The 57,539-nt window shown below is 51.7% G+C and carries 53 protein-coding genes, 3 tRNA genes, 1 pseudogene and 1 riboswitch (1 of these 58 running past the window's edge); of the genes and pseudogenes, 25 read left to right on the top strand and 32 right to left on the bottom strand.

Annotation, left to right across the window (positions count from 1 at the left end):
- A protein-coding gene (gene ybiI / locus A7Z29_RS13515; protein ID WP_000146362.1) for a C4-type zinc finger protein YbiI crosses the window boundary here: on the top strand, positions 1-158 show its 3' portion. 109 nt of this gene lie to the left of the window's left edge; only the last 158 of its 267 coding nucleotides appear in the window; the start codon falls outside the window, past its left edge; the stop codon is at positions 156-158.
- A 264-nt stretch (positions 159-422) separates the two neighbouring features.
- The gene (ybiJ, locus tag A7Z29_RS13510; RefSeq protein WP_000849301.1) at positions 423-683 is read left to right on the top strand and encodes a DUF1471 family protein YbiJ; all 261 of its coding nucleotides are present in this window, start codon (positions 423-425) and stop codon (positions 681-683) included.
- A 102-nt stretch (positions 684-785) separates the two neighbouring features.
- Here the strand turns inward: ybiJ and ybiE are convergent, their stop codons facing one another.
- The 5 genes from ybiE to rhlE form a co-directional block, all read right to left on the bottom strand.
- Positions 786-845 carry a protein YbiE gene (gene ybiE, locus A7Z29_RS23760; protein ID WP_211180490.1) on the bottom strand — a complete coding sequence of 20 codons (60 nt, stop codon included), beginning with the start codon at positions 843-845 and terminating at the stop codon, positions 786-788.
- Positions 846-910: 65 nt separating this feature from the next.
- A complete protein-coding gene (locus A7Z29_RS13505; protein ID WP_000443549.1) occupies positions 911-1,996 on the bottom strand; it encodes a malate/lactate/ureidoglycolate dehydrogenase in 1,086 nt (361 codons plus the stop codon).
- A gap of 140 nt (positions 1,997-2,136) precedes the next feature.
- Positions 2,137-3,099, bottom strand: a complete 963-nt coding sequence (gene ybiB, locus A7Z29_RS13500) for a DNA-binding protein YbiB (protein WP_000386505.1) — start codon at positions 3,097-3,099, stop codon at positions 2,137-2,139.
- A gap of 27 nt (positions 3,100-3,126) precedes the next feature.
- Complete coding sequence (gene dinG, locus A7Z29_RS13495) at positions 3,127-5,277, bottom strand: ATP-dependent DNA helicase DinG (protein WP_001218651.1); 2,151 nt, start codon at positions 5,275-5,277, stop codon at positions 3,127-3,129.
- A gap of 314 nt (positions 5,278-5,591) precedes the next feature.
- Positions 5,592-6,953, bottom strand: a complete 1,362-nt coding sequence (rhlE, locus tag A7Z29_RS13485; protein WP_105290362.1) for an ATP-dependent RNA helicase RhlE — start codon at positions 6,951-6,953, stop codon at positions 5,592-5,594.
- A gap of 228 nt (positions 6,954-7,181) precedes the next feature.
- Here rhlE and cecR point away from each other — a divergent pair, with 228 nt between their 5' ends.
- The 5 genes from cecR to A7Z29_RS13460 are packed head-to-tail and all read left to right on the top strand — an operon-like array spanning position 7,182 to position 12,823.
- Positions 7,182-7,853: a DNA-binding transcriptional regulator CecR gene (gene cecR, locus A7Z29_RS13480; protein ID WP_105290361.1), complete on the top strand. Its 672-nt coding sequence runs from the start codon at positions 7,182-7,184 to the stop codon at positions 7,851-7,853.
- Between the two features lie 2 nt (positions 7,854-7,855).
- Positions 7,856-8,851 (top strand): secretion protein HlyD, encoded by a 996-nt coding sequence (gene hlyD / locus A7Z29_RS13475; protein WP_024165208.1) that lies wholly within the window; start codon positions 7,856-7,858, stop codon positions 8,849-8,851.
- Entirely contained in the window at positions 8,844-10,580 is a 1,737-nt protein-coding gene (locus A7Z29_RS13470; RefSeq protein WP_105290360.1) for an ATP-binding cassette domain-containing protein, read from the top strand. The genes hlyD and A7Z29_RS13470 overlap by 8 nt, the downstream gene beginning before the upstream one ends.
- Positions 10,573-11,706, top strand: a complete 1,134-nt coding sequence (locus A7Z29_RS13465) for an ABC transporter permease (RefSeq protein ID WP_000070112.1) — start codon at positions 10,573-10,575, stop codon at positions 11,704-11,706. Before A7Z29_RS13470 ends, A7Z29_RS13465 begins: the two co-directional genes overlap by 8 nt.
- 10 nt (positions 11,707-11,716) lie before the next feature.
- Positions 11,717-12,823 (top strand): ABC transporter permease, encoded by a 1,107-nt coding sequence (locus A7Z29_RS13460; protein WP_000469029.1) that lies wholly within the window; start codon positions 11,717-11,719, stop codon positions 12,821-12,823.
- On the opposite strand, the gene A7Z29_RS13455 is transcribed toward A7Z29_RS13460, so the two are convergent.
- Complete coding sequence (locus tag A7Z29_RS13455; RefSeq protein ID WP_000871987.1) at positions 12,785-13,195, bottom strand: YbhQ family protein; 411 nt, start codon at positions 13,193-13,195, stop codon at positions 12,785-12,787. The two genes, A7Z29_RS13460 and A7Z29_RS13455, sit on opposite strands and share 39 nt — an antisense overlap.
- 132 nt (positions 13,196-13,327) lie before the next feature.
- On the opposite strand from A7Z29_RS13455, the gene A7Z29_RS13450 reads away from it, so the two are divergent.
- Genes A7Z29_RS13450 through A7Z29_RS13440 form a run of 3 tightly spaced genes read left to right on the top strand, consistent with a single transcriptional unit; the run spans position 13,328 to position 16,283 of the window.
- Positions 13,328-14,089 (top strand): endonuclease/exonuclease/phosphatase family protein, encoded by a 762-nt coding sequence (locus A7Z29_RS13450; RefSeq protein WP_001113359.1) that lies wholly within the window; start codon positions 13,328-13,330, stop codon positions 14,087-14,089.
- A complete protein-coding gene (clsB, locus tag A7Z29_RS13445; RefSeq protein WP_105290359.1) occupies positions 14,086-15,327 on the top strand; it encodes a cardiolipin synthase ClsB in 1,242 nt (413 codons plus the stop codon). Before A7Z29_RS13450 ends, clsB begins: the two co-directional genes overlap by 4 nt.
- Entirely contained in the window at positions 15,327-16,283 is a 957-nt protein-coding gene (locus A7Z29_RS13440; protein ID WP_000045485.1) for a lysylphosphatidylglycerol synthase domain-containing protein, read from the top strand. Before clsB ends, A7Z29_RS13440 begins: the two co-directional genes overlap by 1 nt.
- A gap of 219 nt (positions 16,284-16,502) precedes the next feature.
- On the opposite strand, the gene A7Z29_RS13435 is transcribed toward A7Z29_RS13440, so the two are convergent.
- The 7 genes from A7Z29_RS13435 to moaA form a co-directional block, all read right to left on the bottom strand.
- Positions 16,503-18,164, bottom strand: coding sequence for a phosphoethanolamine transferase (locus A7Z29_RS13435; protein WP_105290358.1), 1,662 nt, complete (start codon positions 18,162-18,164; stop codon positions 16,503-16,505).
- 305 nt (positions 18,165-18,469) lie between these two features.
- Positions 18,470-19,174 (bottom strand): Bax inhibitor-1/YccA family protein, encoded by a 705-nt coding sequence (locus A7Z29_RS13430; RefSeq protein ID WP_000373623.1) that lies wholly within the window; start codon positions 19,172-19,174, stop codon positions 18,470-18,472.
- A 135-nt stretch (positions 19,175-19,309) separates the two neighbouring features.
- Positions 19,310-19,762 carry a molybdopterin synthase catalytic subunit MoaE gene (gene moaE, locus A7Z29_RS13425; RefSeq protein WP_000852302.1) on the bottom strand — a complete coding sequence of 151 codons (453 nt, stop codon included), beginning with the start codon at positions 19,760-19,762 and terminating at the stop codon, positions 19,310-19,312.
- A gap of 1 nt (position 19,763) precedes the next feature.
- Positions 19,764-20,009, bottom strand: coding sequence for a molybdopterin synthase sulfur carrier subunit (moaD, locus tag A7Z29_RS13420; RefSeq protein WP_000598612.1), 246 nt, complete (start codon positions 20,007-20,009; stop codon positions 19,764-19,766).
- The gene (moaC, locus tag A7Z29_RS13415) at positions 20,002-20,487 is read right to left on the bottom strand and encodes a cyclic pyranopterin monophosphate synthase MoaC (protein ID WP_000080885.1); all 486 of its coding nucleotides are present in this window, start codon (positions 20,485-20,487) and stop codon (positions 20,002-20,004) included. The genes moaD and moaC overlap by 8 nt, the downstream gene beginning before the upstream one ends.
- Before the next feature lie 2 nt (positions 20,488-20,489).
- Positions 20,490-21,002, bottom strand: a complete 513-nt coding sequence (gene moaB / locus A7Z29_RS13410; RefSeq protein ID WP_000084634.1) for a molybdenum cofactor biosynthesis protein B — start codon at positions 21,000-21,002, stop codon at positions 20,490-20,492.
- A gap of 21 nt (positions 21,003-21,023) precedes the next feature.
- Positions 21,024-22,013 (bottom strand): GTP 3',8-cyclase MoaA, encoded by a 990-nt coding sequence (moaA, locus tag A7Z29_RS13405; protein WP_001295301.1) that lies wholly within the window; start codon positions 22,011-22,013, stop codon positions 21,024-21,026.
- A riboswitch (molybdenum cofactor riboswitch) is annotated at positions 22,001-22,145 on the bottom strand. Its footprint overlaps the gene before it by 13 nt.
- Before the next feature lie 265 nt (positions 22,146-22,410).
- On the opposite strand from moaA, the gene yvcK reads away from it, so the two are divergent.
- Positions 22,411-23,319 carry a uridine diphosphate-N-acetylglucosamine-binding protein YvcK gene (gene yvcK / locus A7Z29_RS13400; RefSeq protein ID WP_010347415.1) on the top strand — a complete coding sequence of 303 codons (909 nt, stop codon included), beginning with the start codon at positions 22,411-22,413 and terminating at the stop codon, positions 23,317-23,319.
- Between the two features lie 211 nt (positions 23,320-23,530).
- Here the strand turns inward: yvcK and uvrB are convergent, their stop codons facing one another.
- The 5 genes from uvrB to bioB form a co-directional block, all read right to left on the bottom strand.
- The gene (gene uvrB / locus A7Z29_RS13395; RefSeq protein ID WP_105290357.1) at positions 23,531-25,552 is read right to left on the bottom strand and encodes an excinuclease ABC subunit UvrB; all 2,022 of its coding nucleotides are present in this window, start codon (positions 25,550-25,552) and stop codon (positions 23,531-23,533) included.
- A gap of 573 nt (positions 25,553-26,125) precedes the next feature.
- Entirely contained in the window at positions 26,126-26,806 is a 681-nt protein-coding gene (gene bioD, locus A7Z29_RS13390; protein ID WP_000044852.1) for a dethiobiotin synthase, read from the bottom strand.
- Positions 26,799-27,554: a malonyl-ACP O-methyltransferase BioC gene (bioC, locus tag A7Z29_RS13385; protein ID WP_000246808.1), complete on the bottom strand. Its 756-nt coding sequence runs from the start codon at positions 27,552-27,554 to the stop codon at positions 26,799-26,801. The genes bioD and bioC overlap by 8 nt, the downstream gene beginning before the upstream one ends.
- A complete protein-coding gene (bioF, locus tag A7Z29_RS13380) occupies positions 27,541-28,695 on the bottom strand; it encodes an 8-amino-7-oxononanoate synthase (protein ID WP_000220207.1) in 1,155 nt (384 codons plus the stop codon). The genes bioC and bioF overlap by 14 nt, the downstream gene beginning before the upstream one ends.
- Positions 28,692-29,732: a biotin synthase BioB gene (bioB, locus tag A7Z29_RS13375; protein ID WP_000951210.1), complete on the bottom strand. Its 1,041-nt coding sequence runs from the start codon at positions 29,730-29,732 to the stop codon at positions 28,692-28,694. The genes bioF and bioB overlap by 4 nt, the downstream gene beginning before the upstream one ends.
- Before the next feature lie 86 nt (positions 29,733-29,818).
- On the opposite strand from bioB, the gene bioA reads away from it, so the two are divergent.
- The 3 genes from bioA (at position 29,819) to A7Z29_RS13360 (ending at position 33,078) form a co-directional block, all read left to right on the top strand.
- A complete protein-coding gene (gene bioA / locus A7Z29_RS13370; RefSeq protein WP_105290356.1) occupies positions 29,819-31,108 on the top strand; it encodes an adenosylmethionine--8-amino-7-oxononanoate transaminase in 1,290 nt (429 codons plus the stop codon).
- Between the two features lie 58 nt (positions 31,109-31,166).
- A complete protein-coding gene (locus A7Z29_RS13365) occupies positions 31,167-31,643 on the top strand; it encodes a kinase inhibitor (RefSeq protein WP_032224995.1) in 477 nt (158 codons plus the stop codon).
- 151 nt (positions 31,644-31,794) lie between these two features.
- Entirely contained in the window at positions 31,795-33,078 is a 1,284-nt protein-coding gene (locus A7Z29_RS13360) for a putative acyl-CoA thioester hydrolase (RefSeq protein WP_085460535.1), read from the top strand.
- A gap of 140 nt (positions 33,079-33,218) precedes the next feature.
- Here A7Z29_RS13360 and A7Z29_RS13355 read toward each other — a convergent pair whose 3' ends face one another.
- The 3 genes from A7Z29_RS13355 to A7Z29_RS13345 all read right to left on the bottom strand — a co-directional run bounded on the left by A7Z29_RS13355 (position 33,219) and on the right by A7Z29_RS13345 (position 38,224).
- Positions 33,219-35,480 (bottom strand): hydratase, encoded by a 2,262-nt coding sequence (locus A7Z29_RS13355; protein ID WP_105290355.1) that lies wholly within the window; start codon positions 35,478-35,480, stop codon positions 33,219-33,221.
- Between the two features lie 182 nt (positions 35,481-35,662).
- Positions 35,663-37,096, bottom strand: coding sequence for an anion permease (locus A7Z29_RS13350; RefSeq protein ID WP_001036486.1), 1,434 nt, complete (start codon positions 37,094-37,096; stop codon positions 35,663-35,665).
- Positions 37,097-37,171: 75 nt separating this feature from the next.
- Positions 37,172-38,224: a 4-oxalomesaconate tautomerase gene (locus A7Z29_RS13345; RefSeq protein WP_000723652.1), complete on the bottom strand. Its 1,053-nt coding sequence runs from the start codon at positions 38,222-38,224 to the stop codon at positions 37,172-37,174.
- A 184-nt stretch (positions 38,225-38,408) separates the two neighbouring features.
- Here A7Z29_RS13345 and A7Z29_RS13340 point away from each other — a divergent pair.
- Positions 38,409-39,362: pseudogene (locus tag A7Z29_RS13340) on the top strand (LysR family transcriptional regulator).
- 40 nt (positions 39,363-39,402) lie between these two features.
- On the opposite strand, the gene pgl reads toward A7Z29_RS13340, so the two are convergent.
- Positions 39,403-40,398, bottom strand: a complete 996-nt coding sequence (gene pgl, locus A7Z29_RS13335; RefSeq protein WP_105290354.1) for a 6-phosphogluconolactonase — start codon at positions 40,396-40,398, stop codon at positions 39,403-39,405.
- Between the two features lie 154 nt (positions 40,399-40,552).
- Between pgl and ybhA the strand changes: the two genes are divergently transcribed.
- The gene (gene ybhA, locus A7Z29_RS13330; RefSeq protein WP_065226412.1) at positions 40,553-41,371 is read left to right on the top strand and encodes a bifunctional pyridoxal phosphate/fructose-1,6-bisphosphate phosphatase; all 819 of its coding nucleotides are present in this window, start codon (positions 40,553-40,555) and stop codon (positions 41,369-41,371) included.
- On the opposite strand, the gene modC is transcribed toward ybhA, so the two are convergent.
- From modC to acrZ, 4 genes are all read right to left on the bottom strand, one after another.
- Positions 41,372-42,430 (bottom strand): molybdenum ABC transporter ATP-binding protein ModC, encoded by a 1,059-nt coding sequence (modC, locus tag A7Z29_RS13325; protein ID WP_000891680.1) that lies wholly within the window; start codon positions 42,428-42,430, stop codon positions 41,372-41,374.
- Positions 42,431-42,432: 2 nt separating this feature from the next.
- The gene (gene modB, locus A7Z29_RS13320) at positions 42,433-43,122 is read right to left on the bottom strand and encodes a molybdate ABC transporter permease subunit (protein ID WP_000604034.1); all 690 of its coding nucleotides are present in this window, start codon (positions 43,120-43,122) and stop codon (positions 42,433-42,435) included.
- Entirely contained in the window at positions 43,122-43,895 is a 774-nt protein-coding gene (modA, locus tag A7Z29_RS13315) for a molybdate ABC transporter substrate-binding protein (RefSeq protein WP_000113010.1), read from the bottom strand. Before modA ends, modB begins: the two co-directional genes overlap by 1 nt.
- A gap of 166 nt (positions 43,896-44,061) precedes the next feature.
- The gene (gene acrZ, locus A7Z29_RS13305; RefSeq protein ID WP_000891515.1) at positions 44,062-44,211 is read right to left on the bottom strand and encodes a multidrug efflux pump accessory protein AcrZ; all 150 of its coding nucleotides are present in this window, start codon (positions 44,209-44,211) and stop codon (positions 44,062-44,064) included.
- A gap of 128 nt (positions 44,212-44,339) precedes the next feature.
- Between acrZ and modE the strand changes: the two genes are divergently transcribed.
- The 7 genes from modE to gpmA all read left to right on the top strand — a co-directional run bounded on the left by modE (position 44,340) and on the right by gpmA (position 52,132).
- Positions 44,340-45,128 carry a molybdenum-dependent transcriptional regulator gene (gene modE, locus A7Z29_RS13300; RefSeq protein ID WP_105290353.1) on the top strand — a complete coding sequence of 263 codons (789 nt, stop codon included), beginning with the start codon at positions 44,340-44,342 and terminating at the stop codon, positions 45,126-45,128.
- A 67-nt stretch (positions 45,129-45,195) separates the two neighbouring features.
- Positions 45,196-46,668: a molybdate ABC transporter ATP-binding protein ModF gene (gene modF / locus A7Z29_RS13295; RefSeq protein ID WP_105290352.1), complete on the top strand. Its 1,473-nt coding sequence runs from the start codon at positions 45,196-45,198 to the stop codon at positions 46,666-46,668.
- Between the two features lie 250 nt (positions 46,669-46,918).
- Positions 46,919-47,935 carry a UDP-glucose 4-epimerase GalE gene (galE, locus tag A7Z29_RS13290; protein WP_105290351.1) on the top strand — a complete coding sequence of 339 codons (1,017 nt, stop codon included), beginning with the start codon at positions 46,919-46,921 and terminating at the stop codon, positions 47,933-47,935.
- Positions 47,936-47,944: 9 nt separating this feature from the next.
- The gene (gene galT, locus A7Z29_RS13285) at positions 47,945-48,991 is read left to right on the top strand and encodes a galactose-1-phosphate uridylyltransferase (RefSeq protein ID WP_105290350.1); all 1,047 of its coding nucleotides are present in this window, start codon (positions 47,945-47,947) and stop codon (positions 48,989-48,991) included.
- Positions 48,992-48,994: 3 nt separating this feature from the next.
- Positions 48,995-50,143, top strand: a complete 1,149-nt coding sequence (gene galK, locus A7Z29_RS13280) for a galactokinase (protein ID WP_000053447.1) — start codon at positions 48,995-48,997, stop codon at positions 50,141-50,143.
- Positions 50,137-51,177 carry a galactose-1-epimerase gene (gene galM, locus A7Z29_RS13275; protein ID WP_105290349.1) on the top strand — a complete coding sequence of 347 codons (1,041 nt, stop codon included), beginning with the start codon at positions 50,137-50,139 and terminating at the stop codon, positions 51,175-51,177. The genes galK and galM overlap by 7 nt, the downstream gene beginning before the upstream one ends.
- Before the next feature lie 202 nt (positions 51,178-51,379).
- Positions 51,380-52,132 (top strand): 2,3-diphosphoglycerate-dependent phosphoglycerate mutase, encoded by a 753-nt coding sequence (gene gpmA, locus A7Z29_RS13270; protein ID WP_001295305.1) that lies wholly within the window; start codon positions 51,380-51,382, stop codon positions 52,130-52,132.
- A gap of 147 nt (positions 52,133-52,279) precedes the next feature.
- On the opposite strand, the gene aroG is transcribed toward gpmA, so the two are convergent.
- Positions 52,280-53,332: a 3-deoxy-7-phosphoheptulonate synthase AroG gene (aroG, locus tag A7Z29_RS13265; protein ID WP_097399287.1), complete on the bottom strand. Its 1,053-nt coding sequence runs from the start codon at positions 53,330-53,332 to the stop codon at positions 52,280-52,282.
- 315 nt (positions 53,333-53,647) lie between these two features.
- Between aroG and A7Z29_RS13255 the strand changes: the two genes are divergently transcribed.
- Both A7Z29_RS13255 and zitB read left to right on the top strand, forming a co-directional pair.
- Positions 53,648-54,028, top strand: a complete 381-nt coding sequence (locus tag A7Z29_RS13255; protein ID WP_000784355.1) for a YbgS-like family protein — start codon at positions 53,648-53,650, stop codon at positions 54,026-54,028.
- A 114-nt stretch (positions 54,029-54,142) separates the two neighbouring features.
- Positions 54,143-55,090: a CDF family zinc transporter ZitB gene (gene zitB, locus A7Z29_RS13250; RefSeq protein ID WP_000951263.1), complete on the top strand. Its 948-nt coding sequence runs from the start codon at positions 54,143-54,145 to the stop codon at positions 55,088-55,090.
- Here zitB and pnuC read toward each other — a convergent pair.
- The 5 genes from pnuC to A7Z29_RS13225 all read right to left on the bottom strand — a co-directional run bounded on the left by pnuC (position 55,087) and on the right by A7Z29_RS13225 (position 57,538).
- A complete protein-coding gene (pnuC, locus tag A7Z29_RS13245) occupies positions 55,087-55,806 on the bottom strand; it encodes a nicotinamide riboside transporter PnuC (protein ID WP_105285248.1) in 720 nt (239 codons plus the stop codon). The two genes, zitB and pnuC, sit on opposite strands and share 4 nt — an antisense overlap.
- Before the next feature lie 37 nt (positions 55,807-55,843).
- The gene (gene nadA, locus A7Z29_RS13240; protein ID WP_105281080.1) at positions 55,844-56,887 is read right to left on the bottom strand and encodes a quinolinate synthase NadA; all 1,044 of its coding nucleotides are present in this window, start codon (positions 56,885-56,887) and stop codon (positions 55,844-55,846) included.
- A 278-nt stretch (positions 56,888-57,165) separates the two neighbouring features.
- Positions 57,166-57,305 (bottom strand) — tRNA-Lys (locus A7Z29_RS23400).
- Between the two features lie 33 nt (positions 57,306-57,338).
- Positions 57,339-57,414: transfer RNA gene (locus A7Z29_RS13230), tRNA-Lys, on the bottom strand.
- Positions 57,415-57,462: 48 nt separating this feature from the next.
- A tRNA-Lys gene (locus A7Z29_RS13225) sits at positions 57,463-57,538 on the bottom strand.
- Position 57,539: the final 1 nt, after the last annotated feature.

Raw genomic sequence — 57,539 nt, 5'->3', positions numbered from 1 at the left:
ATGAATGTGAAGAGTGCGGTGCCCCCATCCCGCAGGCTCGTCGGGAAGCCATTCCTGGCGTGCGCTTATGCATTCATTGTCAGCAGGAGAAAGATTTACAAAAACCATCTTATACAGGATATAATCGCAGAGGTTCGAAAGACAGCCAGTTACGTTAACTACAACTGGCGGGATGTTTAGCGTGTATAATTTGTATTTTGCGTGGCATTCCGTGCCTTTAACGCAGCCGTAACTGCCACATGTTACAAAATTGGTTCATACATACGATAAATGAATGGATTATCAGCATGTTAGATATCAATCAATTTATTTGAACAAGGCGGTCAATTCTCTTCGATTTTATCTCTCGTAAAAAAACGTGATACTCATCACATCGACGAAACAACGTCACTTATACAAAAATCACCTGCGAGAGATTAATTATGAAAACTATCAATACTGTTGTTGCTGCTATGGCTCTTTCAACTCTGTCATTTGGCGTGTTCGCGGCGGAACCGGTAACGGCATCCCAGGCACAGAACATGAATAAAATCGGCGTGGTTTCTGCCGATGGCGCATCCACCCTCGATGCCCTGGAAGCAAAACTGGCTGAGAAAGCGGCAGCAGCCGGTGCTAGTGGATACAGCATTACTTCCGCCACCAACAACAATAAATTAAGCGGTACTGCGGTAATTTATAAGTAATTCGTAGGACGGATAAGGCGTTTACGCCGCATCCGGCAACAGATGCCTGATGCGACGCTACCGCGTCTTATCAGGCCTACAAAATCCGAACCGTTGGACGGATCAGGCGTTTACGCTACGTCCAGCACAAGTATTTCCCTGTCTGTTTGCCGACAGACGCATGTGCTCCAACCCTCATTGATCCTATGTTACCCTTGTTTGCCCGTCCGTCACTGGACGGGCTTTTTTTAGCTGACTGATTGCTGGCAGAAAGTCTGCAACGTCTCTTCTGATATACCAATCTGCCGCGCTGCGTCGCAAATTGCCTGCCAGCTTCCGGCATCCAACGGGATCCCCATCTCCTGCCGTTCGCGACGCGTGTTCACTTCCCACTCACCCGGCAGCAAAATCGGTTTATCGTCATCATGCGGCGAGGCTTTCACCCACTCGGCAAAGGCTTCGGACTGCGTTGCACAATCTGGCGCACCGAACAGCTCCGGGTTAATGATAATGGTCGTCATGCAGTTAAAACCGGCATCGGGGCTGTGCTGCAATGTTTCCTGATAAGTAGTTTTGCCGCCAGAAAGTGCACCACCGAGAATTTCGCACATCACTGCCAGGGCATAACCTTTATGTTCAGCAAAGGCCAGCAACGCTCCTAGCGGTGACTCCAGCATGACTGCCGGATCGGTCGTTGGCACGCCATTAACGTCGATCAGGCAACCAGGTGGTACGGGCACGCCTTTATGCCAGGCCACACGCGCTTTACCAAACGCAATGGTGCTGGTGGCGTAATCAAGCAACAGCGGGAAATTATCTTTTCGGGGAAAGACCACGCAGAACGGATTTGTGCCAAAGCGACTGTCACGACCACGGAACGGCGCGACAGCCTTACTCCCTACCACACTGACAAAGTGGATAGAGACAAAACCCGCCGCCGCGCACTGTTCCGCCCAATAACCAATGCGCCCGATATGATGTGAGTTACGCAACGCCACGGCAGCAATGCCGTGGTGACGTGCTTTTTCAATCCCCAGAGCCATGGCCTCATATGCAGCGACCTGACCACATGCACGATCGCCATCAAGCGTGACCACTGCCCCCGCATCTTTGACAATTTTGGCGTGATGGTTGATCTGCAAATAGCCCTGCTGCCAGGAACGCACATAATTCGGGATCATGCCAATACCATGTGAATCATGTCCTGCCAGATTTGCTGCGATTAAATGATCTGCTACTAATTTTGCTTCCTGTTCCTCGCTACCCATCTGACGAAACACAGTCAGGACAAAGTTGTGCAGCGTCCGGGCATCAAAGCGATGACCACTTTCCATGGTTAACTCCTGTTTATGTTATATGCCTGTTGTTTTTTTATGCTGCGCGCCGCACACGGGAAGGTCAATAAAGATGCTGCACTTTCATGGTGCAGTGGAGTAAAGACCGGATGACAGTCATCATCCGGCTGAGGAAGAAATTAAAAGGATTGTTTAATGCGCGCCAGACCATCGCTAATGGTTGCCACTTCGCCCGCCGCCGCCAGACAGCAAGCCATCTGGATGTTCAGTGACTCAGGAATTGGTTCGTTGCCTGCCAGGCAACGCTCAATCCACTTCGCCGTGGTTTCCGGGTCTTTTGCTTGTGGCAGTAGCTCGTTGCCAGCAGTGTCCTGTTTTTCATACAGCACCCGCATCCCTTCGCGGTCAATAAGATTTATTTGCGGGCAGCGTTGCGGATTAGCATAGACTTCGCCTTCGGTGCCGTGCATTAACAGCGCCCGTCCGCCAATATCGCTAAAGAATTTCGCGACTCGCCCGATGTATTCCGGATGCGAGACGCTGGAAAGACGCAGTGCCTCACCTTCGGCAAACGGTGTCGCCAGTTTCGCCAGGGTATGCGCACTGTTACGCACGCCCATCCGCCAGCGCATTGCCAGTTGTTTTTCCAGCGGCGGGCAAAACGCGCCTACGGGCATAAATACCGGCTGGTGCTCGTCAAGCTTCGCCTGTGCTTGTCCGGCATGTAGCGTTGGCGCAATCCCCATCAGTTGAAAAATGGTTTCGGTCAGCACGCGAGTCGGATCTTCACTCACGCCGTGAACCACCACCGGAAAACCGAGTTTATGCAGCAGAATCGCCAGCAACGGTGTCAGGTTGGCCTGTTTACGCGCACCGTTGTAACTGGGGATGACAATCGGCATCGGCTTGCCGGCGGGGGGCGTTAGCTTGATGGTGTGATTTTGCATGGCTTCGTAAAAGCCGAGCATCTCTGCTTCCCCTTCCCCTTTGATACGCAGTGCAATCAATACACCACCCAACTCAAGGTCAGGCACTTCGCCATTGAGCATATGGGCATACAGACCGCGCGCCGTATCCTGATCCAGATCGCGCGCGTGGTTTTTTCCGCGCCCGATCTCTTTGATGATTTTGCGATAGTCCATTTACGACTCCTTACCTGACTCACATCATTAACGCCGCCGACGGCGTGGGGATTTCGCTTTTTCTTTCTTTTTAACTATACCTTCAGGGACTTCCGGTTGCTCTATCGGAAATACCGGTAATGCGTCCAGTAGTCGCTTGCCATAATTTTTGGTCAACAAGCGTTTGTCGTAGATAACCACCTCGCCCCAGCAACTGTGGCTTCGAATAAGACGCCCAACCTGCTGAATCAGATTAAACGAAGCACTCGGCAGGCTTTGCACCTCAAACGGGTAGCGGTTAAGACTTTTTAGCCATTCGCCTTCGGTAATCACCACTGGACTATCGATAGGCGGAAAGGCGATTTTATGGATATGCACCTGGCTGAGCAGATCGCCTTTCAAATCAAGCCCTTCGGCAAATGACTGTAAACCTACCAGTACACTGCGTTCACCGTTAGCGACGCGTTTGCGATGCAGTTCAACTAAGCGGTAGCGCGGCTGATCTCCCTGCACTAACAGCATCAGACGTAAATCCATCACATAGTCGAGAAACCGCTGCATCGCCCGTCCGCTGGCAAACAGCACCAACATGCCGAGATGCTTTTTGCTCTCCACCTGCTCACGGAAAAAGGCGGCCATTTCGGCAATATGCTGCTCTTCGCTGTCGATAGAAGGCTCAACGCGCATCCGGGGAATAACAATTTTGCCCTGCTCACAGTGGTTGAACGGTGAATCCAGCGCCACGAAGCGATCGCCCGCTTTTTCTTTCAGCCCGCTCATCTCCTGCAAACGCGAAAAACTGTTCAACGAACGCAAGGTCGCGGAAGTGACAATAATGTGCGGAATGCTGCGCCACAGCAGCCTTTCCAGCTGATCGCTGACGCGGATCCCCACGCAGTGAAACCAGAGATGTAGCTGCCCGTCACGCTCTTCCCGCGTCGCCCATTTGGTCACTGGCGCACCGGAAGATTGCGCCAGCGAGGCCAGCCGCCAGAGTTTGCTTTGCGCCTCAAACATTCCCAGCGCGCGGTTCATCTGCAAAATAAGCCGATGCAGGCGCACAATGTCATGGCTGCCGGTTTTCTCGCTTAAATCGTTGAGGAATAGTTCTGCCAGACCACGCAACATCTCTGTCAGTTTCGCCAGCCGCTGGCAGATCTCCAGCACTTCATCAGGCAGTTCGCCCATCGCAAACCGGTGCTCTGCCTCCTGCCCGGCAGGCATATAGAGATTGAGAATGTTGTTTAAAGAGGCGATAAGCTCATACAACTCTTCACAATGCGCATTCAAACGTTCAGGGATCGCCAACGGCGGGATCGTCTTCGGGCGAAACTGCTCCATGCAGGTGGCGACCAGTTTCGTGAACAAGTCAAGTTGCAGCCGATACCAGGGCGCGGTGATTTCGGCGCTCATCTCCAGCGCATCCCGTGCTACATCCGGCAGGTGATGCCCTTCATCCAGCACCAGCAGCAAGTTTTTCGGGTCTGGCAATACCGCTTCGCTTTCCATCGCCGCCATCACCAGCGCATGGTTTGCCACCACCACTTCCGCTTCCTGAATCTCCCGACGAGCCACAAAAAACGGGCATTCGCGGTAGTAGTAACAGTTGCGGTTCAGGCAACTGGCTTTGTCGGTACTCAAACGGCGCCAGAGATCGTCATCAATAGCGATATCCGTATGATCGCGCAGGCCATCCCATTTATAAGTGTCGAGATCGCCCTTCAGCTTTGCACAGCGTTTTTGCTCTTCCTGATTATTTGGCGTCAGTTCGTCGTCAAGAAAAGCGAGCAGATCCTGTTGCGTGGGTTCAGTGCTGGCGAGCGCCGTCAGGTTACGCGGGCAAACGTAGCGCCCACGCCCGAAAGCGGCGGTAAATTTGAGATCGGGAATGATCTTTTTCAGCAAAGGTAAATCTTTGCTGTAGATCTGATCCTGCAACGCCACGTTGGCGGTACTGACCACCAGCGTTTTTTGCTCTTCGCGGGCAATGGCGATGCCAGGAATCAAATAGGAGAGCGTTTTCCCAACGCCGGTGGGGGCTTCAATCGCCAGATGCCGCCCTTCTTCTCCGGCCAGCGTTTTGGCGACGTCCGCAATCATCTGCCGCTGCGGCGCACGGGGAATAAAGTCGGGGATCTGTTCCTGAAGCGCCTTATACCAGGCGGCAATTTGCGCTTTAAGCGCGGCGGTTAATGCCATGAGAAAACCTGAAATACTGTATAAACAGCCAATATTGTGGCATTTTTCGGTTTTCAGGGGTAATGGTTTTTCTGTTTCTGGAAAGCGGCTCGCAATAACGTTTTCCGGATGTGGGGATTTCCCGCATCGGGAGAAACATCATTGTCAGCAATCTTATGCCGGGCATAGCCCGGCATAAGATTGCTGACAAACTGGCTTAATAGCCAAAAACAGGTACGGTTTTCCCCCCTCAGCCTTTTAGGGAGAGGGGACTGTCCAGGCACTTTTGGGACTTTGTCATCAGTCTGCTGCCGGGCATAGCCCGGCATAAAAGATTACTGCGCAGCGGCAGGTTTACGCGGACGGCGGCGACGTTGTTGTTCGCCTGCCGGTTTGGCATCGCCGAGACGACGAGATGGTTTTTCTGCGGGTTTCGCGTTACCAGACTTCGCTCCACCTTCAGCGCGGCGTGGTTGCTGTTGACCGCGACCACCGCCTTGTCCACGACCGCCGCCACGTTGCTGGCGACCGTTCTGGATTGGTTCGGCTTTGATTGACGGGTCCGGCTCATAGCCCGGAATCGCAATGCGCGGGATCTCTTTTTTCAGCAGTTTTTCGATATCACGCAGCAGTTTGTGTTCATCAACACACACCAGCGACAACGCTTCACCGGTAGCAGCCGCACGACCGGTACGCCCGATACGGTGGACATAATCTTCCGGTACGTTTGGCAGTTCATAGTTGACGACGTGCGGCAACTCTTCGATATCCAGACCGCGCGCAGCGATGTCAGTTGCCACCAGTACACGAATATCGCCCGATTTAAAATCAGCCAGCGCACGAGTACGCGCACCTTGCGATTTATTACCGTGGATCGCCGCACTTCGGATGCCATCTTTATTAAGCTGTTCAGCGAGATGGTTAGCGCCATGTTTGGTACGGGTAAACACCAGCACCTGCTGCCAGTTCCCTTTCCCAATCATGTGCGACAGCAATTCGCGTTTGCGTTTCTTATCAACAAAGTGAACATGCTGGGTCACCTGATCAGACGCGGTATTGCGGCGTGCCACTTCGATTTCCAGCGGGTTGTGCAACAGTTTTTCCGCCAGGGCTTTAATATCGTCAGAGAAGGTCGCGGAGAACAACAGATTCTGGCGCTTCGCAGGTAGTTTTGTTAACACGCGACGGATATCGTGGATAAAGCCCATGTCGAGCATGCGGTCAGCTTCATCGAGGACGAGGATTTCAACCTGATCCAGCTTCACTGCATTCTGATGTTCCAGGTCCAGCAAACGTCCCGGCGTTGCCACTAGCACATCAACGCCGCCACGCAGCTTCATCATCTGCGGGTTAATGCTGACGCCACCAAACACCACCAGCGAACGAATGTTCAGGTATTTGCTGTAATCACGGACGTTTTCACCAATCTGCGCCGCCAGTTCACGGGTCGGGGTAAGAATGAGCGCGCGCACCGGACGACGCCCTTTGGCGTGCGGCTCGCGGGAAATCAGGTGTTGCAACAGCGGTAACGTAAAGCCCGCTGTTTTGCCGGTGCCGGTCTGGGCACTGGCCATCAGGTCGCGGCCTTCCAGCACCGCAGGGATCGCCTGCTGCTGAATAGGGGTGGGTTCACGGTAACCTTGCTCGGCAACGGCGCGCAGGATATCAGGGCTTAAACCCAAAGAATCGAAAGACATAACTACTCCGAACCGCCCCGACCGTTACCGGTGTAGTTTTCAGGGAGATACTGAAAAGGAAAATGACAAAAACCACAATGTCATGAGGGAGCGGAGTGTAGCAGTTTTTGTGACGCAGCGCATAAATTATCCCTGTGACTGACGTTGCTCAAATTCTTAGCCATACTGGACAACGCGAAAAATGAGTCATAATCTTAATCAATCATTTGATTAAGAATGGGCTGTGCTATGAATAGTCCTGCCATGACAACCAAAGGTGAACAGGCGAAAAAGCAGCTGATTGCTGCTGCACTGGCGCAGTTTGGTGAGTATGGAATGAACGCCACCACCCGCGATATCGCCGCCCTGGCCGGGCAGAATATCGCTGCTATTACCTATTACTTCGGTTCGAAAGAAGATTTATATCTCGCCTGCGCCCAGTGGATTGCCGATTTTATTGGCGAGCAGTTCCGTCCGCACGCCGAAGAAGCCGAACGCTTGTTCGCACAACCACAGCCTGATCGAGCAGCTATCCGTGAACTGATCCTTCGCGCCTGCAGGAACATGATTAAGCTGCTCACCCAGGATGACACCGTCAACCTCAGTAAGTTTATCTCCCGTGAGCAGCTCTCTCCTACGGCGGCCTACCATCTGGTGCACGAACAGGTGATTAGCCCGTTACACAGCCATCTTACGCGTCTGATCGCCGCCTGGACCGGTTGTGATGCCAACGATACCCGTATGATCCTCCATACCCATGCATTACTTGGCGAGATTCTGGCGTTTCGTCTCGGCAAAGAAACGATTCTGTTACGTACCGGCTGGACTGCGTTCGATGAAGAAAAGACCGAACTGATTAACCAGACGGTAACCTGTCATATCGACCTGATTTTGCAAGGATTATCGCAAAGGAGTTTGTAGTGATGAAAAAACCTGTCGTGATTGGACTGGTGGTTGTGGTACTTGCCGCCGTGGTTGCCGGAGGCTACTGGTGGTATCAAAGCCGCCAGGATAACGGCCTGACGCTGTATGGCAATGTGGATATTCGCACCGTGAATCTAAGCTTCCGTGTCGGTGGTCGTGTTGAGTCGCTGGCGGTGGACGAAGGTGATGCGATCAAAGCGGGCCAGGTTCTGGGCGAACTGGATCATAAGCCGTATGAGATTGCCCTGATGCAGGCGAAAGCAGGCGTTTCGGTGGCACAGGCGCAGTACGACCTGATGCTTGCCGGGTATCGCGATGAAGAAATCGCTCAGGCCGCCGCAGCCGTAAAACAGGCGCAGGCCGCCTATGACTATGCGCAGAACTTCTACAACCGCCAGCAAGGGTTGTGGAAAAGCCGCACCATTTCGGCAAATGACCTGGAAAATGCCCGCTCCTCGCGCGACCAGGCGCAGGCAACGCTGAAATCAGCACAGGATAAATTACGTCAGTACCGTTCCGGTAACCGTGAACAGGATATCGCCCAGGCAAAAGCCAGCCTCGAACAGGCACAGGCGCAACTGGCGCAGGCGGAGCTGAATTTGCAGGATTCGACGCTGGTCGCACCGTCTGATGGCACGCTGTTAACCCGCGCAGTAGAGCCTGGCACGGTACTCAATGAAGGCGGCACGGTGTTTACCGTTTCACTAACTCGTCCGGTGTGGGTGCGTGCCTATGTTGACGAACGGAATCTTGACCAGGCCCAGCCGGGGCGCAAAGTGCTGCTCTATACCGATGGTCGCCCGGACAAGCCCTATCACGGGCAGATTGGTTTCGTTTCACCAACCGCTGAATTTACCCCGAAAACCGTCGAAACGCCGGATCTGCGTACCGACCTCGTCTATCGCCTGCGTATTGTGGTGACCGACGCCGATGATGCGTTACGCCAGGGAATGCCAGTGACGGTGCAATTCGGTGACGAGGCAGGACATGAATGATGCCGTTATCACGCTGAACGGCCTGGAAAAACGCTTTCCGGGCATGGATAAGCCCGCCGTCGCGCCGCTCGACTGCACCATTCACGCTGGTTATGTGACGGGGTTGGTAGGGCCGGACGGCGCGGGCAAAACCACGCTGATGCGGATGCTGGCCGGGTTGCTGAAACCTGACAGCGGCAGGGCCACAGTTATCGGTTTTGATCCGATCAAAAACGACGCTGCGCTGCACGCGGTGCTCGGCTATATGCCGCAGAAATTCGGTCTGTATGAAGATCTCACGGTGATGGAAAACCTCAATTTGTACGCGGATTTACGCAGCGTCACCGGTGAAGCACGTAAACAGACTTTTGCTCGCCTGCTGGAGTTTACGTCTCTTGGCCCGTTTACCGGACGTCTGGCGGGCAAGCTCTCCGGTGGGATGAAACAAAAACTCGGCCTGGCCTGTACCCTGGTGGGCGAACCGAAAGTGTTGCTGCTCGATGAACCCGGCGTCGGCGTTGACCCTATCTCACGGCGCGAACTGTGGCAGATGGTGCATGAGCTGGCGGGCGAAGGGATGTTAATCCTCTGGAGTACCTCGTATCTCGACGAAGCCGAGCAGTGCCGTGACGTGCTGCTGATGAACGAAGGCGAGTTGCTGTATCAGGGGGAACCAAAAGCCCTGACACAAACCATGGCCGGACGCAGCTTTCTGATGACCAGTCCACACGAGGGCAACCGCAAACTGTTGCAACGGGCATTGAAACTGCCACAGGTCAGCGACGGCATGATTCAGGGGAAATCGGTACGTCTGATCCTCAAAAAAGAGGCCACACCAGACGATATTCGCCATGCCGACGGGATACCGGAAATCAACATCAACGAAACTACGCCGCGTTTTGAAGATGCGTTTATTGATTTGCTGGGCGGTGCCGGAACCTCAGAATCGCCGCTGGGTGCAATATTGCATACGGTGGAAGGTACACCTGGCGAGACGGTGATCGAAGCGAAAGAACTGACCAAGAAATTTGGTGATTTTGCCGCCACCGATCACGTCAACTTTGCCGTTAAACGCGGGGAGATTTTTGGTTTGCTGGGGCCAAACGGCGCGGGCAAATCGACCACCTTTAAGATGATGTGCGGTTTGCTGGTGCCGACCTCTGGTCAGGCGCTGGTGCTGGGCATGGATCTGAAAGAGAGTTCTGGGAAAGCGCGCCAGCATCTCGGCTATATGGCGCAAAAGTTTTCGCTCTACGGCAACCTGACGGTCGAACAGAATTTACGCTTTTTCTCTGGTGTGTATGGCTTACGCGGTCGGGCGCAGAACGAAAAAATCTCCCGTATGAGCGAGGCATTTGGCCTGAAAAGTATCGCTTCCCACGCGACCGATGAACTGCCATTAGGTTTTAAACAGCGGCTGGCGCTGGCCTGCTCGCTAATGCACGAACCGGACATTCTGTTTCTTGATGAACCGACCTCCGGCGTCGCTCCCCTCACCCGCCGCGAGTTCTGGCTGCATATCAACAGCATGGTAGAGAAAGGCGTCACGGTGATGGTCACCACCCACTTTATGGATGAAGCGGAATATTGCGACCGCATCGGGCTGGTATATCGCGGGAAGCTGATTGCCAGCGGTACACCGGACGATTTGAAAGCGCAGTCGGCTAACGATGAGCAACCCGATCCCACTATGGAGCAAGCCTTTATTCAATTGATCCACGACTGGGATAAGGAGCATGGCAATGAGTAATCCGATCCTTTCCTGGCGTCGCGTGCGGGCGCTGTGCGTCAAAGAGACGCGGCAGATCATTCGCGATCCAAGTAGCTGGCTGATTGCGGTGGTGATCCCGCTGTTGCTGCTGTTTATTTTTGGTTACGGCATTAACCTCGACTCCAGCAAGCTGCGCGTCGGGATTTTGCTGGAGCAGCGTAGCGAAGCGGCGCTGGATTTCACCCACACTATGACCGGCTCGCCCTATATTGACGCCACCATCAGCGATAACCGTCAGGAACTGATCGCCAAAATGCAGGCGGGGAAAATTCGTGGTCTGGTGGTGATTCCCGTGGATTTCGCCGAACAGATGGAGCGCGCCAACGCCACCGCGCCGATTCAGGTGATCACCGACGGCAGTGAGCCGAATACCGCTAACTTTGTGCAGGGGTATGTCGAAGGGATCTGGCAGATCTGGCAAATGCAGCGGGCAGAGGACAATGGGCAGACGTTTGAACCACTTATCGACGTCCAGACACGCTACTGGTTTAACCCGGCGGCGATAAGCCAGCACTTTATTATCCCCGGTGCGGTAACCATTATCATGACGGTCATCGGCGCGATCCTCACCTCGCTGGTGGTGGCGCGGGAGTGGGAGCGCGGCACTATGGAGGCTTTGCTCTCTACGGAGATTACCCGCACGGAACTGCTGCTGTGTAAGCTGATCCCCTATTATTTCCTCGGTATGCTGGCGATGCTGCTCTGTATGCTGGTGTCGGTGTTTATTCTCGGCGTGCCCTATCGCGGTTCGCTGCTGATCCTGTTTTTTATCACCAGCCTGTTTTTACTCAGTACGCTGGGGATGGGGCTGCTGATTTCTACGATTACCCGCAACCAGTTCAACGCCGCTCAGGTGGCACTGAACGCCGCTTTCCTGCCGTCGATTATGCTTTCCGGCTTTATATTTCAGATAGACAGTATGCCAGCGGTGATCCGCGCGGTGACGTACATTATTCCCGCACGTTATTTCGTCAGCACCCTGCAAAGCCTGTTCCTCGCAGGGAATATTCCGGTAGTACTGGTGGTAAACGTGCTGTTTTTGATCGCTTCGGCGGTAATGTTTATCGGCCTGACGTGGCTGAAAACCAAACGTCGGCTGGATTAGGGAGAAGAGCATGTTTCATCGCTTATGGACGTTAATCCGCAAAGAATTGCAGTCGCTGCTGCGCGAACCGCAGACGCGAGCGATTCTGATTTTACCCGTGCTTATTCAGGTGATCCTGTTCCCGTTTGCCGCCACGCTGGAAGTGACCAACGCCACCATCGCCATCTACGATGAAGATAACGGCGAGCATTCGGTGGAGCTGACCCAGCGTTTTGCCCGCGCCAGCGCCTTTACCCATGTGCTGCTGTTGAAAAGTCCGCAGGAGATCCGCCCAACTATCGATACGCAAAAGGCGCTACTGCTGGTGCGTTTCCCGGCTGACTTCTCACGCAAACTGGATACTTTCCAGACCGCACCGTTGCAGTTAATTCTCGACGGGCGTAACTCCAACAGTGCGCAAATTGCCGCCAACTACCTGCAACAGATCGTCAAAAATTATCAGCAGGAGCTGCTGGAAGGAAAACCGAAACCCAACAACAGCGAGCTGGTGGTACGCAACTGGTATAACCCGAATCTCGACTACAAATGGTTTGTGGTGCCGTCGCTGATCGCCATGATCACCACTATCGGCGTAATGATCGTCACTTCACTTTCCGTCGCCCGCGAACGTGAACAAGGTACGCTCGATCAGCTGCTGGTTTCGCCGCTCACCACCTGGCAGATATTCATCGGCAAAGCCGTACCGGCATTAATTGTCGCCACCTTCCAGGCCACCATTGTGCTGGCGATTGGTATCTGGGCGTATCAAATCCCCTTCGCCGGATCGCTGGCGCTGTTCTACTTTACGATGGTGATTTACGGTTTGTCACTGGTGGGATTCGGTCTGCTGATTTCATCACTCTGTGCAACGCAACAGCAGGCGTTTATCGGCGTATTCGTCTTTATGATGCCCGCCATTCTGCTTTCCGGTTACGTTTCGCCGGTGGAAAACATGCCGGTGTGGCTGCAAAACCTGACGTGGATTAACCCTATCCGCCACTTTACGGACATTACCAAGCAGATTTATTTGAAGGATGCGAGTCTGGATATTGTGTGGAACAGTTTGTGGCCGCTACTGGTGATAACGGCCACGACAGGGTCAGCGGCGTACGCGATGTTTAGACGCAAGGTGATGTAACTTTTTATCTTTCGCCAGTAACGACACCACCGCCGGGCCGGCAAGGATCGCCAGCCCTGCAATTGCCAGCAAATAGTTGTTTTCCAGTACGCGGGACAACAGCCACAGCACAATCAGCGCTGCGCCAAAATACCAGGTGGTGGTCAGCTCTTCCAGTACGTCTGCCACCTCGCGCCAGCGTTGTTCGGGGTGGCGCTGAAACACCAGCATCATCACTACCGTTACGCAATACAGCACGCACAATCCCACGCCGACGTGAACCAGGGTTTTACTCATCCAGCCCACCACCAGCAGCGCCACTACCAGTAAATGCAACATAATCTGCCAGCAACTTAGGCCAGTTGCGACACGAACACGTTGTTGCCACTTCATGGCTTCTCTCCTGAAGAATTTATCTCTACTAACTCAGAGTACCGAACTTTACGGAAAATTCCGTAAGACCGCACCTTTTTGTGACGCCGACTACACTATTTCAATGAGATAAGAGGCAAAGACAGGAAAATTATGCCCGATCAAACACAACAATTTTCGTTCAAGGTACTCACCATCAATATTCACAAAGGCTTTACCGCGTTTAACCGACGCTTCATTTTGCCGGAACTTCGCGACGCCGTGCGCACCGTCAGCGCCGATATTGTTTGCCTGCAGGAAGTGATGGGCGCGCACGAAGTTCATCCGCTGCATGTGGAAAACTGGCCCGATACCTCGCACTACGAGTTTCTTGCCGACACCATGTGGAGCGATTTTGCCTACGGTCGCAATGCTGTGTATCCAGAAGGGCATCACGGAAACGCGGTGCTGTCACGCTATCCCATTGAACATTATGAAAATCGTGATGTTTCTGTCGATGGAGCGGAAAAACGTGGCGTACTGTATTGCCGCATTGTGCCACCGGTGACCGGGAAAGCGATTCATGTGATGTGCGTGCATCTTGGCCTGCGTGAGGCGCACCGTCAGGCGCAGCTTGCGATGCTCGCCGAATGGGTGAACCAGCTTCCGCCCGACGAACCCGTTTTAGTGGCGGGTGATTTCAACGACTGGCGGCAAAAAGCCAATCATCCCTTAAAAGTACAGGCCGGGTTGGATGAGATATTTACCCGCGCCCACGGACGCCCGGCGCGCACGTTTCCAGTGCAATTTCCTCTACTACGTCTGGACAGGATCTATGTCAAAAATGCCAGCGCCAGCGCGCCAACCGCGTTGCCGCTGCGGACATGGCGACACCTTTCTGATCATGCCCCTTTGAGTGCGGAGATTCATTTATGAAATGTAGCTGGCGCGAAGGCAATAAGATCCAGTTGCTGGAGAACGGCGAGCAATATTATCCCGCTGTATTTAAAGCGATTGGTGAGGCGCAAGAACGCATTATTCTTGAAACGTTTATCTGGTTCGAGGATGACGTCGGTAAACAATTACACGCAGCATTGCTGGACGCTGCACGACGCGGGGTTAAAGCGGAAGTCTTGCTGGATGGCTACGGTTCGCCGGATCTCAGCGATGAGTTTGTCAATGAACTGACGGCGGCTGGCGTGGTGTTTCGTTATTACGATCCCCGCCCTCGCCTGTTCGGTATGCGCACCAATGTGTTTCGCCGGATGCATCGCAAAATTGTGGTGATCGACGCACGTATCGCCTTTATTGGCGGGCTGAATTACTCCGCCGAGCATATGTCCAGCTACGGTCCAGAGGCTAAACAGGATTACGCGGTACGCCTCGAAGGGCCGATTGTCGAAGATATTCTCCAGTTTGAGCTGGAAAACCTGCCAGGACAGAGCGCGGCACGACGCTGGTGGCGACGTCATCACAAAGCGGAAGAGAACCGCCAGCCGGGAGAAGCGCAGGTATTGCTGGTCTGGCGCGATAACGAAGAACATCGCGATGATATCGAACGTCACTATCTGAAAATGCTCACTCAGGCGCGGCGGGAAGTGATTATCGCCAACGCCTACTTCTTCCCCGGCTATCGATTTTTACACGCCTTGCGTAAAGCGGCACGGCGCGGGGTGCGGATCAAACTGATCATTCAGGGCGAACCGGATATGCCGATTGTCAGAGTCGGTGCGCGTTTGCTGTATAACTATCTGGTTAAAGGCGGCGTTCAGGTTTTTGAGTACCGCCGCCGCCCGCTCCACGGCAAAGTGGCGTTGATGGACGATCACTGGGCGACAGTAGGGTCCAGTAACCTCGATCCGCTCAGTTTGTCGCTGAATCTTGAAGCAAACGTTATCATCCACGATCGTAATTTTAACCAGACGCTACGCGACAATCTGAATGGCATCATCGCCGCTGACTGCCAGCAGGTCGATGAGACCATGCTGCCAAAACGCACCTGGTGGAACCTGACCAAAAGCGTGCTGGCATTCCACTTTTTACGCCATTTCCCGGCACTGGTGGGCTGGCTTCCGGCGCACACGCCACGTCTGGCGCAAGTTGATCCGCCCGCGCAGCCGGCAATGGAAACTCAGGATCGGGTAGAAACTGAAAATACGGGGGTGAAACCCTGATGAGTAAATCACACCCGCGCTGGCGCTTAGTAAAGAAGATCCTCACCTGGCTGTTTTTTATCGCGGTGATTGTGTTGCTGGTGGTCTACGCCAAAAAGGTGGACTGGGAAGAGGTCTGGAAGGTCATCCGTGACTACAATCGCGTTGCGCTGCTCAGTGCGGTTGGGCTGGTGGTCGTCAGCTATCTGATTTACGGCTGCTATGACCTGCTTGCTCGCTCTTACTGCGGTCATAAACTGGCGAAGCGCCAGGTGATGCTGGTGTCGTTTATCTGCTACGCCTTCAACCTGACGCTCAGTACCTGGGTCGGCGGCATTGGTATGCGCTATCGTCTTTACTCCCGCCTGGGATTACCGGGCAGCACTATTACACGGATTTTCTCGCTGAGTATTACCACCAACTGGCTGGGCTATATTTTGCTGGCCGGGATTATTTTTACCGTGGGCGTGGTGGAACTGCCGGATCACTGGTATATCGATCAAACCACGCTGCGTATTCTCGGCATTGGTTTGCTGCTGATAATTGCAGTCTATTTATGGTTTTGCGCCTTCGCTAAACACCGCCATATGACCATCAAAGGGCAAAAGCTGGTGCTACCTTCATGGAAATTCGCCCTCGCCCAGATGCTGATTTCCAGCGTTAACTGGATGGTAATGGGAGCGATTATCTGGCTGTTACTCGGTCAAAGCGTGAACTATTTCTTTGTACTGGGCGTGTTGCTGGTTAGTAGTATTGCTGGTGTCATCGTGCATATTCCGGCGGGGATTGGTGTGCTGGAAGCGGTGTTTATCGCGCTACTGGCAGGGGAACATACATCCAAAGGAACGATTATCGCCGCCCTACTCGCTTACCGTGTCCTGTACTACTTTATCCCGCTGCTGCTGGCGCTGATCTGTTACCTGTTGCTGGAAAGTCAGGCGAAGAAGCTACGGGCGAAAAATGAAGCGGCGATGTGATGTTCAGTTAAGTTCTTTGGTTTGTGCAGATTGTTAGCAACGTGCTATTTGTTCATGGCGGATGCGGCGTGAACGCCTTACCCGCCCTACACAACTAATGCGTTTCTGCATTCTGATACGCTACAGCCCTTTAACAAAGTATGTTTTACGCCAGAGTAATGTTTGTTGTTTCCTTAGTAATCATCAGGGGACATCTGGCGATGTCCTCTCAGCATAAAATTACAGCGGATTCAGACTGGCTTCGCGATAAGAAACCTTTTTCTTCGGTGATGTAAAGGTGTCTCGCAGATCTTTATATTCAAATATTTTGGCACGGGTGCCATCAGTTACTGGAATAGAGGAGTGCGGACGATAACACTGAGATAATGGCGAATTGCAATGCTCTTCGTGGGTAGAGATGCCCAGCCAGTCAAGAATCATCGCATAGTTATTAAGCAATGAATAAACTTCTTGAATGTGTCCAAGTTTACGCGGTTGACTGGCGATAGCAGCCTGGCTATACCAGATAAATTGCGGTACATCGTAGGCTTCTTTACTGGGAGTATCTGCGGCGTGCATATAATACGATGGAATATTGGGATTTTTCTCCAGACCGTGGTCAGAAAAATAGAGTAATGAGGATTTACTTCCCTCCAGTCTTTTCATGATTTCGCCAATGATGTAATCGGTAAATCGTATGGAGTTGTTGTAGCAATCCTCGTATTTATCCCCAGTTTTAATTTTATCTGCCCATTCAGGGTAGCGTGTACAGGCAATTTCATGGCTACCATTACCATGTAGCAGTATTAATTTCTTACCCTTGACTTTTAATGCTTCATCCAACAACGGCAGAAGGCTATCATCGTATTCCTCGCTTACCCAATGTGTATTATTACTGGAACGACCAATGAGCGTAATATAGTTATTATGCTTCCCGGACATACCCACGGTACTTAACCAGGTAGTCTGATACCCCACTTTATTAGCTACGGCAATAACATTATTTGATAAGTCCGCAGTGGTAAAACTTTCTGTTGTCGCTTTACTGAGGATCATCGGAACAGAAGTTACTGTTGCCGCCGCTGGAGAAACTGCATTATCAAAGATAAGCGCCTGTGGTCCAATCTCATTTTGTACAGGCGTGGTATTGATACCAAAGCCATACAAACTCATATTACTGCGCCGTACAGACTCCCCTACGATAATAACATAATTTTCAATATCCGTTTCTTTAGCGATCAATCCCGGTAAATCCATATCAATTTGTTTTATTTCTCTGGCAAAAGAAATATCTCGATAAGCAATAATAAAATCGGCAGCGGTATAAAATGGTGTAAATCTTAACACCCTGGAGCTTAATGGAGAGTATCCTCCAAGACCATCTTTTTTCTGTTTACTCCATTGATTGTAACTAAACCATGAGATAAATATTAATAGTATCACCAGTGATGCACATTGAACCTTAGTAGACACACACTTAACGCCCATGGGTATAGAAAAATAAGTCAGCAAGAAATAAACAACACATACTGGCATCCAGGATAGATATAACCCCGACATTGCTTTCACTTCAGACCAGTGGGTTTCCATGATACTCATTGCAAAGATAATATTAAATTCACTTTGATAAATTTGCCATGTACAAAGCGCGACTATAAAATTAATGGTCAATAATAGTGACACACTCAATGCGACTATTTTCCCAACAAATAATCGATAACACCCTGTCAAACACAGGATGATTAGCAAGTTGCAGATACCGACGCGCAGGATAACTCTCAATGGCTGTAAAAAATAAACAGGCCAAAGCTGGAGTAATACAGACACAAGTAGCAATGCGATGAAAATGTATTTTTTTGACTGCCGAGGATAAGCCGTTATCGATGGTAATACGAAAGACATAGAACCCTGATCCATTTATTATATGAATATATATTTAAAAATTAATCCCATTAAAATATATTATCAGCAGATGATTGATTTTTACCCGCAAGCATTTATTTAACAGATGAATATCGCCAGCCATTAATAAAACCGTAGGATTGTACTCTATTTTCTTATAGGTATACCAGATTTATAAAAATGCATCATATGCATAGATATAATCAATGTGAATTATATCTTTATGTCTATTTTTTAAATATATACTTATTATCGAATAGATAAAAAATCCCGGTGTCGTTCCGGGATTTTTATAAGAAATGCGTTTAACGGCGGTTGCCAAAGATCCGCAGCAACATCAGGAACAGGTTGATGAAGTCCAGATACAACGTTAAGGCGCCAAGAATGGAATATTTACGCAGGTTCGACGTGTCGCGGGTATCAATCTGTTCACCCATATTTTTCAGTTTCTGAGTGTCATACGCCGTCAGTCCAACAAAGACAATCACGCCGATGTAAGTGACTGCCCACATTAATGCTTCGCTTTTCAGCCAGAAGTTCACCAGCGAGGCTATGACGATACCAATTAATGCCATAAATAGCATATTGCCGAAGCCACTTAAATCGCGTTTCGTGGTGTAACCATACAGACTCATCGCGCCGAACATCCCGGCGGTGACAACGAAGGTACTGGCAATAGAGGCGGCAGTGTAGACAATGAAAATACTGGAGAGCGTTAAGCCCGTTAGCGCCGAATAAAGCATAAAGAGCATCGTCGTTACGCCCGCGCTGAGTTTTTGAATCATCGCTGATAACACGATAACCAGAGCTAATTGCGCGATTATCAAACCGATTAAGAAGACACGGTTAGTGAATAGCAGCTCCATAACGGCAGCAGAGTTGGCTGCATACCAGGCAACAAATGCGGTCAGTAACAAACCAACTGTCATCCAGCCATAGACTTGCGCCATATAGGTTTGCAAGCCAGCACGGGGTTGTACGATTGAATCTGAACGTGGGAATCTGTCCATGACTTTCTCCTGAAGATATAAGGAATATCTAAAGGATACTGCAAATGATGAGGGTGTGCATCGACGCAGCGTAAACGTATGTCCAGAGCGATGAAATTGCCGGATGCAGCGGTGCCTTATCCGGCCAACAAAAAACTACCAGCGTTTCGCCGCCTGCTGATCGCTCTCCCGGGCTTCAACCCAGCGGTCGCCTTCCGGCGTGGCTTCGCGCTTCCAGAACGGTGCGCGGGTTTTGAGATAGTCCATAATAAACTGCCCGGCTTCAAACGCGCTGCTACGATGCGCGCTGGTGACCCCGACAAATACGATTTCATCGCCCGGCCATAATTCGCCAATGCGATGAATCACCGTGACTCTCCCCAGCGACCAGCGGTTACGCGCCTCATCCACGATTTCCGCCAGTGCTTTTTCCGTCATCCCCGGATAGTGTTCGAGGGTTAATGCTTTGACGCTGTCGCCCAGGTTATGGTTGCGCACCTTACCGGTAAACGTGACCACTGCACCATCTTCGTCACGCTCAGCCAGCCACGGGTACTCTTCCCCAACGCTAAAAGGCTGAGATCCGACAACAATTTTGGTTTCTGCCATCTTAACCTCCGGTTACCGGCGGGAAGAAAGCAACTTCGTCGCCGTCAGTCAGCGGATGGTCAAAACTCACCAGCGTCTGGTTGACGGCAGCCAGCAATTTGCCATCTTCCAGCGCCAGCGCCCAGCGATCGCTCTGCGCTGCCAGGTGTTGGCGTAACGCTTCAACGGTTGGGAAATCCGCAGCCACTTCGGTTGCATCTGTTCCCACCAACTCGCGCACCTGGGCGAAAAAAAGAACTTTAATCATCCGCTTCCACCTTAAAATCACCCGACTTGCCGCCGCTCTTCGCCAGCAAACGTACCGGACCAATCACCATATCTTTTTGCACCGCTTTGCACATGTCATAAATGGTCAGCGCCGCCACGGAGGCTGCGGTTAATGCTTCCATTTCGACACCCGTTTTCCCGGTCAGGCGGCAAAGCGTTTCAATTCGTACCCGATTATGTTCCGGCTCAGCCTGTAAATTGACTTCAACTTTGCTGAGCATCAGCGGATGACAAAGCGGGATCAGATCCCAGGTGCGTTTTGCCGCCTGAATACCGGCAATGCGCGCAGTGGCAAATACGTCGCCTTTGTGATGGCGACCATCAATGATCATCGCCAGCGTCTCACTGCGCATGGTGACAAAGGCTTCGGCGCGCGCTTCACGCACAGTTTCCGCTTTGGCGGAGACATCCACCATGTGCGCTTCGCCAGCGGCGTTGATATGGGTCAGTTGCGACATACTTATTTCTTCAAATGTGGATGGAAATTGCACGGACGCGTACGGGCATCCAGCTGCGGGGCGATGATATTTTCCCAGGCGGTGCGGCACGCTTTAGTCGAGCCGGGCATCGCGAAAATCAGCGTTTTGTTAGCAACACCCGCCACCGCCCGAGATTGCAGCGTTGCGGTGCCAATCTCTTCGAACGACAGCATACGGAACACTTCGCCGAAGCCTTCGACTTCACGATCGAACAGCGGCAACAGTGCTTCTGGCGCCTGATCGCCTTCTGTCAGGCCAGTACCACCTGTAATCAGCACCACTTGTACATCGTCACTGGCGATCCACGCAGATACCTGAGCGCGAATGGCGTAGCGGTTTTCTTTGACAATGGCTTTATCGACAACGTGATGGCCTGCTTCCTGCGCCGAGTCGCGCAGATAGTGACCGGAGGTATCGTCTTCTTCACCGCGACGATTAGAAACCGTAAGAATAGCAATACGGGTCGGGATAAATTCAGTGCTTACCTGACTCATCTGATCTCTCCTTTTGACGTTTTAACCGCCAATGTACGATAAGTTTTGCGTAATACCGGTGTTGTTTTGATGCAGGAAATGGGTCTGTTTTTTCTCCCGCAGCGCCGCCGAAATACGCGCTTCCAGCGCCTGTTGCTGGGTATCGTCTTCCAGCAGATCGCGCAGGTTAACGCCGCCTTCACCAAACAGGCAGAGATGGAGTTTACCAATGGAGGAGACGCGCAGGCGGTTGCAGGTGGCGCAGAAGTCTTTTTCATACGGCATGATAAGGCCGATCTCTCCGGCGTAATCCGGATGACAAAAGACTTGTGCGGGGCCGTCGCTGCGTTGACGAAGCTGATGGATCCAGCCGCGACGCAGCAGCTCGTCACGCAGAACCTGACCAGAAATATGGTGCTTGCGGAAGAGTTCGCTGCCCTCGCCCGTTTCCATCAGTTCGATAAAACGCAGCTGAATGGGGCGATGCTGGATCCAGTTCAGAAAGGTGTCGAGTTGATGATGATTGACATCCCGCATCAGCACGGTATTGACTTTAACCTTCTCAAACCCGGCTTCAAATGCAGCATCGATGCCTGCCATTACCTGGTTGAATTTATCCTGCCCGGTAATGGCATGAAACTGACGGGCGTCGAGGCTATCAACGCTGACGTTAATGCCCGTCAGGCCTGCATCGCGCCAGTTCGCGACATCGCGTTCCAGGCGATAACCATTGGTGGTGACCGCAATCTGGCGAATAGCGTCGTTTTCCCGCACAGCGGCGATGATATCGGTAAAGTCGCGACGTAAAGACGGCTCGCCGCCTGTCAGACGCACTTTTTCGGTGCCCAGACTGGCGAAGGCGCGAGTAACCCGACGAATTTCATCGACGGTCAGGAAGCCTTTATTAGTGACGCCGCTCGGCTTGTAGCCATCCGGCAGGCAGTAGGTGCAACGAAAGTTACACACATCGGTAATCGACAGGCGCAAGTAGTAAAACTTACGCGCAAATGCATCAGTCAGTTGTGAAGCCATGTACACCTTTCCAGATACGGGAGGCGAAGTCATTTCTTCCTTCGCCCTGGTGGCAATCTTTATGAGCATTGTCACGGCCAAAGCACCGTATCAGTTGACCCAGGTGCAGAGGCTAGAGTGTTTAGTGGTTATGCCGATACTAGCGTGTAAATGAGATTTTTACCATTCACACTTTTCGCTATGTAATCATGTATATAGCGTCATGATCGTGCTATTTCCCTACAGAATAAGGGAAAATGATGGTTTTACTTTGATGTACATCATCAGCAATGCAGTGCGTATATCGTCCTTTAGAGGTAGAAAACAATTATTTGTATCCTCAATTTTGGCGGGTTAATTGCTGTTTCCCTGTCAGTTGCGCTACTGTAGCGCGGATAATCTGACTTCAGGAATTTATATGCGCAATCGTACGCTGGCTGACCTTGATCGTGTCGTTGCTCTCGGCGGAGGGCATGGACTGGGACGCGTTCTCTCATCACTTTCGTCTTTGGGTTCTCGTTTAACGGGCATTGTGACCACCACCGATAACGGTGGTTCAACAGGGCGTATTCGCCGCTCAGAAGGCGGTATTGCCTGGGGCGATATGCGCAACTGTCTTAATCAGTTAATTACAGAACCCAGCGTCGCTTCCGCGATGTTTGAATATCGTTTTGGCGGTAATGGCGAGCTTTCCGGGCATAACCTTGGAAACCTGATGTTAAAGGCGCTGGACCACCTTAGCGTGCGGCCTCTGGAAGCCATCAATTTAATTCGTAATCTGCTGAAAGTGGATGCGCATTTGATTCCGATGTCAGAGCATCCCGTTGATCTGATGGCGATTGACGATCAGGGGCATGAAGTTTACGGCGAGGTAAATATTGACCAGTTAACCACGCCGATTCAGGAATTACTGTTAACCCCTAATGTGCCTGCTACGCGTGAAGCTGTACATGCTATCAATGAAGCAGATCTGATTCTTATCGGGCCAGGCAGTTTTTATACCAGCCTGATGCCGATCCTGCTGCTTAAGGAAATGGCGCAGGCATTACGCCGCACGCCAGCACCGATGGTCTATATCGGCAATCTGGGACGTGAACTTAGCCTACCAGCGGCGAATCTGAAACTGGAAAATAAGCTGGCGATTATGGAGCAGTATGTCGGCAAGAAGGTTATTGATGCCGTCGTCGTTGGGCCGAAAGTGGATGTTTCTGCGGTCACCGACAGAATAGTGATTCAGGACGTACTGGAGGCCAGCGATATCCCCTATCGTCATGACCGCCAGTTGTTACATAACGCACTGGAAAAGGCGTTACAGGCGTTGGGTTAACGGAAAACCGGAAGAACATTCCGGCGTCAGATTGCAGACAAAGTGCGCGTTGTTCATGTCGGATGCGGCGTGAACGCCTTATCCGGCCTACAAATCGCGCAAATTCAATATATTGCAGAGTGCATGTAGGCCTGATAAGCGTAGCGCATCAGGCAATTTTACGTTTCTCATCAGCCTCAAACCAGAAGAACATTCCGGCTTTTTCATCTCGTCACGAAGCCGCAATAAACAGCTCACGCAACTGATGCAACTGGTCACGAATTTGCGCCGCCTCTTCGAACTCCAGGTTTTGCGCGTGTTTCATCATCTGCCCTTCCAGTTCATGGATTTTCTGCTGCAACGCTTTTGGCGACATATCCATCGGCATATTATCCGGCTCAACAATCGCGCGCGCTTTCCCTCTACCCTTGGCTTTGGTTTTAGCAATGTTCTGCCCCAGCGCCAGGATATCGACCACTTTCTTGTTCAGCCCTTGTGGTGTAATGCCATGCTCTTCGTTGTACTTCTGCTGTTTCTCGCGGCGACGTTCGGTTTCGCCAATCGCTTTCGCCATTGACGGGGTTATCTTATCGCCGTAGAGAATCGCTTTACCGTTAACGTTACGTGCCGCACGACCAATGGTCTGGATCAACGAACGTTCAGAACGCAGGAAGCCCTCTTTGTCGGCGTCGAGGATTGCCACCAGCGACACTTCCGGCATATCCAGACCTTCGCGCAGTAAGTTGATCCCCACCAGCACATCGAACTCGCCCAGACGCAAGTCGCGGATGATTTCCATACGTTCAACGGTATCAATGTCGGAGTGAAGATAACGCACGCGCTCGCCGTGTTCTTCGAGATATTCGGTGAGGTCTTCCGCCATCCGCTTGGTCAGCGTCGTCACCAGAACGCGTTCGTTAATTGCCGCCCGCAGGCGAATTTCTGAAAGAAGATCATCGACCTGGGTCGCGACCGGACGCACTTCGATAATTGGATCAAGCAATCCGGTTGGACGCACCACCTGATCCACCACGTCGCCGCCAGATTTCTCCAGTTCATAGTTGCCGGGCGTCGCGGAAACATAGATGGTTTGCGGGGCTAATGCTTCGAACTCTTCAAACTTCAGCGGACGGTTATCCAGCGCCGATGGCAGGCGGAAACCATACTCCACCAGCGTTTCTTTACGCGCCCGGTCGCCGCGATACATACCGCCTATCTGCGGAATGGTGACGTGTGATTCATCAACCACCAGCAGCCCATCGGCAGGCAGGTAATCAAACAGCGTCGGCGGTGGCTCGCCAGGCCCACGCCCGGAAAGAAAGCGAGAATAGTTTTCGATGCCCGAGCAATATCCCAGCTCATTCATCATCTCCAGATCAAACTGGGTACGCTGGGTCAGCCGCTGCTCTTCCAGCAACTTGTTATTTGCCAGCAGTACCTTGCGCCGATCCGCCAGTTCTTCTTTAATCTCTTCCATCGCCTGCACAATGCGCTCGCGCGGCGTAACATAGTGCGTTTTCGGGTAGATGGTATAACGCGCAATGGTCGAGATAATCTGCCCGGTTAGTGGGTCGAAAAGCGAGAGACGTTCCACTTCTTCGTCGAACAATTCTACACGTAGCGCAACGTCGTCGGACTCTGCCGGGAAGATGTCGATCACCTCACCCCGCACGCGAAAAGTGCCGCGCTGGAATGCCTGGTCGTTGCGGGTGTATTGCAACTCCGCCAGGCGACGCAGGATCGCGCGCTGATCGATAATCATACCGACCGTGAGGTGCAGCATCATCTTGAGATATAAATCAGGATCGCCCAGACCATAAATTGCGGAAACTGACGCTACGACAATGACATCTCGCCGCTCCAGCAACGCTTTGGTTGCTGAAAGTCGCATCTGTTCGATATGTTCGTTTACTGAGGCATCTTTCTCAATAAACGTATCTGAACTCGGAACATAGGCTTCTGGCTGATAGTAATCGTAATAGGAGACGAAATACTCCACCGCGTTTTCCGGGAAGAACTCTTTCATCTCACCATATAGTTGCGCTGCCAGCGTTTTGTTGGGCGCCAGCACCATGGTTGGGCGTTGCAGGTCAGCGATGACATTAGCAATAGTGAAGGTTTTCCCCGACCCCGTCACGCCAAGCAGAGTCTGATGCGCGAGGCCATCCTCCAGCCCCTCTTTGAGGCGTCGAATCGCCTCCGGCTGATCGCCAGAAGGTTTAAACGCGGAATTCAGTTTGAATGGTTTACTCATGAGTTGCTACCTGAAGGAATGGGCGGGCAGGTGTGTAATTTTACTCGTCATGATTAATAATGCCAATAAATTATACTGGATAAAAAAACAGTCTCACACCACAACATTTCTGTTACGCCGTAAACTAAGGTCTCAACCGTAGGCAAAATTGACCCTGTGACGAGATAAAACTCTGGTCTGCAGGGTTATCCCCAGAGCAATGGCTTTTTTAACATTTGTCAAGATGGCTGATGACGGATTTATTGCAGGAGATGACACTTTCCTGACAGCCATTGCATTTATCTAACAGATTGAAAAATAAAAAATATTTATTTAAGCCGTCTTTAGCGCCAATTTGCGTGCAAGCCGCGTATTCTCTCGCTTACCTTACGTTTTCTAACTCTAATGCACATGGTTATCCACAGGAATAGTGGATAACTACCTGCAGCCCCTATGTCCAGCCGCCTGGGCAATTCCCATACTAATCGTATAATGCCGGGGTAAAATTTTTTTCGCGATTTTTTTAGCATTTGGTTGGTTAAATTACGGGCGACCGAAGACGCGATCTCGCTCGCAATTCAACCAATTTTTTTGCTACTTCAGTGATGTGAGATTTATATATTTTCCGGTTAGCGCACTTTCTGGATTTTCCTGAAGCCAGGGAATTTCCCCCAGCAGCGGCGCGGGGATCATTCGGGTGAGCGTAGCCATATATTCACTGTGGCGTTTACCCTGCGGCGTGACATCGTTCGCCACCCAGCCTGCGAGTGTTAGCCCTGCCTGCTGTACTGCCTGTGCTGTCAGCATCGCATGATTAATACAGCCGAGTTTCACGCCTACCACCAGTATCACCGGCAGGTGTTCCTGCGTTACCCAATCTGCAAACGTGAAGGAATCCGAAAGCGGCGTAAACCAGCCGCCCGCGCCCTCTATCAGCACCCACTCAGCCTGGTGTTCCAGCGCACGTAATCCGGCACTCATCACCAATGGGTCAATTGGCCTGCCCTCTTGCGCGCTGATGATATGCGGCGAGGTCGGCTCTTCGAAGGTATATAGATTCACCGTGGCGTAATCCAGCTGCAGGCTGCTGTTGCGCTGTAACGCCAGTGCATCGCTGTTGCGTAAACCTTCTGCAGTCATTTCGCTACCAGAGGCAACGGGTTTGTAGCCTGCCGTCCGGTAACCTGCGGCCTTCGCGGCCTGCAACAGTGCGCAACTGGCAACGGTTTTACCCACTTCGGTGTCCGTTCCGGTGACAAAATAGCGTTTACTCACGAGTAATTACTCCCAAAAAAAGATAATAAGTCAGGGGATATCGCCCCTGCTGTTGCGGCCAGGCCAGTTGCAGTTGTTGTAACTGTGAACGGGTTAATACTCGCTGATCGCGCCCTGCGTGAAGATGCGTTGCGCCAATGCCTTTCAGCGAACGCATGGCACTGAGCGCATCATCAAAGCACAGAGTGATGGGTTGAAGATGGTGTTGATAACATAAGCCTTTCAGCGCCTGTTCAATGTCAGCGGGTAGTAAAAAGTGATTAGCATGAGGCCGTTCATCTACCGCTTGCCACGCCTGATGTAATTCAGGGAGCGATCCCTGCGCCAGCGTGGTAAATGCCACCACGCCGCCGGGGCGTACTACGCGACAAAGCTCACCTAATGCCGTGGATAAATTACCGCACCACTGCACCGCGAGATTGCTCCATGCAAGATCGAACGTCGCAGTCGCTAACGGCAGGGATTCGATATCCCCCGCCAGATAATGATCTGCGGCATCCTTCTGGCGTGCCTGGGCAAGCATTGGCGGCGAGAGATCTAACGCCATCACCTGCTCGCTGCGCTCGCGCCAGTGGCGGCTCATCCAGCCAGGTCCACAGCCAGCGTCCAGCACACGGGCGTATTTGCGTTGCGGGAGCATTGCCAGCAAGGCATCGGCGCTCTGACGCTGTAACTCTGCGTGTTGCTCATACTGTGAGGCTGCCCGACCAAATGCCGCTGCAATGGCTTGTTTATTAACCGTTGCCATGCAGCACCTCCAGCAGACGGTCGATATCCTGCATTTCATGCGCTGCGGTTAGCGTTAAGCGCAGTCGCGCAGTACCAGCGGGTACGGTTGGCGGGCGAATCGCCGTGACCCAGCAGCCTTGCTGGCGCAGTTTTTCTGCCAGTTGTAACGCACGGCTGTTATCACCGACGATCAATGGCTGGATGGCGCTGCATGAATCAGCAAGCGTAAACGGCAAATCCTGTACTCCGGCACGAAAACGCGCAATGAGTGACGCCAGTTTTTCGCGCCGTGCATCACCCTCATCACGGCGAATGACCGCCAGCGACGCACGTAATGCCTGCGCCTGAGCGGGCGGCATACTGGTGCTATAGATAAGATGGCGGGCAAATTGCAGCAGATAATCCGCCACAGTTTCAGAGCAAAGCACCGCCGCACCGCTGACACCAAATCCTTTGCCAAACGTAACCACCAGCAATTCCGGCCTCACCTGCTGTTGCCAGCAGCTACCGCGCCCCTGTTCACCGATAACACCCGTACCGTGGGCATCGTCGACCATCAACCAGCCATTGTGCTGTTGCGTCTCACGGTGGATTTCCGTCAGCGGCGCACTATCGCCATCCATACTGAATACGCCTTCTGTCACCACCAGTCGCAACCCTGGACAGGAGGAAGCAAGCAGGCGCGCCAGATGAGCGACATCGTTATGAGCAAAACGGCGAAGCTGCGCCGGACTTAAACTGGCCGCTTCCTGCAAGGAGGCGTGGCTAAGCCGGTCGGCAACGATGCGGTCATCTTTCGCCATCATCGCGGCAATGACCGCCTGATTAGCGGCAAAACCGGAGATAAACAGCAGCGCCCGCGAATAACCCAGCCACTCGGCCAGTTCTTCTTCCAGCGCCTGATGCGCCACGCTATAACCGCTGACGTGACCGGAACCGCCACTACCGACGCCAAATTGCTCCGCCCCCTGCTGCCAGGCACGGATAATTTGCGGATGATGGCTTAAACCTAAGTAATCGTTACTGGAAAAGTTCAGATACTGCCGTTCGTCCGCCACCAGCCAGCGTCCGGCGCCTTGTGCCACCGGATAACGGCAACGCAGGGCATCGGCAGCACGCCGCGCATCGAGCGCCGCGTTAATCTTCTCCTGCCAGGTCATAGGGCTGCCGCGTTGTAGTATTCGTCGGTGTCCGGGGTCATCAGCGCCTGTTCCAGACGTTGCTGTTGTTCGTTATCGCCCGCCAGAACGGCGGTTTGTTGCGGATTCAGCCCCAGTTTGCGGAACAGTTGCAGGTCTTTATCTTCTTCCGGATTCGGCGTGGTCAGCAGTTTGCAACCGTAGAAAATCGAGTTAGCTCCGGCCATAAAGCACATCGCCTGAGTCTGTTCGTTCATCTGCTCGCGTCCGGCAGAAAGGCGCACATAAGAGGTCGGCATCAGGATCCGCGCCACCGCAATGGTGCGAATAAAATCAAAGGCATCGACATCATCGTTATCCGCCAGCGGCGTGCCTTTCACCTTCACCAGCATGTTGATTGGTACGCTTTCCGGCGGCGTCGGCAGGTTTGCCAGTTGCAGCAATAATCCGGCGCGATCTTTCACCGTTTCGCCTAAGCCCACAATGCCACCTGAGCAGACTTTGATCCCGGCATCGCGCACTTTTTCCAGCGTATCGAGGCGTTCCTGGTAGGTACGCGTGGTAATGATATTGCCGTAAAACTCCGGCGAGGTGTCGAGGTTGTGGTTGTAGTAATCCAGCCCGGCATTCGCAAGGCGCTGCGCCTGGGATTCACTTAATGTCCCCAGCGTCATACACGCCTCCAGCCCCATCGCTTTTACCCCCTGCACCATCTGCTCGAGATAGGGCATATCGCGTTCGTGCGGATTCTTCCACGCCGCGCCCATGCAGAAACGTGTCGATCCCGCCGCTTTCGCTTTGCGCGCCGACTCCAGCACCTGTTCAACTTCCATCAACCGCTCGGCTTCCAGCCCGGTTTTGTAGCGCGAGCTTTGCGGGCAGTATTTGCAGTCTTCCGGACAAGCTCCGGTCTTAATCGACAGCAAAGTGCTGACCTGTACCTGACGAGGATCGAAATGCTGACGATGCACCTGCTGCGCTTCAAACAGCAGATCCAGCAACGGTTTTTCAAATAATTCTGTGACTTGCGACAATGTCCAGCGTGGGCGGTGAGCCATGGGGCTTCTCCAAAACGTGTTTTTTGTTGTTAATTCGGTGTAGACTTGTAAACCTAAATCTTTTCATTTTGGTTTACAAGTCGATTATGACAATGGACGATCTTGCCTTTGACCAACGCCATATCTGGCACCCGTACACATCCATGACCTCCCCGCTGCCGGTTTATCCGGTGGCGAGCGCGGAAGGTTGCGAGCTGATTTTGTCTGACGGCAGACGCCTGGTTGACGGTATGTCGTCCTGGTGGGCGGCGATCCACGGCTACAATCACCCGCAGCTTAATGCGGCGATGAAGTCGCAAATTGATGCCATGTCGCATGTGATGTTTGGCGGTATCACCCATGCGCCCGCCATCGAGCTATGCCGCAAACTGGTGGCGATGACGCCGCAACCACTGGAGTGCGTTTTTCTCGCAGACTCCGGCTCCGTAGCGGTGGAAGTGGCGATGAAGATGGCGTTGCAGTACTGGCAGGCCAAAGGCGAAGCGCGCCAGCGTTTTCTGACCTTCCGCAATGGTTATCATGGCGATACTTTTGGCGCGATGTCGGTATGCGATCCTGACAACTCTATGCACAGCCTGTGGAAAGGCTATCTGCCAGAAAACTTGTTTGCTCCAGCCCCGCAAAGCCGCATGGACGGCGAATGGGATGAGCGCGATATGGTAGGCTTTGCGCGCCTGATGGCGGCGCATCGTCATGAAATCGCTGCGGTGATCATTGAACCGATTGTCCAGGGCGCAGGCGGGATGCGCATCTACCATCCGGAATGGTTAAAACGAATCCGCAAAATGTGCGATCGTGAAGGTATCTTGCTGATTGCTGACGAAATCGCCACCGGATTTGGTCGTACCGGCAAACTGTTTGCCTGTGAACATGCGGGGATTGCGCCGGACATTTTATGCCTCGGTAAAGCCTTAACCGGCGGCACGATGACCCTTTCAGCCACGCTCACCACGCGCGAGGTTGCAGAAACCATCAGTAACGGCGAAGCTGGTTGCTTTATGCACGGGCCAACTTTTATGGGCAATCCACTGGCCTGCGCGGCAGCGAACGCCAGCCTGACGATTATTGAATCCGGTAAATGGCACCAGCAGGTGGCAAATATTGAAGCGCAACTACGTGAGCAACTGGCACCAGCCCGTGACGCCGAAATGGTTGCCGATGTGCGCGTACTGGGGGCAATTGGCGTGGTCGAAACCACTCGTCCGGTGAATATGGCGGCGCTGCAAAAATTCTTTGTCGAACAGGGGGTATGGATCCGGCCTTTTGGCAAACTGATTTACCTGATGCCGCCCTATATTATTCTCCCGCAACAGTTGCAGCGTCTGACCGCAGCGGTTAACCGTGCGGTGCAGGATGAAACATTTTTTTGCCAATAACGGGAAGTCAGCGTGTGGGTTTCTGGCTACACTTTCTGCAAACTAGAAAGGAGGGTTCATGAAACTCATCAGTAATGATCTGCGCGATGGCGATAAGTTGCCGCATCGTCATGTCTTTAACGGCATGGGTTACGATGGCGATAATATTTCGCCACATCTGGCGTGGGATGATGTTCCTGCGGGAACGAAAAGTTTTGTTGTCACCTGCTACGACCCGGATGCGCCAACCGGCTCCGGCTGGTGGCACTGGGTAGTTGTTAACTTACCCGCTGATACCCGCGTATTACCGCAGGGGTTTGGCTCTGGTCTGGTGGCAATCCCTGATGGCGTGCTCCAGACACGTACCGATTTTGGTAAAGCCGGATACGGTGGCGCCGCGCCGCCAAAAGGCGAAACTCATCGCTACATTTTTACTGTTCACGCGCTGAATGTAGAACGTATTGATGTCGATGAAGGTGCCAGCGGCGCGATGGTCGGTTTTAACGTTCATTTCCACTCTCTCGCCAGCGCATCAATTACCGCGATGTTCAGTTAAATGTTCTGTCAGATGGTGCAAGGCCATCTGACATCACTTAAAGGTATTAAAAACAACTTTTTGTCTTTTTACCTTCCCGTTTCGCTAAAGTTAGTATAAAAAAGCAGGCTTCAACGGATTCATTTTTCCATTTCAAAGCCCGGAGCAACCTGTGAACACATTTTCAGTTTCCCGTCTGGCGCTGGCACTGGCTTTTGGCGTGACGCTGACCGCCTGTAGCTCAACACCGCCCGATCAACGCCCTTCCGATCAAGTAGCACCTGGTACGTCTTCTCGCCCGATTCTGTCGGCAAAAGAAGCGCAGAATTTCGATGCTCAACACTATTTTTCCTCCCTGACGCCAGGTGCTGCAGCATGGAATCCTTCCCCGATTACCCTGCCTGCGCAACCTGATTTTGTTGTCGGCCCGGCGGGTACTCAAGGTGTAACGCATACCACGATTCAGGCGGCGGTAGATGCGGCGATTATCAAGCGTACCAATAAGCGCCAGTATATTGCCGTGATGCCAGGTGAGTATGAAGGTACGGTTTATGTCCCTGCGGCACCGGGCGGAATCACCGTTTACGGCATGGGCGAAAAACCGATTGATGTGAAAATTGGACTTTCCCTTGATGGTGGAATGAGCCCTGCTGACTGGCGTCATGACGTTAACCCACGCGGCAAATATATGCCCGGTAAACCAGCGTGGTATATGTACGATAGTTGCCAGAGCAAACGCAGCAACAGCATCGGCGTTCTCTGTTCTGCGGTCTTCTGGTCACAAAACAATGGCCTGCAACTGCAAAACCTGACCATCGAAAACACGCTGGGCGATAGCGTAGATGCGGGTAACCATCCGGCGGTGGCGTTGCGTACTGATGGCGACAAAGTACAGATCAACAACGTTAACATTCTTGGTCGTCAGAATACTTTCTTTGTCACCAACAGCGGTGTGCAAAACCGTCTGGAAACGAATCGTCAGCCGCGTACTCTGGTAACTAATAGCTACATCGAAGGGGATGTGGATATCGTTTCTGGCCGTGGTGCAGTGGTGTTCGATAATACCGAATTCCGCGTGGTGAACTCACGTACTCAGCAAGAAGCGTATGTGTTCGCACCGGCTACGCTGTCCAATATTTACTACGGTTTCCTTGCCGTAAATAGCCGTTTCAATGCCTCCGGTGATGGCGTCGCACAGCTGGGCCGCTCGCTGGATGTTGATGCCAATACCAACGGTCAGGTAGTGATCCGTGATAGCGCCATCAACGAAGGCTTTAACACGGCTAAACCGTGGGCCGACGCGGTGATTTCTAATCGTCCATTTGCGGGTAATACCGGCAGCGTTGATGATAACGACGAAGTACAGCGCAATCTGAATGACACTAACTACAACCGCATGTGGGAATACAATAACCGTGGCGTGGGTAGCAAAGTGGTTGCAGAAGCAAAGAAATAAGCGTTGTTAACTATTTGCCGGATGCGGCGTAAACGCCTTATCCGGCCTACGGGTCGATGCGATTCGTAGGTCGGATAAGATGCGCCAGCATCGCATCCGACAATAAGTGCCGGATGCGGCCTACATTCACATGGCGCTTTTTACATCTGACGGTTTTTATTGAAGTTAATCAAACTACCCGCCTTGATAATCTCACGCTCTTCCGCAGTCAGATTTTCCATATACAGCGTAATTTCCGTAACCGGCGCATCTTCATGGATCACATAACCTTTGAAGGTCGTACCTGGATTATCCAGCGCCGCTTTAATGCCAGGAATATAAATGTAATCCCCCACTTCAAAGTTCGGCACTTCTGCCATTTGCAGCGGTAACATCCCCCAGTTGATGACATTAGAACGGTAACGTTTAGTCGCGTATTCCTCGGCAATATTCGCCAGACCGCCAATCACACGCTGGCAGCTCGCCGCCTGCTCACGCGCAGAACCATCGCCTGGTTTCACCGCATAGACCATGCTGCCAATTTCAGTTTGCAGCGGATCAATATGCTCCTGACCAGCAATCTGCTTAATGCGCGCAAACACCTCTGTCAGCTCGCTGACATTCCCCGCCAGACGCTGATTTTCCAGCTCAGCAGTCGCTTTACTTCTGCCAACATAACCTGGATCGCGGCGTGACAGGGTAAACTCCGCCAGACCAATCGGATTTGAACGATAAGAAGAGGTTTCACCGGAAGGAATCAGTTCGTCGGTGGTGGTGACTTCGTCGAGGATCTTCGAGCACACTTTGAGGACGATATTGTCAGTCAGCGCCCCCAATTCTGGCCAGTCTTTAATGTTCGGTCCGTAAATCAACGGTTGCTGGGTCGCCCCTTTCACAAAGCCCTGATAAACACGATTTTTATACGGCGTTACATCGAAGGCGTACTCCGGCACGTTATCCCAGCAATCAAGTTCGCTCGCAGAGGTTAAATAGCCACCGTTTGCCGCAGTCGCAGCGATAGAACGAGCGTCCATCAACGCCACTGCTGACATCTGCCCATTGGCTGGCTTAGAGCCTTCGCGGTTCGGGAAGTTACGCGTGGTGTGGCGAATACTCAAACCGTTGTTGATTGGCGTATCGCCCGCGCCAAAGCATGGGCCGCAGAACGCGGTTCTGATGATTGCGCCTGCGCCAATCAAATCTGCTACCACGCCTTTTTTGGCTAAATCCATAAACACCGGCTGTGATGACGGGTAAACCGCCAGCGAGAAGGTATCGTTGCCACAGGATTGACCGCGCAGTGCATTCGCCGCCGCGATGACGTTTTCGTAGTTACCGCCAGAACAGCCCGCGATAATCCCCTGCTGCACTTTCAGGCGACCATTTTCCACTTTATCCAGCAGCGAGAGTTTGGCTTTACCGTGCGCCACGCGTTCGGACTCAATTTCAATCTCACGCAGAATGTCGGTCAGGTTCTGGTTCAGCGTGTCGATTTCATATACGTTGCTCGGGTGGAACGGCAGCGCAATCATTGGTTTGATGGCGCTTAAATCAACGCTGATGCAGCCATCGTAGTATGCCATCGGTTGAGGGTTAAGCTGGCAGTAATCCTGGCCGCGACCGTGCAGCGCCAGCCAGTTATGGACTTCTTCATCGGTTTGCCAGACAGAACTTAAACAGGTCGTTTCAGTGGTCATAACGTCAACGCTGTTACGGAAATCGGTAGAGAGCGCAGCAACACCGGGACCTACGAATTCCATCACTTTGTTTTTGACGTAGCCGTTTTTGAACACGGCACCGATGATAGCCAGCGCCACATCCTGTGGCCCCACATACGGCGCAGGTTTTCCGGTCAAATGCACCGCAACAACTCCCGGATAGTCGATATCCCAGGTGTCATTAAGCAGCTGTTTTACCAACTCACCGCCACCCTCACCGACTGCCATTGTCCCTAATGCACCGTAACGGGTGTGGCTGTCTGACCCGAGGATCATTTTGCCGCCGCCTGCCATCATCTCACGCATATATTGATGGATGACCGCAATATGCGGAGGCACAAAAATACCGCCATAACGCTGAGCCGCCGATAAACCAAAAACATGGTCATCACCGTTAATGGTGCCGCCGACGGCGCAGAGTGAGTTATGGCAGTTGGTCAGCACATACGGCAGCGGGAAACGTTCCATACCGGACGCTTTAGCGGTCTGTACAATACCAACAAAGGTAATATCGTGAGAGGCTAATGAATCAAACTTAATTTTAAGTTTATCCATATTTCCGGACGTATTATGAGAAGAGAGAATAGACCAGGCAATAGTGCCTTTTTTTGCTTCTTCTTTTTTAATTTCGCCGGTGAAATGTTCTTCGGCAATTATTTCGTTATTACTGGCGAGAAACACGCCTTTTTCAGATAACTTGATCATCAAATGCTCCAGATATCTGCGCACCGTGAAGTGCGCAGAAAGATAATAAATGGATATACTCTAAATAATTCGAGTTGCAGGAAGGCGACAAGCGAGTGAATCCCCAGGAGCTTACATAAGTAAGTGACTGGGGTGAGCGAACGCAGACGCAGCACATGCAACTTGAAGTATGACGAGTATATTTACAGCATGTTCCAGCCGATCAGCATATTCCACCACCACACGCCAAGGGTGATATGCACCAGGAAGGTTAATATCGTCAGTACCGCACCGACCAACCACCAGGATTTAATATCGTTATAACCCACGCCAAAGATGACCGGACCTGCCGCGCCGCCATAGTGAGTAACCATGCCGCCATAGGAGTTGGAGAACAACAGTGCCAGCGCGGTTAACATTAACGGTGCGCCGGAGACGTTCGCCAGCATGGCAAATACCGGTAACATAGCAACGATATAGGCACTACCGGAAGCGAAGAAATAACGAACGATGATGCTGAGGAAAATAATAACGAAGAAAGCAACGTTACCGTGACCATCAAATGCCAGGTTATTTTTAAAGACTTCAGCTAACCATTCGAAGAATTTAACTTTCGATAATAAGGAGCTTAAGCCGATAATACCGCCGTACCAGATTAAGGTATTCCAGCCGCCTTTATTTTTAACCACGTCTTCCCAGGTAACGATACCCAGCAGCAGCATGGTCGCCATAACAACGATTGCCACGGTGGATTCATCAACCCCCAGGGACTTACTGAAAATCCAGCCCAGCAGCGCCAGCACAAAGACACCGAGCAGCATTTTTTCGCGGATTTTCATCGGTCCCAGTTCGGCAAGGCCCGCTTTGGCGATGGTTTTGTTATCCACCTTCTTAATTTCTGGCGGATACATGGTGTAAATCACCAGCGGGGTAACCAGCAGCATAATGATGCCCGGCAATCCGGCTGCCAGCGCCCATCCACCCCAGCTAATTTGCAGGTGCAGAATGTCGTTGATCATTTTCAGCGCCAGAATGTTCCCCGCCATTGCGGTAAAGAACATATAGCTGGTGGTTTTGGTGACCATGTAAATGGACATCATCAGGTAATGTCCGACACGACGCGGACTTTTTTCCGGTTCGGACCCCAAAGCCACCGCCACGCTGTTGATGATCGGTAACACAATGCCGCCCGCACGCGCGGTGTTAGACGGTGTTGCCGGAGCCAGTACCAGATCGAGAAATACCGTAACGTAACCCAGACCCAGGGTAGTGCTACCAATTTTACCAATCAGCAAATAGGCAATACGTTTACCTAAGCCGGTGGTCACAAATGCGGCGCTTAAGGTAAACGCCGAGAACACCAGCCAGGTGGTACCTGAAGAGTAACCGCTTAATACGGCGGTGGTCTTAAACGCACCGTCGGATAAGTTACCGACCACCACCATGGAGGCAGCAACGGCAATTAACAGTACGACAGGTTCCGGGAAAGGCTTGATAACCAGCCCCACAATGGCCGCCAGGTAAATACCAAAAAGCACCCACGCCAGTTCGCTTAATCCTGCCGGAGCTGGCATAAAGCCAATAATACATGGGATCGCTAATATCAGAATTAGCTTCCATAACGATTTCTTATTCATTTAAAATCCTGTTCTTTCTGTATGACTCATACAGAAGTCCTTTATTGATTGTCCTTTTCCTGACAACGAATTTTTTCAGGGAAGATAAACTTCACCGGAAAATATTTTTCTGGTCGTCCGAATAACAGATGCGCGTAACGTCGTGGCATCCTGACCTTCATTACTTAAATGAACGTCGAGCGCACCACTGGGGTGTTCAATATTGATATTGCCATATCCTACAGAAGGGACGATTTGTCGGGTGACGGTGCCTTCCAATGCACAACTACTGGAAATAGCAATAGCACCGGTTATCGCCAGCGCGCGATGGCAAGAATGCGGCATAAAATAACGCACATTAATTGCCCCGCCTTTCTGCGCTGGAGAAATAAGCACAGGTTTAGGGATAACCATATTACTGACATCACCTAAGCCCATTGCTTTACCCGCTTGTAGACGGATAGATTCAATGCGGGCTAATAATGCTTTGTCGGCATCCAGTTCCGCCGGTAATTCATAACCTGTTTTTCCCAGATATTCAGCCGGAATAATGACGACTGGCATCGCCATATCGATACAGGTCACCGGGACATCGTCAAAATAATCAATCTGATTATCAGTCGGGAAGACTTTTCCGGTTTTGGTTCCGGCGGCATTCAGGAAAGTGAGCGCAACCGGTGCGGCAGTACCCGGTACGCCGTCAATTCTGGCGCTACCCTCGTACTCGACAACACCATTTGGCGTTTGCACATCAGCCTCGATGAACGTACCAGTATTGACGTTGCGGATACGTACGCGGGTAACTGGCGAAGTCGCTGCAATCAAACCATTTTCAATGGCGAATGCCCCAACGCCAGACAGCATATTGCCGCAGTTAGGCGTGGTATCGACACGTTGCTCATGGACGATTACCTGCGCAAACAAATAATCGACATCAGCACGCGGATCGCTGGAACGGCTAATAATGGCGACTTTACTGGTCAGTGGATTACCACCGCCGATACCGTCAATTTCCAGATCATTACCGGAACCCATAATTGCCATCAATATTTTATCGCGCTGCGTTTGATCTTCAGGTAAATGTTCCGCTAACAGGAACGCACCCCTCGAGGTTCCACCTCGCATCATCACGCAGGGTATTTTTTTCATAACAATGCCCTCAATTTAAAAACATAACTTATTGCGATATGGTTACATTAAGGGCAAAGCATCTCTAATGACTTTAGCTTTACGATTAATAACATTTTTTCATTAATTTAAGTGATTAAAAGGCTGTTAAACTGGTTTAACTGCAAATCACTAAAAAGCACCGCTTCCATTTTCCGGAGTAATAATGAAGCATGAGTTATCAAGTATGAAAGCATTTGTCACGCTGGCAGAGTCCAGTTCATTTAACAATGCTGCTAAATTACTTAATATTACGCAACCTGCATTAACGCGCAGAATAAAAAAGATGGAAGAGGATTTACATATTCAACTCTTTGAGCGTACAACTCGCAAGGTTACTTTAACAAAAGCGGGGAGAATGTTGCTTCCTGAGGCGCGGGAATTAATAAAGAAATTCGATGAAACGCTTTTTAATATTCGCGATATGAATATTTATCATCGTGGTATGGTGACATTAGCGTGTATTCCTACCGCCGTGTTTTATTTCTTGCCGTTGGCAATTGGCAAATTTAATGAGCTATATCCCAATATTAAAGTGTGAATTCTGGAACAAGGCACGAATAATTGCATGGAATCGGTGCTGTGCAACGAATCGGACTTTGGCATAAACATGAACAACATCACAAATTCATCCATCGATTTTATGCCACTGGTCAACGAGCCGTTTGTGCTGGCCTGTCGGCGTGACCACCCATTAGCCAAAAAGCAACTAGTGGAATGGCAGGAACTGGTAGGCTACAAAATGATTGGCGTGCGCTCCTCCAGCGGCAATCGACTGCTGATTGAGCAAAAATTGTCCGACAAACCCTGGAAGCTGGACTGGTTTTACGAAGTGCGTCATCTTTCGACGTCATTAGGACTGGTGGAAGCAGGACTGGGGATTTCGGCGCTTCCTGGCCTGGCAATGCCTCATGCGCCCTATTCTTCTATTATTGGTATCCCGCTGGTGGAACCCGTTATACGTCGGACATTGGGGATTATTCGTCGCAAAGATGCCGTGCTTTCTCCGGCAGCAGAACGCTTTTTTGCCTTGCTGATTAATTTGTGGACTGATGATAAAGACAATTTATGGACCAATATCGTCGAACGCCAGAGACATGCGTTACAGGAGATGGGGTAATACCCCGGCGCAGGAAATACTGCGCCGGGTAACTCAACGGTTAGTGTGCGTTCACCACCACCCACATCGGCCCCTGCCCGACCGCATAGCGACCTTTTTCATGCAGTAGCCCCTGCTCGCCAACAATTTCGTAAACTGAGATGTGGTGAGATTTTTGCCCGGCAGCAATCAGATAATTGCCACTGTGATCAACGTTAAAGCCGCGCGGCTGGGTTTCCGTTGGCTGGAAACCTTCTTTGCTCAACACGCTGCCATCTTCCGAAACGCTGAAAACGGTAATCAGACTGGCGGTACGGTCACAGGCGTATAAATGACGACCATCCGGAGTAATATGAATATCAGCCGCCCAACGGGTGTCGGAGAAGTTTTCCGGCATCATATCCAGCGTCTGGACACATTCGATATTGCCGTGCGGATCTTTCAGTTCCCAGACATCCACTGAACTGTTTAACTCATTGACGCAATACGCATATTGTTCGTTTGGATGGAACACCATATGACGCGGCCCGGCGCCTTCAACGGTCGTCACTTCCGCCGGGTCCTGCGCTACCAGATGACCATCATCGCTGAGCGTAAACAGGCAGATGCGATCCTGCTTTAATGCCGGAACCCACAGCGTGCGGTTATCCGGTGAGATATTGGCGGAATGGCAGCCGTCCAGCCCCTCGACCACATCGACGACGCCCACTGGCAGGCCATCTTCCAGTCGCGTTACGCTCACGTTACCCGCATTGTAAGAACCTACAAAGACAAACTGTCCCTGGTGATCGGTAGAAATATGCGTCGGGCTACCCGGCAGCGCCGACTCTGCGGCGAATGTCAGTGCACCGTCGTCCGGGGCGATACGATACGCCAGGACGCGAAACTCAGGGCGAACGCCAACGTAGAGATAACGTTTGTCCGGGCTGACCACCATCGGCTGCACCTGCCCCGGCACATCAACAACCTGCGTCAGCGTCAGTGCGCCTTCATGATTCAGGTTCCAGACGTGAATTTGCTGGCTCTCAGGGCTGGCGATATAAACTGTTTGCTTCATGAATGCTCCTTTGCATTTAGCAACTGACTGTAACAGCTAAAATTAGTCGCTTTTGGCGGTGAATGCTGAATTAAAACGCAGAATTTTGTCCGATAGTGGTATCGGTGTACCATTCGCGCAGACGAAAATTCTTAACCTTAATCTGGAATACGCCATGACCACACGCGTGATTGCTCTCGACTTAGACGGCACCTTATTGACCCCGAAAAAGACCTTGCTTCCATCATCGATAGAAGCCCTGGCCCGCGCTCGCGAAGCAGGCTATCAATTAATCATCGTCACAGGTCGCCATCACGTCGCTATTCATCCTTTTTATCAGGCGCTGGCGCTGGATACACCTGCTATTTGCTGTAATGGCACCTATTTGTATGATTATCATGCAAAAACCGTGCTGGAAGCGGACCCAATGCCCGTTAATAAAGCCCTGCAACTCATTGAGATGCTGAATGAACACCACATTCACGGTCTGATGTATGTCGATGATGCAATGGTCTATGAGCACCCGACCGGGCATGTCATTCGCACGTCTAACTGGGCGCAAACCCTGCCGCCGGAACAGCGTCCGACTTTCACACAAGTCGCTTCTCTGGCTGAAACGGCGCAACAAGTTAACGCCGTATGGAAGTTCGCCCTGACGCACGATGACCTGCCGCAATTGCAGCATTTTGGTAAGCATGTTGAACATGAATTAGGACTGGAGTGCGAATGGTCCTGGCACGATCAGGTTGATATTGCACGCGGCGGCAACAGCAAAGGTAAACGTTTGATGAAATGGGTTGAGGCGCAAGGCTGGTCGATGGAAAACGTCGTGGCGTTCGGCGATAACTTTAATGATATCAGTATGCTGGAAGCCGCCGGAACGGGTGTAGCGATGGGCAACGCCGATGACGCAGTAAAAGCGCGCGCCAACATTGTGATTGGTGATAACACCACCGACAGCATTGCCCGGTTCATTTATAGCCACCTGATTTAATCAGGCGGTTATCGACACACTTTTAATTTGCGCGTACAGCCACAGGCCTGGTCTGATTGCCAGTTCATCCCTCGCCCACGGGCTAATACGCGCCCACAGCGTTTTACCCCCGACCTCCAGTTCGACCTCCACCTGGCCGTTGTCGTCATAGCTATTGACCACTTTTGCGCGCAACACGTTACGAATGCTGGTTTGCTGCGGAGGCTGTAAAACCAGCGAGACATCGGAAGCCTGAATGCGGATACGTAGCGCAGCTTGCAGCGGCGCGTCCAGCTTATTGACCCACAAATGCTGATCGCCCAGCGCCAGCGCGGTCATCGCGTAATGCGGATGATGCTCAAGCACCGTCACTTTCAGAATGCTACTTTGTTGCTCTTTCGGCAGCCACGGATTCATCACGCTACTACCCCAGACTTCTTCCAGCGCGCCAAAGGCTTTTACCTGACCGTTTTCCAGCACCATCACTCTGTCTGCCAGATGGAGGATCTCATCCAGAGAATGGCTGACATACAACATCGGAATGTTGATTTCCCGCGTCAGACGTTGCAGATAAGGCAACAGTTCGCGTTTACGCGGAATATCCAGTGACGCCAGCGGTTCATCCAGCAACAGCAATTCCGGCGCTGTCAGCAAAGCCCGCCCAATCGCCACACGCTGTTTTTCGCCACCGGACAGGCTGCCAGGTAAACGGTCAAGTAACGGTTCAATGCCTAAAAGCGCCACCAGCTTGTCGAACTGATCGACCATGCTTTTCGCCATGCCGTAGCGCAGATTGCCACGCACTTTGTAATGCGGAAACAGCCGCGCATCCTGAAACACATAGCCAACACGACGCTTTTCTGGCGTCAGGCAGATACCTTTTTCGGCATCATTTAGTACCCGACCATTGAGGACAATCCGCCCTTTTTGCGGACGCGTCAGTCCACTAATGGCGTTAATCAGCGAGGTTTTTCCGGCACCGGAGACGCCAAAGATAGCAGTGATGCCGTTGGCGGGCAGCGTTTCATTAATGGTCAGGCAATGGTTGCCCAACGTCTGGGAAAAATTCAGTTCCAGCATGATTAGCGCCCCGCCCGCTCACGGCTGATTCTGGCCAGCCATTCTGAAATCAACAGAGAGATCATCGCCAGCGCAATAGAGATAATGCAAAGTCTCGCTGCGCCACTTTCCCCGCCAGGAGTCTGGATCAAGGTATACATGGCTGAAGGAATGGTTCGCGTTTCACCAGGAATGTTCGACACAAAGGTGATAGTTGCACCAAACTCACCGAGCGAACGAGCGAAAGCCAGCACCGTACCGACAATAATTCCTGGTAAGGTCAGCGGTAACGTAATAGTAAAGAAAACGCGCCAGCGCCCGGCACCCAGTGTTCTTGCGGCCTGTTCCAGTTTGACATCAACCCCTTCCAACGCCAGACGAATTGCCCGCACCATCAGCGGAAAAGACATGACGGCGGCAGCGAGAACCGCACCGCGCCAGCTAAAGGCGAAGGTAATGCCAAACCAGTCATACAGGCGTTCACCGATAAATCCGCGCCGTCCCATAGAGACTAACAGCAAGTAACCAACGACCACGGGCGGTAACACCAGCGGTAGATGCAGTACGCTGTCGAGCAGAGCTTTGCCCGGAAACGTGCAACGCACCAGTAACCAGGCAAAAAAGATCCCAAACGGCAGGCTAAACAGCACAGCCAGGGAAGAAACTTTCAGGCTTAGTAAAACCGCCTGCCATTCTGGATCGGTCAGTATCATTACTTAGTTGTAAATCCGTAACGTTTAAAGATTTCCGCAGCCTGCGGTCCCTTCAGATAATCATAAAATGCTTTCACTGCCGCATTGTTATGCCCTTCAACAACAGCAACCGGATATTCCACTTTTTTATGTGAATCTTCCGGGAAGGTGGCAACCACTTTTACCCCTTTGCTGGCAACTGCGTCAGAACCGTAAACAATGCCCAGCGGAGCTTCATTACGTTCGACCAGCGCCAGCGCCCCACGAACATCTTCCGCCGGAGCCAGTTTCGGGGAGAGCGTATCCCATGCGCCCAGTTTTTGCAGTGCTTCTTTCGCATAAATGCCAGCGGGGACATGTTCCGGATCGCCAACCGCCAGGCGACCGCCATTCAGCAGCGAAGTCCAGTTGGTTTTACTGTCGATAGTGAAATCTTTCTGTGCACTGGTTTTCGGTGCTACAACGACCAGACTATTGCCGAGCAATGTCTGGCGCGTGGCAGTATCGATCGCTTTTTTATCAACCGCATAATCCATCCATTTCTGATCGGCAGAAATAAACAGATCCGCAGGCGCACCCGCTTCAATCTGACGAGCCAGGGTAGAAGACGAGGCGAAAGAAGAAACGACGTCCACGCCTTTCTCTTTTTTATATTGCGTAGCGATGTCCTGCATTGCGTTGGTCAGTGATGCTGCCGCAAAAACTGTAATCTTCCCTTCGTCTGCCAGCGCATTGCCTGCAAGAGTTAAAGAGAGCGCCGCTCCGGCAAACAAGTTCAACCATTTACGAGCCATTGGTAACCCCTTCATGTAACGTTATGTAGGCAACAATATAACGACTGATTCAGAATTTTCCCAGCAGTTATTGTTAACCTTTGAGAGGTAGCTAGAAAAAATATCGGCAGGAAAAGCAGGAAGTTGAGAAAAAAGAAAATGCCCGACTAAGCGGGCATTCAGGGAATCAATGATTTTGTCCGGGCTGGTCTTTTTTACCAACACCAGAAAAGATGTTGAATACTTCACCAAGACCGTAAATCAGACCCAGGATGATGGCCATCACGACAGGTACCATGATTACGGCGAATACCAGACTTTTTAATAACTCTAACATGGTCAACTCCAGATATAGTCCTGTCACTATTCTAACCGCTAAGCACAGAAAAGCACTCCCCTTTTGTGCGGTCAGCTTTGCGTGGCGTTCGTTTTCCGTCACAATAAGACTTTTGCCAGGACATTGTTATGCAGGCCGAAATCCTTCTCACCCTTAAGCTTCAACAAAAGCTCTTTGCCGACCCACGCCGCATTTCGCTACTAAAACACATTGCCCTTTCCGGTTCTATCAGCCAGGGGGCGAAAGATGCCGGTATCAGCTATAAAAGTGCCTGGGATGCCATTAACGAGATGAATCAGTTAAGTGAGCATATTCTGGTTGAGCGTGCAACAGGCGGTAAAGGTGGCGGCGGCGCAGTCCTGACCCGCTATGGTCAGCGGCTGATTCAGCTCTATGACCTCCTGGCGCAGATCCAGCAAAAAGCCTTTGATGTATTAAGTGACGACGACGCCCTGCCGCTGAACAGCCTGCTGGCAGCTATCTCACGTTTTTCACTGCAGACCAGCGCCCGTAACCAGTGGTTCGGCACCATCACCGCCCGCGATCATGATGACGTTCAACAGCATGTTGATGTCTTACTGGCTGATGGTAAAACACGATTAAAAGTCGCGATTACCGCGCAAAGCGGCGCGCGTCTGGGTCTGGATGAAGGCAAAGAAGTATTGATACTGCTGAAAGCGCCGTGGGTAGGTATTACTCAGGACAAGGCGGTCGCACAAAACGCCGACAACCAATTGCCGGGCATTATTAGTCATATTGAGCGCGGCGCGGAGCAGTGCGAAGTATTAATGGCGCTACCCGACGGGCAAACCCTGTGCGCCACGGTGCCATTAAATGAAGCAGCTTCTCTTAAGCAAGGGCAGAATGTCACGGCCTACTTTAATGCCGACAGCGTAATTATCGCCACGCTGTGCTAAGCGTGTTGACAATTTGTTATGAAACACGTATCCCTGTCAGTAATCGCTGCAAAAAATGGGATACAAAATGTCATCGTTGCAAATTTTGCAAGGCACGTTTCGTCTTAGCGACACAAAAACGCTGCAATTGTCTCAGCTAACGTTAAACGCGGGTGATAGTTGGGCGTTTGTCGGTTCAAATGGCAGCGGGAAGTCGGCGCTGGCTCGCGCGCTGGCCGGTGAACTTTCGCTTTTGAAAGGCGAACGGCAAAACCAGTTTTCCCGCATCACTCGTCTCTCCTTCGAGCAGTTACAAAAGCTCGTCAGCGACGAATGGCAGCGGAATAATACCGATATGCTGAGTCCTGGCGAAGCTGACACCGGGCGTACCACGGCTGAGATCATTCAGGATGACGTTAAAGATGCACAGCGTTGTGCGCAGCTGGCACAGCAGTTCGGTATTACCGCCCTCCTCGACCGACGCTTTAAATACCTTTCCACTGGCGAGACGCGTAAAACCCTGCTCTGTCAGGCGCTGATGTCAGATCCTGATTTACTGATTCTTGATGAACCATTCGATGGCCTTGATGTTGCCTCACGTCAGCAACTGGCAGAACTGCTCGCCTCGTTACATCAGTCTGGTATTACTCTGGTACTGGTGCTCAATCGCTTCGATGAGATCCCGGAATTTGTCCAGTTTGCCGGTGTGCTGGCGGATTGCACGTTAGCGGAAACTGGCGCGAAAGAAGAACTGTTCCAACAGGCACTCGTCGCACAACTGGCGCACAGCGAGAAACTTGCTGGCGTGCAGCTACCAGAGCCGGATGAACCTTCAGCACGTCACGCCTTACCCGCCAACGAACCGCGCATTGTGCTGAACAACGGCGTGGTTTCTTATAATGATCGCCCCATTCTTAATAACCTTAGCTGGCAGGTGAATCCAGGCGAGCACTGGCAAATTGTCGGGCCAAATGGCGCGGGAAAATCGACGTTATTAAGCCTGATTACTGGCGATCACCCGCAAGGTTACAGCAACGATTTGACGCTTTTCGGACGACGCCGTGGCAGCGGCGAAACCATCTGGGATATCAAAAAGCATATCGGTTACGTCAGCAGTAGTTTGCATCTGGATTACCGCGTCAGCACCACTGTGCGTAATGTGATCCTTTCTGGCTATTTTGATTCGATTGGCATTTATCAGGCCGTTTCGGATCGCCAGCAAAAACTGGTGCAACAGTGGCTGGATATTCTCGGCATTGATAAACGCACCGCAGACGCCCCTTTCCATAGCCTTTCCTGGGGACAACAGCGTCTGGCATTGATCGTCCGGGCACTGGTGAAGCATCCGACCTTGCTTATTCTTGATGAACCATTGCAGGGGCTTGATCCACTCAATCGCCAGCTTATCCGTAGATTTGTTGATGTGCTGATTAGCGAAGGTGAAACGCAGTTGTTGTTTGTTTCACACCACGCCGAAGATGCGCCAGCCTGTATTACCCATCGTCTGGAGTTCGTGCCAGACGGTGACCTCTATCGTTATGCGCTTACCAAAATAAATTGAGTGACTGTGCCGGATGCGGTGTGAACGCCTTATCCGGTCTACGGTTTAACGCATCCAGGCATGAAAACGCGCTTTTTTTCAGATAAAAGGCGCAATCATTCATAAACCCTCTGTTTTATAATCATTTAATTGTGCATAGAAAATGGCTAAATTCTTGTGTAAACGATTCCACTAATTTATTCCATGTCACACTTTTCGCATCTTTGTTATGCTATGGTTATTTCATACCATAAGCCTGATGGAGCGAATTATGAGAGTTCTGGTTACCGGTGGTAGCGGTTACATTGGAAGTCATACCTGTGTGCAATTACTGCAAAACGGTCATGATGTCATCATTCTTGATAACCTCTGTAACAGTAAGCGCAGCGTACTGCCTGTTATCGAGCGTTTAGGCGGCAAACATCCGACGTTTGTTGAAGGCGATATCCGTAACGAAGCGTTGATGACCGAGATCCTGCACGATCACGCTATCGACACCGTGATCCACTTCGCCGGGCTGAAAGCCGTTGGCGAATCGGTACAAAAACCGCTGGAATATTACGACAACAATGTCAACGGTACTCTGCGCCTGATTAGCGCCATGCGCGCCGCGAACGTCAAAAACTTTATTTTTAGCTCCTCCGCCACCGTCTATGGCGATCAGCCCCAAATTCCATACGTTGAAAGCTTCCCGACCGGCACACCGCAAAGCCCTTATGGCAAAAGCAAACTGATGGTGGAACAGATCCTCACCGACCTGCAAAAAGCCCAGCCGGACTGGAGCATTGCCCTGCTGCGCTACTTCAACCCGGTTGGCGCGCATCCGTCGGGCGATATGGGCGAAGATCCGCAAGGCATTCCGAATAACCTGATGCCGTACATTGCCCAGGTTGCTGTAGGCCGTCGCGACTCGCTGGCGATTTTTGGTAACGATTATCCGACCGAAGACGGTACTGGCGTGCGCGATTACATCCACGTAATGGATCTGGCGGACGGTCACGTCGTGGCGATGGAAAAACTGGCGAACAAGCCTGGCGTACACATCTACAACCTCGGCGCAGGCGTAGGCAGCAGCGTGCTGGACGTGGTTAATGCCTTCAGCAAAGCCTGCGGCAAACCGGTTAATTATCATTTTGCACCGCGTCGCGAAGGCGACCTTCCGGCCTACTGGGCGGACGCCAGCAAAGCCGAGCGCGAACTGAACTGGCGCGTAACGCGCACTCTTGACGAAATGGCGCAGGACACCTGGCACTGGCAGTCACGCCATCCACAGGGATATCCCGATTAAGGAACGACCATGACGCAATTTAATCCCGTTGATCATCCACATCGCCGCTATAACCCACTCACCGGGCAATGGATTCTGGTTTCACCGCACCGCGCTAAGCGCCCCTGGCAGGGGGCGCAGGAAACGCCAGCCAAACAGGTGTTACCTGCGCACGATCCAGATTGCTTCCTTTGCGCAGGTAATGTGCGGGTGACAGGCGATAAAAACCCCGATTACACCGGGACTTACGTTTTTACCAATGACTTTGCGGCGCTGATGTCCGACACGCCAGACGCGCCGGAAAGTCACGATCCGCTGATGCGTTGCCAGAGCGCGCGTGGCACCAGCCGGGTGATCTGCTTTTCACCGGATCACAGTAAAACACTGCCAGAGCTCAGCGTTGCAGCATTGACAGAAATCGTCAAAACCTGGCAAGAGCAAACCGCAGAACTAGGGAAAACATACCCGTGGGTGCAGGTTTTTGAAAACAAAGGTGCGGCGATGGGGTGCTCTAACCCGCATCCGCACGGTCAGATTTGGGCAAATAGCTTCCTGCCTAACGAAGCTGAGCGTGAAGACCGCCTGCAAAAAGAATATTTCGCCGAACAGAAATCGCCAATGCTGGTGGATTATGTCCAGCGTGAACTGGCAGACGGTAGTCGTACCGTTGTCGAAACCGAGCACTGGTTAGCCATAGTGCCCTACTGGGCTGCCTGGCCGTTCGAAACGCTACTGTTGCCTAAAGCCCACGTTTTGCGGATCACCGATTTGACCGACGTCCAGCGCAGCGATTTGGCGCTGGCGTTGAAAAAGCTGACCAGTCGTTATGACAACCTCTTCCAGTGTTCCTTCCCCTATTCTATGGGCTGGCACGGCGCGCCGTTTAATGGCGAAGAGAATCAACACTGGCAGCTGCACGCGCACTTTTGTCCACCTCTGTTGCGCTCTGCCACTGTACGTAAATTTATGGTCGGTTATGAAATGTTGGCAGAGACCCAGCGTGACCTGACGGCAGAACAGGCAGCAGAGCGTTTGCGCGCAGTCAGCGATATCCATTTTCGCGAATCCGGAGTGTAAGAAATGAGTCTGAAAGAAAAAACACAATCTCTGTTTGCCAACGCATTTGGCTACCCTGCCACTCATACCATTCAGGCGCCTGGGCGCGTGAATCTTATTGGCGAACACACCGACTACAACGACGGTTTCGTTCTGCCCTGCGCGATTGATTATCAAACCGTGATTAGCTGTGCGCCACGCGATGACCGTAAAGTTCGCGTAATGGCAGCCGATTATGAAAATCAGACTGACGAGTTTTCCCTCGATGCGCCCATTGTCGCGCATGAAAACTATCAATGGGCGAACTACGTTCGTGGCGTGGTGAAACATCTGCAACTGCGTAACAACAGCTTCGGCGGTGTGGACATGGTGATCAGCGGCAATGTGCCGCAGGGTGCCGGGTTAAGTTCTTCCGCCTCACTGGAAGTCGCGGTCGGAACCGTATTGCAGCAGATTTATCATCTGCCGCTGGACGGCGCACAAATCGCGCTTAACGGTCAGGAAGCAGAAAACCAGTTTGTTGGCTGTAACTGCGGGATCATGGATCAGCTAATTTCCGCACTGGGTAAGAAAGATCATGCCTTGCTGATCGATTGCCGCTCTCTGGGAACCAAAGCCGTTTCCATGCCGAAAGGTGTGGCTGTCGTCATCATCAACAGTAACTTCAAACGTACCCTGGTTGGCAGCGAATACAACACCCGTCGTGAACAGTGCGAAACCGGTGCGCGTTTCTTCCAGCAGCCAGCCCTGCGCGATGTCACCATTGAAGAGTTCAACGCGGTTGCGCATGAACTGGATCCGATCGTGGCGAAACGCGTGCGTCATATCCTGACTGAAAACGCCCGTACCGTTGAAGCAGCCAGCGCGCTGGAGCAAGGCGACCTGAAGCGTATGGGCGAGCTGATGGCGGAGTCTCATGCCTCTATGCGCGATGATTTCGAAATCACCGTGCCGCAAATTGACACTCTGGTAGAAATCGTAAAAGCTGTGATTGGCGACAAAGGTGGCGTACGCATGACCGGTGGCGGATTTGGCGGCTGTATCGTCGCGCTGATCCCGGAAGAACTGGTGCCTGCCGTACAGCAAGCTGTCGCTGAACAATATGAAGCCAAAACAGGCATTAAAGAGACTTTTTACGTGTGTAAACCATCACAAGGAGCAGGACAGTGCTGAACGAAACTCCCGCACTGGCACCCGATGGTCAGCCGTACCGACTGTTAACTTTGCGTAACAACGCAGGGATGGTAGTCACGCTGATGGACTGGGGTGCGACTTTACTTTCAGCCCGTATTCCGCTTTCCGATGGCAGCGTCCGCGAGGCGCTGCTCGGCTGCGCCAGCCCGGAATGCTACCAGGATCAGGCCGCGTTTCTGGGAGCCTCTATTGGTCGTTATGCCAACCGTATCGCCAATAGCCGTTATACCTTAAACGGTGAAACCGTGACACTGTTGCCAAGTCAGGGTGTTAACCAGCTACATGGCGGCCCGGAAGGGTTCGACAAACGCCGCTGGCAGATTGTGAACCAGAACGATCGTCAGGTGCTGTTTGCCCTGACTTCAGAAGATGGCGATCAAGGCTTTCCGGGGAATCTCGGCGCGACGGTGCAGTATCGTCTGACCGACGATAACCGTATCTCTATTACTTATCGCGCCACAGTTGATAAACCTTGCCCGGTGAATATGACTAACCACGTCTATTTCAACCTCGACGGCGGGCAGTCTGACGTGCGTAATCACAAGTTGCAGATTATGGCGGACGAATATCTGCCAGTTGATGAAGGCGGCATTCCGCACGACGGCCTGAAATCTGTCGCCGGGACATCTTTTGATTTCCGCAGTGCCAAAATCATCGCCAGTGAGTTTCTTGCCGACGACGATCAGCGCAAAGTGAAAGGTTACGATCACGCGTTTTTGTTGCAGGCCAAAGGTGATGGCAAGAAAGTGGCGGCGCATGTCTGGTCAGCAGATGAAAAATTGCAGCTGAAGGTCTACACCACCGCTCCGGCTTTGCAATTTTACTCCGGCAACTTCCTCGGCGGCACGCCGTCACGAGGAACCGAACCTTACGCCGACTGGCAAGGGCTGGCCCTGGAAAGCGAGTTTCTGCCGGACAGCCCGAACCACCCTGAATGGCCGCAACCGGACTGCTTCCTGCGTCCAGGCGAAGAGTATTCCAGCCTGACGGAATATCAGTTTATTGCTGAGTAACCTGAAGCCCTCGTGATGAGGGCTTTATCCTCATATTGTTCAAATCACCAGCAAGCACCGACATATTTGCAACTCAATATTCACAACAACCTTACACTGCGACACTATTTTCGCTATGGTTATGCGTAAGCATTGCTGTTGCTTCGTCACGGTAATATAATGAGAATTATTATCATTTAATAATGATTTGAGGAGTAAGTATATGGCTGTAACTAAGCTAGTTCTGGTTCGTCATGGCGAAAGTCAGTGGAACAAAGAAAACCGTTTCACCGGTTGGTACGACGTGGATCTGTCTGAGAAAGGCGTAAGCGAAGCAAAAGCAGCAGGTAAGCTGCTGAAAGAGGAAGGTTACAGCTTTGACTTTGCTTACACCTCTGTGCTGAAACGCGCTATCCATACCCTGTGGAATGTGCTGGACGAACTGGATCAGGCATGGCTGCCCGTTGAGAAATCCTGGAAACTGAACGAACGTCACTACGGTGCGTTGCAGGGTCTGAACAAAGCAGAAACCGCTGAAAAGTATGGCGACGAGCAGGTGAAACAGTGGCGTCGTGGTTTTGCAGTGACTCCGCCGGAACTGACTAAAGATGATGAGCGTTATCCGGGTCACGATCCGCGTTACGCGAAGCTGAGCGAGAAAGAACTGCCGCTGACTGAAAGTCTGGCGCTGACCATTGACCGCGTGATCCCTTACTGGAATGAAACCATTCTGCCGCGTATGAAGAGCGGTGAGCGCGTGATCATCGCCGCTCATGGTAACTCCCTGCGTGCGCTGGTGAAATATCTCGATAACATGAGCGAAGAAGAGATTCTTGAGCTGAATATTCCGACCGGCGTGCCGCTGGTTTATGAGTTTGACGAGAACTTCAAACCGCTGAAACGCTATTATCTGGGTAATGCTGACGAGATCGCGGCGAAAGCAGCAGCCGTTGCAAACCAGGGTAAAGCGAAGTAAACGTCATTCGTTTAAAAATGAGAAAGCCGACTGCAAGTGAGTCGGCTTTTTTGTTTGTCGTTGCTAACAATGGAGCACATTGCCTGATGCGACGCTGCGCGTCTTATCAGGGCTACAAACGTACAGTCATGGCGTTTCGACTATAAATTACCCGCGACGTGCTTTCACTGCGTTCGCCAGTTGGCGTAACAGTGCGTCGGTATCTTCCCAGCCAATGCAGGCGTCGGTGATGCTCTTGCCATAGGCCAGCGGCTCACCGCTTTCCAGGCTCTGGTTCCCTTCCGCCAGGTGGCTTTCAACCATCACGCCAATAATAGCTTTTTCGCCACCGGCAATTTGCTGGCAAACGTCAGCACAAACATCCATCTGCTTTTTGAATTGTTTGGACGAGTTAGCATGGCTGAAATCGATCATCACCTGTGCTGGCAGGCCTGCTTTGTTCAGCCCTTCTTTCACTTCAGCAACGTGCTTCGCGCTGTAGTTAGGCTCTTTACCGCCGCGCAGAATGATATGGCAATCGCCGTTACCGCTGGTATTCACAATCGCCGAATGCCCCCATTTGGTCACAGACAGGAAGCAATGCGGCGCACCGGCGGCATTAATAGCATCGATAGCCACTTTAATCGTACCGTCGGTGCCATTTTTGAAACCTACCGGGCAAGAAAGACCGGACGCCAGTTCGCGGTGAACCTGAGATTCGGTTGTACGTGCACCAATTGCGCCCCAACTCATCAGGTCAGCGAGATACTGCGGGGTGATCATATCGAGAAATTCACCCGCCGCTGGCAGACCACTGTCGTTAATATCGAGCAGCAACTTACGGGCAATGCGCAAACCGTCGTTGATCTGGAAGCTGTTGTCCATATGCGGATCGTTGATCAGCCCTTTCCAGCCCACCGTGGTGCGCGGCTTTTCAAAATAGACGCGCATTACGATTTCCAGCTCATCTTTCAGCTCTTCACGCAGCGCCAGCAAGCGAGTGGCATACTCTTTAGCCGCGACGGGATCATGAATAGAACACGGGCCAATCACCACCAACAGGCGATCATCATTACCTTTCAGGATCTTATGGATCGCTTTTCTGGCATGGGCAACCGTATTCGCGGCATTTTCAGTAGCGGGGAATTTTTCCAGCAGTGCGACAGGTGGAAGTAACTCTTTGATTTCTTTGATACGTAAATCGTCGTTCTGATAATTCATGTCTGTTCCAGTGTTGCCATACTTATCTTGGTGAATGCAATCCCTCCAATCTATATCTTCCGTCAGAATGTGTAAACGGGGTTTTACACTATGAACGGATTAATCCTGGAATTAGCAAGAAAAACGCCAGATTGTCGCGAAAAACGAGATCTGACCTACAATTTCTAACTGTAACTTCTCTGTTTATTAATTTTTTCAAGATTCTCTGCTGGATTTATTCTTCTGGCTGAAATCTTAAACCATTACCTGATATTCACCTGCAAATGCACTGTTGGAAGAGGTTATCCGACATAACGACCATAACAGGAGCATCCTATGAAAATGACAAAACTGGCCACACTATTTCTGACTGCCACTCTAAGCCTTGCCAGCGGTGCCGCGCTGGCTGCCGATAGCGGAGCGCAAACCAATAATGGCCAGGCAAACGCCGCAGCTGATGCGGGTCAGGTTGCCCCGGACGCCCGTGAAAATGTCGCACCAAATAACGTTGATAATAGCGGGGTTAATAACAACTCAGGCGGCACCATGCTGCACCCGAACGGTTCATCAATGGACAATGACGGCATGACCAAAGATGAAGAGCACAAAAATACGATGTGCAAAGATGGTCGCTGTCCGGACATTAATAAAAAAGTACAAACCGGTGATGGCATCAATAATGATGTCGATACCAAAACCGACGGTACTACGCAGTAAGCCAGGATATATGGCTGATAATGGGAGAGCGGAGGCTCTCCTTTTTAATTTTTCCCTTCTAAAAGCAGTATGATGTCATAAAGTTAAGTGAGATAAATTAAGGGATGACTCGTCATGGCGCACTCACACTCACACTCACACGCTTCCTCACACCTGCCAGAAGATAATAATGCTCGTCGCTTGTTGTATGCTTTCGGCGTGACTGCCGGGTTTATGCTGGTTGAGGTTATTGGCGGTTTTCTCTCAGGCTCTCTGGCGTTGCTGGCCGACGCGGGTCATATGTTGACCGATACTGCCGCCCTGCTTTTCGCCCTGCTTGCCGTACAATTTTCACGTCGTCCTCCCACCATCCGCCACACTTTCGGTTGGCTAAGATTGACCACGCTCGCGGCGTTTGTGAATGCCATCGCCCTGGTGGTGATTACCATTTTGATTGTCTGGGAGGCGATAGAACGCTTCCGCACGCCGCGTCCGGTCGAGGGCGGCATGATGATGGCAATTGCCGTGGCTGGGTTGCTGGCAAATATACTTTCTTTCTGGTTACTTCATCACGGCAGCGAAGAGAAAAACCTCAATGTGCGCGCAGCGGCACTGCATGTACTGGGAGATCTTCTGGGTTCGGTTGGTGCTATCGTTGCCGCGTTGATTATTATCTGGACCGGCTGGACGCCTGCTGACCCCATTCTCTCGATACTGGTGTCGCTTCTGGTTCTGCGCAGCGCGTGGCGATTATTGAAAGACAGCGTGAATGAATTACTTGAAGGTGCACCGGTGTCGCTGGATATCGCTGAACTCAAGCGCCGTATGTGTCGGGAAATTCCGGAAGTCCGAAATGTGCATCATGTACACGTGTGGATGGTGGGTGAGAAGCCAGTAATGACGCTGCATGTGCAGGTGATCCCGCCACACGATCACGATGCGTTGTTGGACAAGATCCAACATTATCTGATGGATCACTATCAGATTGAACACGCCACCATCCAGATGGAATATCAACCTTGTCATGGGCCAGACTGCCACCTGAATGAAGGGGTGTCTGGCCATTCACATCATCACCATTAATGGGACAGCGCGCGTGAGCCTCTTTCGCGTGCGCTGTTGATCCACATCCGGCTGCCGTTGAGCGCAATAAAGGTCAGGATGATGTACTCCAGAGACATGGCGTAAACGCCCTGAAGTGCAAAAATAACGACGCTAATCACGTTAATAATCACCCACAACAGCCAGTTTTCCACATACTTCCGCGTCATCAGAATCATTGCCACGATGGAGAGTACCATCATGCAGGAATCCCAGAACGGGAAGGCGTCCGGTTGCAGTTCAGGCATCGCAACCTGTAATCCTAATGCTTGCATGATCATGACTGCCACGCGGGTCAAAAATGCAAACACCGGATTGATAAATACCGTCATCAGACCAATAGCAATGACACAAACCGCCAGCCAGGTTAATGCCTTCGGCAATGGTAACCAGCGAATTTTCAACTCCGCCTCGTTCTGACTGGTTTGTCGTGACCAGGCATACCAACCGTAAATATTCGCGGCAAAGAAAAACACCTGTAATAGCAGGCTGGCATACAGCTGAATCTGAAAGAAAATAATGCCAAACAAGGTGACGTTGATCAGGCCAAAGAAGTAGTTGCTGATCTTCTCCAGACTGGCAAGGCCAATACACAGCAACCCGGCGATCGTGCCTACCGCTTCGATCCATGAGAGATCATAACCGCCCGCCCCTATTGGTATATGTACCAGGATATTCTGTACACTAAAAAAATCCATCTTTCCCCCAAAGCGTAACGTGACGCCTTATTATTCGTTATCCACGTAGTGTAGCCGCAAATTCCAGCATACGATTGAGCGGCACTAGCGCCCTCTCTCGCAGCCTTTCATCAACATGAACCTCGTGATTGCTTCCTTCCTGTTCTAATGCCTCTGCGATGGCCTGAAGGCCATTCATGGCCATCCACGGGCAATGCGCGCAGCTACGACAAGTTGCTCCCTCGCCAGCGGTTGGTGCTTCCAGTAACTCTTTGTCTGGCACTGCCTGCTGCATTTTGTAGAAGATACCCCGGTCAGTCGCCACAATAAGGCGCCGATGCGGCAATGTTTTCGCAGCATTGATCAACTGACTTGTGGAACCGACCGCATCCGCCATATCGACAATGGCTTGTGGTGATTCCGGATGCACCAGTATGGCTGCATCAGGGTGTTGTTTTTGTAAACGGATTAACGCCTGAGTCTTAAACTCATCATGCACAATGCAGGCACCTTGCCAGCATATAATATCTGCCCCCGTCTGCTTTTGTACGTAACGCCCCAGGTGTTTGTCTGGTGCCCAGATGAGTTTTTCACCCAGACTATCCAGATGATCAATGAGTTCAACAGCAATACTTGAAGTCACCACCCAGTCTGCACGCGCTTTTACTGCAGCAGAAGTGTTAGCGTAGACCACGACAGTGCGATCGGGATGGGCATCACAAAATGCGTTAAATTCTTCAATTGGGCAGCCGAGATCCAGTGAACATTCAGCCTGAAGTGTCGGCATCAGAATTGTTTTTTCCGGGCTGAGAATTTTGGCGGTTTCTCCCATAAATCTCACCCCGGCTACGAGTAGCGTTGAAGCGGGATGTTTGGCACCAAAGCGCGCCATTTCTAAAGAATCAGAAATACAACCACCCGTTTCTTCTGCCAGTTGTTGAATTTCAGGATCGGTATAGTAGTGGGCAACCATCACCGCATTACGTTCTTTTAGCAGACGTTTTATTTTCTCACGGTAATACGCTTTCTCATCAATGCTTAACGGTGTCGGCTTCGGTGGGAAGGGATAAATCGCCGCTTCAGGATCAAACATCACGCTCATCTTGCCATCTCGTTTTACAGGCTTAACGTTAAAACCGACTTAAGCGTGATATTCGCTATTATCGGCGTAATTTGTTTTATATGCTAAACAAGATAGTCGAATGGTGGGGAAAAGTCACTCGAATTACGTATGAGATGTCGGATGTAATGCCAGGTATCTTATTTCCACCGACGTAGAGTTGCTTACGCAGCAAGCGCAAAGTATGTCATCAGGGTTAAGAATTGAAATTGTGGAATGCCTGAATAGCAAAAAAGCGCCTTTAGGGCGCTTTTTTACATTGGTGGGTCGTGCAGGATGACTCGCTTCGCTCGCCCTTCGGGTCGTCGCCGCGAGCGGCTCCGTTGTTTCGCTGCGCTCAACTCGAACCTGCGACCAATTGATTAAAAGTCAACTGCTCTACCAACTGAGCTAACGACCCCTTGCGGGGTTATGCTGCTTTAATCATTCAGGATGGTGGGTCGTGCAGGATTCGAACCTGCGACCAATTGATTAAAAGTCAACTGCTCTACCAACTGAGCTAACGACCCATACGGGTGTTACCTGAAAGATTTTTTACTTGATGCCAATATTAAAATTGGTGGGTCGTGCAGGATTCGAACCTGCGACCAATTGATTAAAAGTCAACTGCTCTACCAACTGAGCTAACGACCCG

Source organism: Escherichia sp. MOD1-EC6842 (assembly GCF_002965705.1).
Taxonomy (GTDB): domain Bacteria; phylum Pseudomonadota; class Gammaproteobacteria; order Enterobacterales; family Enterobacteriaceae; genus Escherichia; species Escherichia ruysiae.
The sequence above is the reverse complement of the archived record's forward strand: the minus strand, read 5'-3'. Positions and strand labels throughout refer to the sequence as shown.

Excerpts from the sequence above, each read along its gene's own strand:
- yvcK (WP_010347415.1), top strand. The coding sequence starts at position 22,411 with ATGCGCAATCGTACGCTGGCTGACCTTGATCGTGTCGTTGCTCTCGGC.
- moaB (WP_000084634.1), bottom strand. The coding sequence starts at position 21,002 with ATGAGTCAGGTAAGCACTGAATTTATCCCGACCCGTATTGCTATTCTT.
- zitB (WP_000951263.1), top strand. The coding sequence starts at position 54,143 with ATGGCGCACTCACACTCACACTCACACGCTTCCTCACACCTGCCAGAA.
- bioF (WP_000220207.1), bottom strand. The coding sequence starts at position 28,695 with ATGACCTGGCAGGAGAAGATTAACGCGGCGCTCGATGCGCGGCGTGCT.
- aroG (WP_097399287.1), bottom strand. The coding sequence starts at position 53,332 with ATGAATTATCAGAACGACGATTTACGTATCAAAGAAATCAAAGAGTTA.
- rhlE (WP_105290362.1), bottom strand. The coding sequence starts at position 6,953 with ATGTCTTTCGATTCTTTGGGTTTAAGCCCTGATATCCTGCGCGCCGTT.
- bioA (WP_105290356.1), top strand. The coding sequence starts at position 29,819 with ATGACAATGGACGATCTTGCCTTTGACCAACGCCATATCTGGCACCCG.
- clsB (WP_105290359.1), top strand. The coding sequence starts at position 14,086 with ATGAAATGTAGCTGGCGCGAAGGCAATAAGATCCAGTTGCTGGAGAAC.
- A7Z29_RS13430 (WP_000373623.1), bottom strand. The coding sequence starts at position 19,174 with ATGGACAGATTCCCACGTTCAGATTCAATCGTACAACCCCGTGCTGGC.
- ybiJ (WP_000849301.1), top strand. The coding sequence starts at position 423 with ATGAAAACTATCAATACTGTTGTTGCTGCTATGGCTCTTTCAACTCTG.
- hlyD (WP_024165208.1), top strand. The coding sequence starts at position 7,856 with ATGAAAAAACCTGTCGTGATTGGACTGGTGGTTGTGGTACTTGCCGCC.
- gpmA (WP_001295305.1), top strand. The coding sequence starts at position 51,380 with ATGGCTGTAACTAAGCTAGTTCTGGTTCGTCATGGCGAAAGTCAGTGG.
- A7Z29_RS13505 (WP_000443549.1), bottom strand. The coding sequence starts at position 1,996 with ATGGAAAGTGGTCATCGCTTTGATGCCCGGACGCTGCACAACTTTGTC.
- A7Z29_RS13440 (WP_000045485.1), top strand. The coding sequence starts at position 15,327 with ATGAGTAAATCACACCCGCGCTGGCGCTTAGTAAAGAAGATCCTCACC.
- bioC (WP_000246808.1), bottom strand. The coding sequence starts at position 27,554 with ATGGCAACGGTTAATAAACAAGCCATTGCAGCGGCATTTGGTCGGGCA.
- moaD (WP_000598612.1), bottom strand. The coding sequence starts at position 20,009 with ATGATTAAAGTTCTTTTTTTCGCCCAGGTGCGCGAGTTGGTGGGAACA.
- A7Z29_RS13470 (WP_105290360.1), top strand. The coding sequence starts at position 8,844 with ATGAATGATGCCGTTATCACGCTGAACGGCCTGGAAAAACGCTTTCCG.
- bioB (WP_000951210.1), bottom strand. The coding sequence starts at position 29,732 with ATGGCTCACCGCCCACGCTGGACATTGTCGCAAGTCACAGAATTATTT.
- pgl (WP_105290354.1), bottom strand. The coding sequence starts at position 40,398 with ATGAAGCAAACAGTTTATATCGCCAGCCCTGAGAGCCAGCAAATTCAC.
- A7Z29_RS13350 (WP_001036486.1), bottom strand. The coding sequence starts at position 37,096 with ATGAATAAGAAATCGTTATGGAAGCTAATTCTGATATTAGCGATCCCA.
- modA (WP_000113010.1), bottom strand. The coding sequence starts at position 43,895 with ATGGCTCGTAAATGGTTGAACTTGTTTGCCGGAGCGGCGCTCTCTTTA.
- pnuC (WP_105285248.1), bottom strand. The coding sequence starts at position 55,806 with ATGGATTTTTTTAGTGTACAGAATATCCTGGTACATATACCAATAGGG.
- moaC (WP_000080885.1), bottom strand. The coding sequence starts at position 20,487 with ATGTCGCAACTGACCCATATCAACGCCGCTGGCGAAGCGCACATGGTG.
- moaA (WP_001295301.1), bottom strand. The coding sequence starts at position 22,013 with ATGGCTTCACAACTGACTGATGCATTTGCGCGTAAGTTTTACTACTTG.
- dinG (WP_001218651.1), bottom strand. The coding sequence starts at position 5,277 with ATGGCATTAACCGCCGCGCTTAAAGCGCAAATTGCCGCCTGGTATAAG.
- A7Z29_RS13455 (WP_000871987.1), bottom strand. The coding sequence starts at position 13,195 with ATGAAGTGGCAACAACGTGTTCGTGTCGCAACTGGCCTAAGTTGCTGG.
- modC (WP_000891680.1), bottom strand. The coding sequence starts at position 42,430 with ATGCTGGAACTGAATTTTTCCCAGACGTTGGGCAACCATTGCCTGACC.
- cecR (WP_105290361.1), top strand. The coding sequence starts at position 7,182 with ATGAATAGTCCTGCCATGACAACCAAAGGTGAACAGGCGAAAAAGCAG.
- A7Z29_RS13450 (WP_001113359.1), top strand. The coding sequence starts at position 13,328 with ATGCCCGATCAAACACAACAATTTTCGTTCAAGGTACTCACCATCAAT.
- nadA (WP_105281080.1), bottom strand. The coding sequence starts at position 56,887 with ATGAGCGTGATGTTTGATCCTGAAGCGGCGATTTATCCCTTCCCACCG.
- ybhA (WP_065226412.1), top strand. The coding sequence starts at position 40,553 with ATGACCACACGCGTGATTGCTCTCGACTTAGACGGCACCTTATTGACC.
- modF (WP_105290352.1), top strand. The coding sequence starts at position 45,196 with ATGTCATCGTTGCAAATTTTGCAAGGCACGTTTCGTCTTAGCGACACA.
- uvrB (WP_105290357.1), bottom strand. The coding sequence starts at position 25,552 with ATGAGTAAACCATTCAAACTGAATTCCGCGTTTAAACCTTCTGGCGAT.
- A7Z29_RS13365 (WP_032224995.1), top strand. The coding sequence starts at position 31,167 with ATGAAACTCATCAGTAATGATCTGCGCGATGGCGATAAGTTGCCGCAT.
- moaE (WP_000852302.1), bottom strand. The coding sequence starts at position 19,762 with ATGGCAGAAACCAAAATTGTTGTCGGATCTCAGCCTTTTAGCGTTGGG.
- galE (WP_105290351.1), top strand. The coding sequence starts at position 46,919 with ATGAGAGTTCTGGTTACCGGTGGTAGCGGTTACATTGGAAGTCATACC.
- ybiB (WP_000386505.1), bottom strand. The coding sequence starts at position 3,099 with ATGGACTATCGCAAAATCATCAAAGAGATCGGGCGCGGAAAAAACCAC.
- modB (WP_000604034.1), bottom strand. The coding sequence starts at position 43,122 with ATGATACTGACCGATCCAGAATGGCAGGCGGTTTTACTAAGCCTGAAA.
- galT (WP_105290350.1), top strand. The coding sequence starts at position 47,945 with ATGACGCAATTTAATCCCGTTGATCATCCACATCGCCGCTATAACCCA.
- acrZ (WP_000891515.1), bottom strand. The coding sequence starts at position 44,211 with ATGTTAGAGTTATTAAAAAGTCTGGTATTCGCCGTAATCATGGTACCT.
- A7Z29_RS13460 (WP_000469029.1), top strand. The coding sequence starts at position 11,717 with ATGTTTCATCGCTTATGGACGTTAATCCGCAAAGAATTGCAGTCGCTG.
- galK (WP_000053447.1), top strand. The coding sequence starts at position 48,995 with ATGAGTCTGAAAGAAAAAACACAATCTCTGTTTGCCAACGCATTTGGC.
- A7Z29_RS13435 (WP_105290358.1), bottom strand. The coding sequence starts at position 18,164 with ATGTCTTTCGTATTACCATCGATAACGGCTTATCCTCGGCAGTCAAAA.
- A7Z29_RS13345 (WP_000723652.1), bottom strand. The coding sequence starts at position 38,224 with ATGAAAAAAATACCCTGCGTGATGATGCGAGGTGGAACCTCGAGGGGT.
- A7Z29_RS13255 (WP_000784355.1), top strand. The coding sequence starts at position 53,648 with ATGAAAATGACAAAACTGGCCACACTATTTCTGACTGCCACTCTAAGC.
- modE (WP_105290353.1), top strand. The coding sequence starts at position 44,340 with ATGCAGGCCGAAATCCTTCTCACCCTTAAGCTTCAACAAAAGCTCTTT.
- A7Z29_RS13465 (WP_000070112.1), top strand. The coding sequence starts at position 10,573 with ATGAGTAATCCGATCCTTTCCTGGCGTCGCGTGCGGGCGCTGTGCGTC.
- A7Z29_RS13355 (WP_105290355.1), bottom strand. The coding sequence starts at position 35,480 with ATGATCAAGTTATCTGAAAAAGGCGTGTTTCTCGCCAGTAATAACGAA.